51 protein-coding genes and 1 tRNA gene (2 of these 52 cut by a window edge) are annotated in these 56,966 nt (G+C 72.0%); 11 read left to right on the top strand and 41 right to left on the bottom strand.

Annotated features, from left to right (window positions below):
* Positions 1-471, bottom strand: the 5' portion of a protein-coding gene (locus ACIBH3_RS00215) for an alpha/beta fold hydrolase (RefSeq protein WP_396309557.1). Its footprint begins 324 nt before the window's first position; the window shows 471 of its 795 coding nt (coding positions 1-471); it begins with the start codon at positions 469-471; its stop codon lies beyond the left edge, outside the window.
* A gap of 91 nt (positions 472-562) precedes the next feature.
* On the opposite strand from ACIBH3_RS00215, the gene ACIBH3_RS00220 reads away from it, so the two are divergent.
* Both ACIBH3_RS00220 and ACIBH3_RS00225 read left to right on the top strand, forming a co-directional pair.
* A complete protein-coding gene (locus ACIBH3_RS00220) occupies positions 563-1,555 on the top strand; it encodes an ABC transporter ATP-binding protein (protein WP_396309558.1) in 993 nt (330 codons plus the stop codon).
* A 1-nt stretch (position 1,556) separates the two neighbouring features.
* Positions 1,557-2,324: an ABC transporter permease subunit gene (locus tag ACIBH3_RS00225; RefSeq protein WP_396309559.1), complete on the top strand. Its 768-nt coding sequence runs from the start codon at positions 1,557-1,559 to the stop codon at positions 2,322-2,324.
* A 60-nt stretch (positions 2,325-2,384) separates the two neighbouring features.
* Here ACIBH3_RS00225 and ACIBH3_RS00230 read toward each other — a convergent pair whose 3' ends face one another.
* Positions 2,385-2,711: an ATP/GTP-binding protein gene (locus tag ACIBH3_RS00230; protein ID WP_396309560.1), complete on the bottom strand. Its 327-nt coding sequence runs from the start codon at positions 2,709-2,711 to the stop codon at positions 2,385-2,387.
* Positions 2,712-3,019: 308 nt separating this feature from the next.
* Here ACIBH3_RS00230 and ACIBH3_RS00235 point away from each other — a divergent pair, with 308 nt between their 5' ends.
* Entirely contained in the window at positions 3,020-4,177 is a 1,158-nt protein-coding gene (locus ACIBH3_RS00235) for an LLM class flavin-dependent oxidoreductase (protein ID WP_396309932.1), read from the top strand.
* Positions 4,178-4,325: 148 nt separating this feature from the next.
* Here ACIBH3_RS00235 and ACIBH3_RS00240 read toward each other — a convergent pair whose 3' ends face one another.
* Entirely contained in the window at positions 4,326-4,718 is a 393-nt protein-coding gene (locus ACIBH3_RS00240) for an SCO5389 family protein (protein ID WP_396309561.1), read from the bottom strand.
* Positions 4,719-5,205: 487 nt separating this feature from the next.
* Between ACIBH3_RS00240 and nucS the strand changes: the two genes are divergently transcribed.
* The gene (nucS, locus tag ACIBH3_RS00245; RefSeq protein ID WP_396309562.1) at positions 5,206-5,865 is read left to right on the top strand and encodes an endonuclease NucS; all 660 of its coding nucleotides are present in this window, start codon (positions 5,206-5,208) and stop codon (positions 5,863-5,865) included.
* A 3-nt stretch (positions 5,866-5,868) separates the two neighbouring features.
* Here nucS and ACIBH3_RS00250 read toward each other — a convergent pair whose 3' ends face one another.
* From ACIBH3_RS00250 to ACIBH3_RS00260, 3 genes are all read right to left on the bottom strand, one after another.
* Complete coding sequence (locus ACIBH3_RS00250) at positions 5,869-8,136, bottom strand: ATP-binding protein (RefSeq protein WP_396309563.1); 2,268 nt, start codon at positions 8,134-8,136, stop codon at positions 5,869-5,871.
* Positions 8,137-8,446: 310 nt separating this feature from the next.
* Positions 8,447-8,818, bottom strand: a complete 372-nt coding sequence (locus ACIBH3_RS00255) for an STAS domain-containing protein (protein WP_396309564.1) — start codon at positions 8,816-8,818, stop codon at positions 8,447-8,449.
* Positions 8,819-9,230: 412 nt separating this feature from the next.
* Positions 9,231-10,103, bottom strand: a complete 873-nt coding sequence (locus ACIBH3_RS00260) for a 3-hydroxyacyl-CoA dehydrogenase family protein (protein WP_396309565.1) — start codon at positions 10,101-10,103, stop codon at positions 9,231-9,233.
* A gap of 213 nt (positions 10,104-10,316) precedes the next feature.
* Here ACIBH3_RS00260 and ACIBH3_RS00265 point away from each other — a divergent pair, with 213 nt between their 5' ends.
* Positions 10,317-10,622, top strand: coding sequence for a hypothetical protein (locus ACIBH3_RS00265; RefSeq protein ID WP_396309566.1), 306 nt, complete (start codon positions 10,317-10,319; stop codon positions 10,620-10,622).
* Positions 10,623-10,722: 100 nt separating this feature from the next.
* Here ACIBH3_RS00265 and ACIBH3_RS00270 read toward each other — a convergent pair whose 3' ends face one another.
* The 27 genes from ACIBH3_RS00270 to ACIBH3_RS00400 form a co-directional block, all read right to left on the bottom strand.
* Complete coding sequence (locus ACIBH3_RS00270; RefSeq protein WP_396309567.1) at positions 10,723-11,295, bottom strand: cob(I)yrinic acid a,c-diamide adenosyltransferase; 573 nt, start codon at positions 11,293-11,295, stop codon at positions 10,723-10,725.
* A gap of 14 nt (positions 11,296-11,309) precedes the next feature.
* A complete protein-coding gene (locus tag ACIBH3_RS00275) occupies positions 11,310-11,459 on the bottom strand; it encodes a hypothetical protein (RefSeq protein WP_396309568.1) in 150 nt (49 codons plus the stop codon).
* Positions 11,460-11,553: 94 nt separating this feature from the next.
* Positions 11,554-12,054, bottom strand: coding sequence for a DUF2550 domain-containing protein (locus ACIBH3_RS00280; RefSeq protein ID WP_396309569.1), 501 nt, complete (start codon positions 12,052-12,054; stop codon positions 11,554-11,556).
* 133 nt (positions 12,055-12,187) lie between these two features.
* Positions 12,188-12,568, bottom strand: coding sequence for a F0F1 ATP synthase subunit epsilon (locus ACIBH3_RS00285; RefSeq protein WP_396309570.1), 381 nt, complete (start codon positions 12,566-12,568; stop codon positions 12,188-12,190).
* Positions 12,569-12,752: 184 nt separating this feature from the next.
* The gene (atpD, locus tag ACIBH3_RS00290; RefSeq protein WP_396309571.1) at positions 12,753-14,198 is read right to left on the bottom strand and encodes a F0F1 ATP synthase subunit beta; all 1,446 of its coding nucleotides are present in this window, start codon (positions 14,196-14,198) and stop codon (positions 12,753-12,755) included.
* A 2-nt stretch (positions 14,199-14,200) separates the two neighbouring features.
* Positions 14,201-15,115, bottom strand: a complete 915-nt coding sequence (locus ACIBH3_RS00295) for a F0F1 ATP synthase subunit gamma (RefSeq protein WP_396309572.1) — start codon at positions 15,113-15,115, stop codon at positions 14,201-14,203.
* Positions 15,116-15,147: 32 nt separating this feature from the next.
* Positions 15,148-16,722 carry a F0F1 ATP synthase subunit alpha gene (gene atpA, locus ACIBH3_RS00300; protein WP_396309573.1) on the bottom strand — a complete coding sequence of 525 codons (1,575 nt, stop codon included), beginning with the start codon at positions 16,720-16,722 and terminating at the stop codon, positions 15,148-15,150.
* 149 nt (positions 16,723-16,871) lie between these two features.
* Positions 16,872-17,687, bottom strand: a complete 816-nt coding sequence (locus ACIBH3_RS00305) for a F0F1 ATP synthase subunit delta (protein WP_396309574.1) — start codon at positions 17,685-17,687, stop codon at positions 16,872-16,874.
* Positions 17,684-18,241, bottom strand: coding sequence for a F0F1 ATP synthase subunit B (locus ACIBH3_RS00310; RefSeq protein ID WP_396309575.1), 558 nt, complete (start codon positions 18,239-18,241; stop codon positions 17,684-17,686). The genes ACIBH3_RS00305 and ACIBH3_RS00310 overlap by 4 nt, the downstream gene beginning before the upstream one ends.
* Before the next feature lie 41 nt (positions 18,242-18,282).
* Positions 18,283-18,510: an ATP synthase F0 subunit C gene (gene atpE, locus ACIBH3_RS00315; RefSeq protein ID WP_014138091.1), complete on the bottom strand. Its 228-nt coding sequence runs from the start codon at positions 18,508-18,510 to the stop codon at positions 18,283-18,285.
* Between the two features lie 80 nt (positions 18,511-18,590).
* Complete coding sequence (gene atpB, locus ACIBH3_RS00320; RefSeq protein WP_396309576.1) at positions 18,591-19,412, bottom strand: F0F1 ATP synthase subunit A; 822 nt, start codon at positions 19,410-19,412, stop codon at positions 18,591-18,593.
* 285 nt (positions 19,413-19,697) lie between these two features.
* Positions 19,698-20,141, bottom strand: a complete 444-nt coding sequence (locus ACIBH3_RS00325; RefSeq protein WP_396309577.1) for a hypothetical protein — start codon at positions 20,139-20,141, stop codon at positions 19,698-19,700.
* 299 nt (positions 20,142-20,440) lie between these two features.
* Positions 20,441-21,850 (bottom strand): MraY family glycosyltransferase, encoded by a 1,410-nt coding sequence (locus tag ACIBH3_RS00330; protein WP_396309578.1) that lies wholly within the window; start codon positions 21,848-21,850, stop codon positions 20,441-20,443.
* A 160-nt stretch (positions 21,851-22,010) separates the two neighbouring features.
* Positions 22,011-23,291 carry a serine hydroxymethyltransferase gene (gene glyA, locus ACIBH3_RS00335; RefSeq protein WP_396309579.1) on the bottom strand — a complete coding sequence of 427 codons (1,281 nt, stop codon included), beginning with the start codon at positions 23,289-23,291 and terminating at the stop codon, positions 22,011-22,013.
* Between the two features lie 253 nt (positions 23,292-23,544).
* The gene (locus tag ACIBH3_RS00340; RefSeq protein ID WP_396309933.1) at positions 23,545-24,186 is read right to left on the bottom strand and encodes a protein-tyrosine-phosphatase; all 642 of its coding nucleotides are present in this window, start codon (positions 24,184-24,186) and stop codon (positions 23,545-23,547) included.
* A 29-nt stretch (positions 24,187-24,215) separates the two neighbouring features.
* The gene (locus ACIBH3_RS00345) at positions 24,216-24,863 is read right to left on the bottom strand and encodes an L-threonylcarbamoyladenylate synthase (RefSeq protein WP_396309580.1); all 648 of its coding nucleotides are present in this window, start codon (positions 24,861-24,863) and stop codon (positions 24,216-24,218) included.
* A gap of 88 nt (positions 24,864-24,951) precedes the next feature.
* Positions 24,952-25,818: a peptide chain release factor N(5)-glutamine methyltransferase gene (gene prmC / locus ACIBH3_RS00350; RefSeq protein ID WP_396309581.1), complete on the bottom strand. Its 867-nt coding sequence runs from the start codon at positions 25,816-25,818 to the stop codon at positions 24,952-24,954.
* Between the two features lie 45 nt (positions 25,819-25,863).
* Positions 25,864-26,940, bottom strand: coding sequence for a peptide chain release factor 1 (gene prfA / locus ACIBH3_RS00355; protein ID WP_396309582.1), 1,077 nt, complete (start codon positions 26,938-26,940; stop codon positions 25,864-25,866).
* 123 nt (positions 26,941-27,063) lie between these two features.
* Positions 27,064-27,288, bottom strand: a complete 225-nt coding sequence (gene rpmE, locus ACIBH3_RS00360; protein ID WP_396309583.1) for a 50S ribosomal protein L31 — start codon at positions 27,286-27,288, stop codon at positions 27,064-27,066.
* A 192-nt stretch (positions 27,289-27,480) separates the two neighbouring features.
* Complete coding sequence (locus ACIBH3_RS00365; RefSeq protein ID WP_396309584.1) at positions 27,481-28,647, bottom strand: LCP family protein; 1,167 nt, start codon at positions 28,645-28,647, stop codon at positions 27,481-27,483.
* A gap of 286 nt (positions 28,648-28,933) precedes the next feature.
* The gene (gene rho, locus ACIBH3_RS00370) at positions 28,934-31,054 is read right to left on the bottom strand and encodes a transcription termination factor Rho (RefSeq protein ID WP_396309585.1); all 2,121 of its coding nucleotides are present in this window, start codon (positions 31,052-31,054) and stop codon (positions 28,934-28,936) included.
* Positions 31,055-31,653: 599 nt separating this feature from the next.
* Positions 31,654-32,571 (bottom strand): homoserine kinase, encoded by a 918-nt coding sequence (thrB, locus tag ACIBH3_RS00375; protein ID WP_396309586.1) that lies wholly within the window; start codon positions 32,569-32,571, stop codon positions 31,654-31,656.
* 397 nt (positions 32,572-32,968) lie between these two features.
* On the bottom strand, positions 32,969-34,057 hold the full coding sequence (gene thrC / locus ACIBH3_RS00380) for a threonine synthase (protein ID WP_396309587.1): 1,089 nt from the start codon (positions 34,055-34,057) through the stop codon (positions 32,969-32,971).
* Between the two features lie 8 nt (positions 34,058-34,065).
* Positions 34,066-35,358, bottom strand: coding sequence for a homoserine dehydrogenase (locus ACIBH3_RS00385; RefSeq protein WP_396309588.1), 1,293 nt, complete (start codon positions 35,356-35,358; stop codon positions 34,066-34,068).
* Between the two features lie 132 nt (positions 35,359-35,490).
* Positions 35,491-36,882: a diaminopimelate decarboxylase gene (gene lysA, locus ACIBH3_RS00390; RefSeq protein ID WP_396309589.1), complete on the bottom strand. Its 1,392-nt coding sequence runs from the start codon at positions 36,880-36,882 to the stop codon at positions 35,491-35,493.
* Between the two features lie 124 nt (positions 36,883-37,006).
* A complete protein-coding gene (argS, locus tag ACIBH3_RS00395) occupies positions 37,007-38,668 on the bottom strand; it encodes an arginine--tRNA ligase (RefSeq protein WP_396309590.1) in 1,662 nt (553 codons plus the stop codon).
* Positions 38,669-38,810: 142 nt separating this feature from the next.
* Positions 38,811-39,260 carry a response regulator gene (locus tag ACIBH3_RS00400; RefSeq protein WP_396309934.1) on the bottom strand — a complete coding sequence of 150 codons (450 nt, stop codon included), beginning with the start codon at positions 39,258-39,260 and terminating at the stop codon, positions 38,811-38,813.
* 214 nt (positions 39,261-39,474) lie between these two features.
* Between ACIBH3_RS00400 and ACIBH3_RS00405 the strand changes: the two genes are divergently transcribed.
* A tRNA-Arg gene (locus tag ACIBH3_RS00405) sits at positions 39,475-39,546 on the top strand.
* Positions 39,547-39,897: 351 nt separating this feature from the next.
* Here the strand turns inward: ACIBH3_RS00405 and ACIBH3_RS00410 are convergent.
* The 3 genes from ACIBH3_RS00410 to ACIBH3_RS00420 form a co-directional block, all read right to left on the bottom strand.
* Positions 39,898-40,848, bottom strand: a complete 951-nt coding sequence (locus tag ACIBH3_RS00410; RefSeq protein WP_396309591.1) for a trypsin-like serine peptidase — start codon at positions 40,846-40,848, stop codon at positions 39,898-39,900.
* A 157-nt stretch (positions 40,849-41,005) separates the two neighbouring features.
* Positions 41,006-42,445: an MFS transporter gene (locus tag ACIBH3_RS00415; RefSeq protein WP_396309592.1), complete on the bottom strand. Its 1,440-nt coding sequence runs from the start codon at positions 42,443-42,445 to the stop codon at positions 41,006-41,008.
* Positions 42,446-42,774: 329 nt separating this feature from the next.
* The gene (locus tag ACIBH3_RS00420) at positions 42,775-44,478 is read right to left on the bottom strand and encodes a DUF885 domain-containing protein (RefSeq protein ID WP_396309593.1); all 1,704 of its coding nucleotides are present in this window, start codon (positions 44,476-44,478) and stop codon (positions 42,775-42,777) included.
* A 273-nt stretch (positions 44,479-44,751) separates the two neighbouring features.
* On the opposite strand from ACIBH3_RS00420, the gene ACIBH3_RS00425 reads away from it, so the two are divergent.
* Positions 44,752-45,525, top strand: coding sequence for a TetR/AcrR family transcriptional regulator (locus ACIBH3_RS00425; protein WP_396309594.1), 774 nt, complete (start codon positions 44,752-44,754; stop codon positions 45,523-45,525).
* A gap of 135 nt (positions 45,526-45,660) precedes the next feature.
* On the opposite strand, the gene ACIBH3_RS00430 is transcribed toward ACIBH3_RS00425, so the two are convergent.
* The 3 genes from ACIBH3_RS00430 to ACIBH3_RS00440 all read right to left on the bottom strand — a co-directional run bounded on the left by ACIBH3_RS00430 (position 45,661) and on the right by ACIBH3_RS00440 (position 49,066).
* Entirely contained in the window at positions 45,661-46,512 is an 852-nt protein-coding gene (locus tag ACIBH3_RS00430; protein ID WP_396309595.1) for a fumarylacetoacetate hydrolase family protein, read from the bottom strand.
* A gap of 218 nt (positions 46,513-46,730) precedes the next feature.
* A complete protein-coding gene (locus tag ACIBH3_RS00435) occupies positions 46,731-47,984 on the bottom strand; it encodes a protein kinase (RefSeq protein ID WP_396309596.1) in 1,254 nt (417 codons plus the stop codon).
* Positions 47,985-48,067: 83 nt separating this feature from the next.
* Positions 48,068-49,066, bottom strand: a complete 999-nt coding sequence (locus ACIBH3_RS00440; RefSeq protein ID WP_396309597.1) for a hypothetical protein — start codon at positions 49,064-49,066, stop codon at positions 48,068-48,070.
* 139 nt (positions 49,067-49,205) lie between these two features.
* Between ACIBH3_RS00440 and ACIBH3_RS00445 the strand changes: the two genes are divergently transcribed.
* Both ACIBH3_RS00445 and ACIBH3_RS00450 read left to right on the top strand, forming a co-directional pair.
* Positions 49,206-51,500, top strand: a complete 2,295-nt coding sequence (locus ACIBH3_RS00445) for an FdhF/YdeP family oxidoreductase (protein ID WP_396309598.1) — start codon at positions 49,206-49,208, stop codon at positions 51,498-51,500.
* Positions 51,501-51,772: 272 nt separating this feature from the next.
* Positions 51,773-52,201, top strand: coding sequence for a chloride channel protein (locus ACIBH3_RS00450; RefSeq protein WP_396309935.1), 429 nt, complete (start codon positions 51,773-51,775; stop codon positions 52,199-52,201).
* Between the two features lie 34 nt (positions 52,202-52,235).
* Here the strand turns inward: ACIBH3_RS00450 and ACIBH3_RS00455 are convergent, their stop codons facing one another.
* Positions 52,236-53,801, bottom strand: a complete 1,566-nt coding sequence (locus ACIBH3_RS00455) for an NlpC/P60 family protein (RefSeq protein ID WP_396309599.1) — start codon at positions 53,799-53,801, stop codon at positions 52,236-52,238.
* Between the two features lie 423 nt (positions 53,802-54,224).
* Between ACIBH3_RS00455 and ACIBH3_RS00460 the strand changes: the two genes are divergently transcribed.
* Positions 54,225-55,403 carry an anion permease gene (locus ACIBH3_RS00460; RefSeq protein WP_396309600.1) on the top strand — a complete coding sequence of 393 codons (1,179 nt, stop codon included), beginning with the start codon at positions 54,225-54,227 and terminating at the stop codon, positions 55,401-55,403.
* A gap of 11 nt (positions 55,404-55,414) precedes the next feature.
* Complete coding sequence (locus ACIBH3_RS00465; RefSeq protein WP_396309601.1) at positions 55,415-55,657, top strand: hypothetical protein; 243 nt, start codon at positions 55,415-55,417, stop codon at positions 55,655-55,657.
* Between the two features lie 94 nt (positions 55,658-55,751).
* Here the strand turns inward: ACIBH3_RS00465 and ACIBH3_RS00470 are convergent, their stop codons facing one another.
* Positions 55,752-56,966: the 3' portion of an MDR family MFS transporter gene (locus ACIBH3_RS00470; protein ID WP_396309602.1), read on the bottom strand. Its footprint extends 342 nt past the window's final position; 1,215 of the gene's 1,557 nt are visible here — the last part of the coding sequence; its start codon lies off the right edge, out of view; the stop codon is at positions 55,752-55,754.

The following is a 56,966-nucleotide window of genomic DNA, read 5'->3' on the forward strand; positions in this document are numbered from 1 at the left end:
CAACGCGTCCTCCATCCGCTCCTCGGCGAGCAGCCGCACGCTGTCGCGGGCGAGCACCGCGGCGGCGATCCGCTCGCGGTTGGCGCGGGCCGCGTCGGTGTCGGCGGTGGCCTTGGTGTCGGCCAGCAGCAGGCCGGCCAGCCGGCCGGGGTGGCGGCGGGCGAAGGCCAGGGCGACGTAGCCGCCCATCGAGAGCCCGCCGATCACGGCACGCTCGATCCCGGCGGCGTCCAGCAGCAGGGCGAGGTCGTCCGCGACGAGGTCCAGCGAGGGGTCGTCGGTGCCCAGTTCGGTACCGCCGAAGCCCCGCTGGTCGGGGGCGAGCACCCGGGCCTCGTCACCGGTCAGGCCGGGCAGGGCGTCCAGCTGGGCGCTCCACATCGAGGCGGCGAGCGGGAAGGCGTGCAGCAGCACGAGCGGGGTGCCGGTGCCGCTCTCGCGGACGGACAGCTCCGTGGGAAGGTCGGTCATGCGCCCACCGTAGGCGGCACGCCGGACGGCCGCACCCATCGTTCCGTAATGTCCGGCTTGTCATAGCCTGACATGGAACAAGGGAGCGCTGATGATCGAGCTGCACGAGCTGACGAAACGTTACGGCGACACCCTCGCCGTCGATGGGCTGAGCTTCCAGGTGCCCAGGGGCGTGGTCACCGGCTTCCTCGGCCCGAACGGCGCGGGCAAGTCCACCACCATGCGGATGATCCTCGATCTCGACCGGCCCACCAGCGGCCGGGTCACCCTCGACGGCAAACGCTACGGCCAGCTCAGCGAGCCGCTGAAGTACATCGGCGCCCTGCTGGAGGCCAAGGCCGTCCACCCCGGCCGCACCGCCTACGACCACCTGCTCTGGCTCGCCCAGAGCAACCGGATCCCGGCCACCCGGGTCAACGAGGTCCTCGCCCTGGTCGGCCTGACCTCGGTGGCCCGCAAGCGCTCCCGGGGCTTCTCGCTCGGCATGGGCCAGCGCCTGGGCATCGCCAGCGCCCTGCTCGGCGACCCCGAGATCGTGATGTTCGACGAGCCGGTCAACGGACTCGACCCGGAGGGCATCCTCTGGATCCGCAACCTGATGAAGCGTCTCGCCGGCGAGGGCCGGACCGTCTTCGTCTCTTCCCACCTGATGAGCGAGATGGCACTCACCGCCGACCACCTGGTGGTGATCGGGCGCGGCCGGCTGCTGGCCGACCTCTCGATGCCCGAGTTCATCCGGCGCAACTCCCGCACCGCCGTACGGGTGCGCACCCCGCAGCCCCAGCAGTTGCTGGACGTCCTGGACAACGCGGGCCTGCGCCCCGAACGCGGGCCCGACGGCTCGTACGAGGTGGTGGACGGCGACCTCGCCAAGATCGGCGAGCTGGCCGCGGCCGGCGGCGTCACCCTGCACGAGCTCAGCCCACAGCAGGCCTCACTGGAGGAGGCGTTCATGCAGATGACGGCGGACTCGGTGGAGTACCACGCCGGGGGCGGCGGCGCGGGGCTGGACGCGGCCGGGGCGGCGGGGACGTGGGGCGCCGGTTGGCAGGGAAAACAGCCGGGCAAGAAGAAGGAGAACTGAGATGGCGTCCTTCCCCGCGATCGCGCGCTCGGAGTGGACGAAGATCCGCAGCGTCCGGTCCACGATCTGGACGCTCGCGCTGACCTTCGTGGTCACCGCTGGCCTCGGCGCGCTGCTCTCGCTGCTCACCAACAACAACTTCCAGGAGTTCGCCGACAACGACGGCGCCCCCTTCGACGCCACCGGCACCGCGTTCGCCGGCATCATGCTCGGCGAGCTGGCGATCATCGTCTTCGGGGTGCTGGCCGTCGGCAACGAGTACAGCACCGGGATGATCCGGGTGACCCTGGCCGCCGTGCCGCAGCGCGGCACCCTGCTCACCGGCAAGGCCGTGGTGCTCGGCGCGCTGGCCCTGGCGGTCTCGCTGGTCACCGCCTTCGTCACGTTCTTCCTCGGCCAGTCGCTGCTGGGCGTGCACTCCACCGGCCTGAGCGAGCCGCACGTGCTGCGCGCGGTCTTCGGCGCCGCGCTCTACCTGACGATGCTCTGCCTCTTCTCGGCTGGCGTGACGGCGATGCTGCACAACCAGACGCTGGCACTCGGCGTGCTGGTGCCGTTCTTCTTCCTGCTCTCGCCGATCCTCTCGGCGGTCCCCAAGGTGAAGACGCTGGCCCACTACTTCCCCGACTACGCGGGCTCGCGGATGCTGCGGGTGTACGAGCAGAGCGGCCAGCCGTACGGGCCGTGGACCGGGTTCTTCATCTGCCTGGCATGGACGCTGGCCGCGCTGGTCGGCGGCGCGCTGGTGCTCAAGAACCGGGACGCCTGACCGGGCCGGCCCGACCGGGCGCCGAGGCGCCCGAAGCACCGCACCGGCGCGGCGCCCCGCTCAGTAGCGCGGGGCGCCGCGTCCGCGCTGGATGTTGGAGCTGCGGCGCTCGCGCGCACCCCAGCAGGCGCGGTGCCAGTGCCGCCGGTCGTCCACGCCCGCGCCGTGCATCGGCCAGGCGACCAGGTGCCCGACGCCGGGCGGGATCTCCTGGTCGCAGCCCGGGCAGCGGTAGAAGCGCCCGGCCGTGCCGGCCACCGTCTGGACCACCCACTCCTCGTCCCGGTAGCTCTCGGTCCGTCGCAGCGAGCCGCCGAACGGCGCCGGTGCAGGTGCGGGTGCCTCGCGGTCGTCGGAACTCTTGATCCGGTTGCGGCGGGGGGACACGTCGGGCTACCTCTCCACGGGGGCTCGGAACCCCTCCAGATTACGGGTCACGCCCACCCCCGCGGTGCCCTACCACGGCATGCTCCGGTGCTCCACCGTTTCGCCCGAGATCCACCCGATCCTCCGCGAAATTCGTGATTCCGCGTGCCATTGGCACATGACATGGGTTAGTCACGAGGTGACAGGCGGGGCCCGCAGACCCTGCGTGCACCCGAGGAGGCCCATCCATGACCGAGACCACCACCCGCCCCGAGGCCGAGCTCCCCTCGCCCGAGCGGGCCGGCGGGCAACCGGCGGACACCGACGCCCTGCGGGTCGGCGCCTTCCTGCTCTCCGCGCAGTTCCCGGGCCAGGCCCACGCCGAGGTCCTCGAACGCACCGTCAGCGCCACCGTCGCGGCGGAGCGGGCCGGCCTGGACAGCGTATGGCTGGCCGAGCACCACTTCGTCCCGTACGGAGTCTGCCCCGACGCGGCGACGCTCGCCGCGCTGCTGCTCGGGCGGACCAGGCGGATCGGCCTCGGCACGGCGGTGAGCGTGCTCTCCACCCGCCACCCGGTGGCGCTCGGCGAGCAGGCCGCCCTGCTGCACCTGACCTCCGGCGGACGGTTCACGCTGGGCGTCGGGCGCGGCGGGCCGTGGATCGACCTGGACGTCTTCGGCACCGGTGTAGAGGCCTACGAGCGGGGCTTCCCCGAGCGGCTGGAGCTGCTGCTGCGCTGGCTGCGCGGCAGCCGGGTCGGCGCGGACGGGCCGCAGTTCAGCTTCCCCGAGGTGGCGGTGGTGCCGCGCGCCGGCGAGCCGCCGCGCCAGGCCGAGCCGCCCCGGCTGCCCGGCCTGTCCAGCTGGCTGGGCCTGGAGCAGGAGTCGGCCGGGCCGGTGCGCTTCCCCCGCCAGCGCAAGGACCGGCCCGCCGATGCGGCCGTGCACCGCCCGCCGGCCGGCCCGCCGGTGGTGGTCGCCTGCACCTCGCCGAACGGCGTCCGGCTGGCGGCCGAGCAGGGGCTGCCGATGCTGCTCGGCATGCACTCGGGGGACGAGGACAAGCAGCAGATGCTGGCGCTGTACCGCACCGCCTGGCTGGCCGCCGGGCGCGGCGAGGAGCAGCTGGCCAGGATCCGGCGCGAGCACGTGGCGGCGGGGGTGGCCCAGGTCGAGGACCGCACGTCGGCGGCCCGGGAGACCCTGCTGCGCTCGATGCCCGGCTGGTTCGAGTACGGGCTCGGTGCGCACCGCACGGTGGACGGCCGGGAGCGCAAGATGCGTGACCCGCGCGAGTACACCGAACTCCTCTGCGACCTGCACGCGGTGGGCACCGCGCGGCAGTGCGCGGACCGGCTGCTGGCGACCGCCGAGCGCACCGGCATCCGGCGCTTCGCACTGCTCGCCGAGGGCAGCGGGTGCCGCGAGGCGACCCTGCACAACATCGCCCGGCTGGGGGCGGAGGTACTCCCCCAGCTGGCCTGAGGCCCGGCGCCGGTCTGAGGGCGGCCGGCCCGGGCGGGTGACGGCCGGTACGGCCCGGGCCGCCCTGCCCCGGGCCCACGCAGCGGCTGACACGCCCGGGGCGAGGGGTGGGGCGGCCCGGTGGGCGCCCGGCCGTTGCGACGGCCGATCAGCAGTCCCGCAGCTCCTCCGACTGGTTGAGCAGCTGCTCCCGTACGGACGTGAAGCGCTGGTAGCGCCGCACATTGGCGTCCGAGGGGGCGAAGACCGCGACCCGGTGGCAGTTCTGGAAGGCCAGCTGCACGCCGAAGTGCCGCTGCAGGGCCCCCCGGATCGCGTCGCTGGCGAGCGCACGCAGCAGCTGGCCACGGGCCTGCTCGCTGGGTGGCGGTACCTGGTTGTCGGCGAAGTCGGTGCCGTCGACCTTCAGCTGGGCGACCAGCGAGCTGATCAGCTCCCAGGCGTACGGCAGGGAGACGCGGACGCAGTCGACGAATTCCCGCTCGTCGACCTCGCCCCGCTCGGCCTTCTCCAGAAGGGCCGGTGAGACGTCGAGCGACATGGGTTCTCCTCTCGCGGTCCACCCGCGCGCGGCGCCCGGGTGGTGGTGCGTTGGTGCGGATGGTGCCGTGCCGTGCTCAGGCTGTTCTCGATGATCGGGCCGGGGGTGGTGACCGGCCGTCAGGTGCTTCGAAGCCGGTGGCACGCCGAAGTGGCTCCGCCGGCTGAGGGCGGACTCCACTCAGAACAGCGTGGCAGCCATCGGCCGAGCGGGTTGGAGAATCCTCCGGATTTCGTGGGAAACGCCCGCCTGTGCACCAGATTGGCCGGATCCCATCGGATCGTTCATCCAAAGACTCCATCCCCGTTTGCCGACAGCTGCGCAAGCGTGCCGTCACACAACGTAGCTGCCCGTGGATACGGGCGCCAGAGTGTGTGAGGGACTACCGCCGGACCGCCGGACATCCATGTTCGCTGCCTTCGCGGTTTCTTCACCCAGCCATCGCGGAATCGCATCAACTGGCCCCGGTGGGCTAGCGTGGTCGACCGTGCGTCTCGTAATTGCCCGTTGCTCAGTCGACTATGCCGGTCGACTCTCCGCCCATCTGCCGTCCGCCACCAGGCTCATCCTGGTCAAGGCCGACGGCAGCGTCAGCATTCACGCCGACGACCGTGCCTACAAGCCGCTCAACTGGATGTCGCCACCCTGCACGCTCAAGGCGGGCGACGGCGTCTGGACGGTCGTGAACAAGGCCGGCGAGAAGCTGATCATCACCATGGAGGAGGTGCTGCACGACTCCTCCCACGAGCTCGGGGTCGACCCCGGACTCATCAAGGACGGCGTCGAGGCCCACCTCCAGGAACTGCTCGCGGACCGGATGGAGGTGCTCGGCAGCGGCTGGTCGCTGATCCGCCGCGAGTACCCGACCGCCATCGGCCCGGTCGACATCCTCTGCCGCGACTCCGACGGCGCGACCGTCGCCGTCGAGATCAAACGGCGCGGCGAGATCGACGGTGTCGAGCAGCTCACCCGCTACCTGGAGCTGCTCAACCGCGACCCGCTGCTCGCGCCGGTGAAGGGCGTCTTCGCCGCGCAGGAGATCAAGCCCCAGGCCCGCGTACTGGCCACCGACCGGGGCATCGGCTGCGTCGTCCTCGACTACGACGAGCTGCGCGGCATCGAGGACGACAAGCTCAAGCTGTTCTGACCCTCACGGCGACGACGTCGCACTGGTGCTGGTCGTCGGCGCCGGCGACGAGGGCGAGGGGGTCGTGGTCGGAGGGTTACTCGTCGGCGCCGGCGTCCAGGGCGCGCTGCTGCTCGTCGAGGGCCTCGGGACGGGCGGCTGGGGGCTGTTGGGCGCGGGGGGCTGAACCGGGGGCACCACCGGCGGCGCGGGCACCGAGGAGCTCTCCGAGGGCGTCGAGGCGCTCGGACTGGCCGACTTCGAGGGCTTCTTGCTCGGCGAGCGCGAGGCGCTCGGGCTCGCACTGCTCGCGGACGGGTCCGGCGTCGCCGACTCGCTGCCGGTCGGCGAGGCCTCCGGGCTGTCCGTGGCCGAGCCGCTCATGGTCGGCAGTGGGAGATTGCCGCCCATCCCGCTGAGGTCCTCCGGGCTGCCGGGCCGCACCGTACCGCCGCCGCGCGAGTCCGGCCCCGCGACGCTCAGCCCGATCGCCGCGCCGAGCACCCCGAGGGCGAGCACCGCCGCCGAGGCCGCGAGCACCGTACGGCTGGTCCGGCCGGTACCCGGGGTGGACCTGAAGCGCCACGGCACCTGGGCGGCGATGGCCCGGATGACCGGCCTGCGGGTCGCCGACGGGGCGTTCGCGGTGTCGGGCAGGTCGCGGTCGGCCCGCAGCAGATCGAGCATCCGGCCGGCCGCCGCACTGCCACGCGGCTCGTTCGCGGCCTGCCGCAGGGTGATCGCCGACTCCAGCTCGGCCGCCGCCCTGGCCTGCGAGCGCACGCAGAGCGCGTACACCCCCAACTCGTGCCGGAACCAGGCCTCGTCGACGGCGGAGCCGGTCTCCCGGGCGGCCTCCAGGCCGAGCTCCAGGGCCTGCTCCCAGGCTCCCCAGCGCAGGGCCAGGGCCAGGGCCGGGGCAGCCGCCTTGGCGAGCCGCAGGACGGCCTGTGGTCGCCCGGCCTCCCGGTCGGCGGTCATCGCGCCGATCACCACCTCGGCCTCGGCCGCGATCTGCTCGGTGCTGACCGAGCTGTGGCCCACCCACCAGGAGAAGTGCTGGGCCGCGCCGTCGGTGCTGTCGGCGGCCGGCCAGTGCGGCGCGAGCAGCTCCAACGCGCCCGCGGTGAGCCGGTGGTGGCCGCCGATGGAGACGGCGAGGCCGCAGTCGGCCAGCTCGTGCAGGGCGCTCTCACCGTGGCTGACGTCGATCAGCGCGGGCAGGTGCGGGGCGGTCGGGCACTCGCCGCCGAGCGCCACCGCGAGCCGCAGCACCACCTGGGCGGACTCGCTCAGCCCCTGGGCGAGCCGGACGGCCGGCGCCGCGCTCTCCGCCACGGACGGCAGCGAGACGCTCTGGCGCAGCCTGGCCTCGCGGACGGCGGGGTCCGGGTTCTCGACCTGCTTCTCCAGCGTGCCGAAGACGCTGTGCCGGTCCTCCTCCGCCGCGACCAGCGCGTCGACCGCCACGTCCCGCTGACGCAGCAGCGCGGCGGCCTGGACGAAGCGCAGCGGCAGGCCCTCGGACTCGAACCAGAGGTCGACGGCCCAGGCCCGCTCGGCCTCGTCCAGCGCCCGGCCGGCGAGCCGGGCGGTCAGCGCCAGACACGCGGACCGGGACAGGCCCGCCACCAGGTGATCCTCCAGCCGGGAGTCCAGCGGCAGCGAGGGGCTGTCGGGGGCGACCGAGACAAGGAAGGCGCAGTCGGGCGCGGCCGCCAGCATGGTCTCCAGCTCGGCCCCGGCCGGCCCGAGCTCGTCGATCACCACGATCGCGCCGACCGTGGCGAGGTACTGGGACAGCTGCGCGGGATCGGGCCGGAAGCCGGGCGCGTGGTGGGTGGCGGCGAAGAGCTCCTGGAGCAGGTCGGCGGCGCTGCGGCGGTGTCCGCAGAGCTGGACGACCCCGTCGGGCGCGAGGTCGGCGGCGGCCTCGGCGACGGCCTTCAGCAGCGCGCTGCGGCCCGATCCGGCCTGGCCGACCAGCCGGATCGAGCGGCCCTCGGCGAGTCGGCCGAGCAGCTGGGCGACGTCCGCCTCCCGGTCCAGCAGCGGCAGGTCCGCGGGCCCGGAGCCCAGCGCCAGCGGACCGACCGCCGGGCTCGGGCCGAGCTGGCCGCGGCTCTGGTCCCGGCGCGCGGTGCGGCGCGGCCTGGGCCGCCACTCCTCGGGGCACGGCCGGGCCTCGGACCCGTCCGGGCCGCCCACGCTCACCAGCAGACCGCCCGAGACCAGCTCGCCGGTCCGGGGGCGTACGCCCTCCTGCCGGAAGTCACCGGATGGCTGTCCCACGTTGTGCTCCGCCCATGCTCGGCCGCCCGGCTAGGCGCCGGCGCGCTGACGACTGCGACCGGCCGCGCGCGGGCAGGCTCGATCCCGGCGGCCGTCTTCTTGACCGCAGACTCTCGCACACTAGTCCCCACCCGCGCAGCAGCCCTCCCCCAGGACGGCCTCCGGCAGCGGCTCGGAGCGCTCCCGCCGGGGCGGATCGGACTCCCGCGGGTGGTCCCGGCCGCCCGTCGAGACGGACCGTCAGAGCCGCGGGCAGCCGCCCGCAGGGGCGGACGGCGCCGAACACCGAACGCTCACGACAGCGGACGGCTCAGAGCAGCGGCGCGACGACCGGCTGGCCCGTGACCGGGCCGAGGGCGGGCAGGGTCGCGCCGAGCGGCTCGGGGACGGTGCCCTCGACCGCGAGGATGCGGTGCAGGCGGGTGGCCACCAGCAGGCGCTGGAGCTGCGCGGGCACGGCCCGCAGCACCAGCCTGCGGCCGAGCCGGCCGGCCCGGCGGTGGGTGCCCATGATGACGCCGAGCCCGGTGGCGTCCCAGGAGTCCAGGCGGCCGAGGTCGAGTACGAGGTCACCCTGCCCGCCGTCGACGGCCTGGTGCAGGCGGACCCTGGCGTCGGCGGCGCTGCGGACGTCGAGGCGGCCTTCGAGGGCCAGGGCCGTGTGGTCGCCGATGATTCGCATGCTCTCCTCCTCCGCTTGCCAGGCCTGCCCGCGGGCATCGGCCTGCCGCCGGGCGCCGGCTCCGTTCCGGGTTCAAGGTGCCGGGGGTGAGAGGTCCGGCTCAAGGCGCCGGATGCGGACCGAGTCCGGCACGCCCGGGCCCCCGGCGGCCGCGCCGGGGCTCCCCCTCATCTGACGGCGAACCAGCTCCGCAGGTTGCTGGTCAGGGCCAGATCTGAAGCAACTTCACTCGTCCGAGGGAATATACGCAGTAAGTCCCCACACCTACGCTCGATTACCGCCCAAATCACCCGTCTGCGGCAGCGGCGTGAGGAAACTCACCAGTTCGTGGCACGGCAGGCCGTACGATGCACCGGTCGTACGACCCGCCGGGCCAGGAGGTCCCCCGGGTCCGATCCGATCGGACCCCGGGTCACTTGCCTTCGTACGGGTAGAAGCCCCGGCCGCTCTTGCGGCCCAGGTCGCCCGCCGTGACCATCCGCGCCATGATCTCCGGCGCGGCGAACTTCTCGTCCTTGGTCTCCTCGTAGATGTTGCGCGCGGCGTGCAGCAGGATGTCCACGCCGGTCAGGTCGGCGGTCTGCAGCGGGCCCATCGGGTGGCCGAAGCCGAGCCGGCAGGCGGTGTCGATGTCCTCGGCGGTGGCGACACCGGACTCGTACAGCTTCGCGGCCTCCACGACCAGCGCGGTGATCAGGCGGGTGGTGACGAAGCCGGCCACGTCACGGTTGACCACGACCACCTCCTTGCCCACGCCCTCGGCGAACTCACGGGCCGCCGCCAGCGTGGCGTCGCTGGTCTTGTAACCACGCACCAGCTCGACCAGGCGCATCAGCGGCACCGGCGAGAAGAAGTGCACGCCGACCACGGACTCCGGCCGCGAGGTGACGGCGGCGATCCGGGTGATCGGGATGGCGGAGGTGTTGGAGGCCAGCACGGCGCCGTCCTTGGCGAGCTTGTCGAGCTCCCGGAAGACGCCTTCCTTCACGTCCAGGCGCTCGAAGACCGCCTCGATCACGATGTCGGCCTCGGCCACCGCGCCCAGGTCGGTGGTGGTGGTGATCCGGCCCAGCGCAGCCTCGGCCTCCTCGGCCGTCAGCTTGCCCTTGGAGACGAACTTGTCGTAGGAGGCGCGGATGCCGTCCAGACCGCGCTGGAGGGCGGCGTCGGTGACGTCCCGCAGCACCACCGGGTGCCCGGCCTGGGCGGAGACCTGGGCGATGCCGGCGCCCATCAGTCCGGCGCCGATCACGGCGATCTGCTTGCTGCTGGGTACGTTGCTCATCGCTGCTTCTCCCGGGTGCGTTGTTCGCCCATCCGCCACCGCCGGCTCCTGACCCGGCGTCGGCGCTCCCACTGGCTCAGGACCGTGCCTGAAGGCGGCTCAGGGCAGGGGTCACCCCCCGGAGCCGCGCCACTCTCGGCCGGACTCTAATGCCCCTGGGGGCTCCGTGGTGAGATTGGGCGATGTGATCTGTGCCCGACCGAGAGGTGGAACATGCGGGCCCTGGCGTATCTGCTGCTGAGCTTCGCCGTGGTGGGGGTCCTCGTCCTGCTGCTGCGCTGGACGTACGGCAGTGGGAAGTCGCTGGTGGCACGCCGGCCCCGGACCGGCCGCGCGGACGAGTACGGCCTGCTGGTGGCCGTCGCCGCGCCCGCGGACGCCGCCGAGGCACGGCGGCTGGCCGCCGCCCTGAGCACCGCCGGACTGCGGCACACCGTGGTGGCCACCTCCGACGGGCTGCGGCTGATGGTCTGGCCGGCCGACGAGGGCGCCGCCCGGGACGCCCTGCGCCGTCACTGACGCCCACGCGCCGCCATCGGGAAGCCCCCGGCAAGCCCGCGGAGGCGGCCGGAGGACCGCGAAGCCTCGTAGAAGCGCCGAGCCCGGTCAGCGGTCGCGGTCAGCGGTTCTCGCCGGGCACCCAGAGCACGTCGCCCTGCTCCTTGTTGGCCGCCCGGGCGAGGATGAACAGCAGGTCGGACAGCCGGTTGAGGTACTTGGCGGTCAGCGGGTTGACGCTGTCCCCGTGCATCTCGATCGCCGCCCAGGTGGCCCGCTCGGCCCGCCGCACCACCGTGCAGGCCAGATGCAGGTACGCCGCGCCGGCCGTGCCCCCGGGGAGAATGAAGCTGCGCAGCTTCTCCAGCGTCTCCAGGTACTGGTCGCAGTCCGCCTCCAGCCGGTCGATGTACGTCTGGAGCACCCGCAGCGGCGGGTACTTCGGATCCTCCACCACCGGCGTGGCCAGGTCGGCCCCGACGTCGAACAGGTCGTTCTGGACCCGGGTGAGCACCGCCGCCACATCCGCCGGCAGCCCGCCGGCCGCGATGGCCACCCCGATCGCCGCGTTGGCCTCGTTGGTGTCCGCATAGGCGATCAGCCGGGGGTCCGTCTTGGTCGTCCGGCTCATGTCGCCGAGCGCCGTGGTGCCGTCATCGCCGGTACGGGTGTAGATACGCGTCAGGTTGACCATGCCCAGCAGACTACTCAGCTCTTTCGGGCCTCACCCGTGATTGCGACCCCGATCACAAACCCCTTCGCGGGCCCCTCGGGAATGACGACCTCGGTGCCGTAGGGCATCCGCACCTCGGCCTCGTGGGTGGCCTTCTGTGGATCTGGTGAGCTGAGCAGCGTCACATGGCCGTCACCATCGAATGCGTCGATGGCGACACGGCGCCCACCGCGCGGGCGGGGAGGAGGCGGAGCAATCCGCCCGAAGGCGTGGCAGGAGCTACGCGACGTTGACCCTCTGGCCGGGCGGGGCGGCCTCCAGCCAGGCGAGGAAGCCGGTCAGGGCGTCCTCGCTCATGGCGAGCTCCAGGGGGGCGCCGTTGTGCAGGCAGCGCAGCACGACCGAGCCGGAGAGCAGAGCGAGCTCCTCCTGGCCCTCGGGGTAGCGGCGGCCGAGCACCTCGATCTCCCGGCGCGGGAGGACCCGGCGGGGGCGCGGGGCGTAGGAGAAGACCCGGAACCACTCGATGGAGTCGCCGCTGTACCGCCCGATACCAAAAACCCACCCCTTGCCATCGGTCTGCGGAACCGGGGCTGAGGTGGGTTTGCCGTTCTCGTCGAGGTCGGGCTGCGTGGAGGCGTCGGCCGGCATTTTGAGCCGGTAGCTGCAGTCGAACGTGCCGCCGACGCGCTGGATCACACGCCGGCGTACCGCGAAGGCCACCAGCCCGGCCACTCCGAGCGCCACGACCGCCGCACACACCACAAGGGCGAGGACCATGCTCACCGACCTCCTCGCTACCTGCGTTCCCCGAATCGGTCGTATCTACCTAGCGACCGCACTGTCCTACCAACTGATACGACAGTCCCGGGGTCACGCTCGCGCGTCCCCGGGACCGTCGGTCGTACTCTGCTCAGGCCGCCTTGAGGCCTCGTGCGGCGACGAGACGAACCTCGGCGCGGCGCTCGGCGTGGGCGTCGAGCTCGCTCTGGGCGTTCTCCAGGGCGCGCTCGGCACGGGCGACATCGATCTCGTCCGCCAGCTCGGCGATCTCTGCGAGCAGAGACAGCTTGTTGTCGGCGAAGGAGATGAAGCCACCGTGCACCGCGGCGATGACGGTGCCGCCATCGGTGGTCCGGATGGTGACCGGGCCGGACTCCAGCACGCTCAGCACCGGGGTGTGGCCCGGCATGATGCCGGTGTCACCGGAGGCCGTACGGGCGACAACGATGGTGGCCGCACCGGACCACACCTTGCGGTCGGCTGCGACCAGCTCGACGTGCAGCTCAGCCAACGTGGGCTCCTAGGCTCATGCAACGCCCGATTACTCGGGAGTTTCGGTAAGAATAACGGGCCCGCGCCCCGGAGATGAAACCGGCGGCACGGAAATGACCGGAATCACAGTGATGTGCCGCGAGGGGTGGTCCCCAGGGCTGGGGGCCACCCCTCACGATCACACTGCTGCTACCGGCCGCGAATTACTTCTTCGCGAGCTCGGCGGCGTTCTTCTCGAGGTCCTCGATGCCACCGCACATGAAGAAGGCCTGCTCGGGAACCGAGTCGTACTTGCCGTCCGCGATCGCGTTGAAGGCCTCGATGGTCTCCGACAGCGGCACGGTCGAACCCTCGACGCCGGTGAACTGCTTGGCGACGTAGGTGTTCTGCGACAGGAAGCGCTCGATACGACGGGCACGGTGAACCGTGATCTTGTCGTCCTCGGACAGCTCGTCGATACCGAGGATCGCGATGATGTCCTGGAGGTCCTTGTACTTCTGCAGGATCCCCTTGATACGGATGGCCGTCTCGTAGTGGTCCTGCGCGATGTAGCGCGGGTCCAGGATGCGGGACGTGGAGTCCAGCGGGTCGACGGCCGGGTAGATGCCCTTCTCGGAGATCGGACGGGAGAGAACCGTCGTCGCGTCGAGGTGGGCGAAGGTGGTCGCCGGGGCCGGGTCGGTCAGGTCGTCCGCGGGGACGTAGATCGCCTGCATCGAGGTGATCGAGTGACCGCGGGTCGAGGTGATGCGCTCCTGGAGGAGGCCCATCTCGTCGGCCAGGTTCGGCTGGTAACCCACCGCGGAGGGCATACGGCCGAGCAGGGTCGACACCTCGGAACCGGCCTGGGTGAACCGGAAGATGTTGTCGATGAAGAGCAGAACGTCCTGCTGCTCCACGTCACGGAAGTACTCCGCCATGGTCAGCGCGGAGAGCGCGACCCGCAGACGGGTGCCCGGCGGCTCGTCCATCTGGCCGAAGACCAGCGCGGTCTTGTCCAGAACACCCGAGTCGACCATCTCGTGGATGAGGTCGTTGCCCTCACGGGTGCGCTCGCCGACACCGGCGAACACCGACACACCACCGAAGTTCTCGGCGACGCGGTAGATCATCTCCTGGATCAGAACGGTCTTGCCGACACCGGCACCACCGAACAGACCGATCTTGCCACCCTGGACGTACGGGGTGAGCAGGTCGATGACCTTGATACCGGTCTCGAACATCTCGGTCTTGGACTCGAGGTCCTTGAACGCGGGAGCCTTGCGGTGGATCGGCCAGCGGACCTCGACCTGGGACTCGAACTCGTCCTTGTCGACGTTCAGCACCTCACCGAGGGCGTTGAAGACCTTGCCCTTGGTGATCTGGCCGACCGGGACGGAGATCGCCGCACCGGTGTCGGAGACCTGCGCGCCACGGACCAGGCCGTCGGTCGGCTGCATCGAGATGCCGCGGACCACGCCGTCGCCGAGGTGCTGCGCGACCTCGAGGGTCAGGGTCTTGGTGCCCGAGCCGTCGGGGTTGTTCACCTCGACGTGCAGGGCGTTGAACATGTCCGGAATCGCGTCGACGGGGAACTCCACGTCGACGACCGGGCCGATGACCCGCGCGACGCGGCCCGTCGCCGTGGTCGGCTCAACTGTGGTGGTCATTCTCATTCGCTCCCGCGGCTAGCGTCGGCGAGCGCGTTGGCACCGCCGACGATCTCGCTGATTTCCTGGGTGATCTCGGCCTGACGGGCCGAGTTGGCAAGCCGCGTGAGCGACTTGATGAGCTCTCCCGCATTGTCGGTCGCGCTCTTCATCGCGCGCCGGCGAGCGGCGTGCTCCGAGGCGGCCGACTGCAGCAGCGCGTTGTAGATCCGGCTCTCGACGTACCGCGGCAGCAGCGCGTCCAGGACGCCCTCCGCCGACGGCTCGAAGTCGTACAGCGGGAAGATCTCGTGCTTGGCCTTCGACTCGTCGCTGAGCTGGACCTCGTCCAGCTTCAGCGGCAGCAGCCGGGAGTCCACCGCGGTCTGAGTCAGCATGGACTCGAACTTGGTGGACACCAGGTGAAGCTCGTCCACGCCACCGGTCTCGGCCGTGAAGGCCTCGATCAGGTCACTCGCAACGGCCTTGGCGTCGCCGTACGTCGGCTTGTCCGAGAAGCCCGTCCACGCCTTCGCGACCGGCAGGTCACGGAAGCTGTAGTACGAGACACCCTTGCGACCGACGATGTACGTCACCACGTCCTTGCCCTCGGCACGCAGCTGCGCGGAGAGCGCGGTCGCCTGCTTGATGGCGTTGGCCGAGTAGCCGCCGGCCAGGCCGCGGTCCGCCGTGATCAGCAGGACCGCGGCGCTGGCGGCGCCGGGCTTCTCGGTGGTGAGCGGGTGCTTGGCGTTGGACCGGGTGGCCACCGCCGTCACCGCCCGGGTGAGCTCATCGGCGTACGGAGTGGAGGCGGCCACCGCGCGCTGCGCCTTGACGATGCGCGACGCGGAGATCATCTCCATCGCCTTGGTGATCTTCTTCGTCGCGGTGACAGAGCGGATCCGGCGCTTGTAGACCCGAAGCTGTGCTCCCATGGGTCGTTACGTCCTTTCCCTCGTTACCGGACTCAGGCCTGCTCGGAGAGCAGCTTGCCGTCGGCCGTGGTGAAGCCCAGCTTGAAGGCCTTGATCGCCTCGGTCAGCGCGTCGATGGTGCCGTCCTCCAGCTTGGAGGTCTCGACGATGCCGGCCAGCAGGTCCTTCTTCGAGGTCCGCAGGTGGTCCAGGAACTCGCGCTCGAAGCGGCGGATGTCCGCGACCGGTACGTCGTCCAGCTTGCCGGTGGTGCCGGCCCAGATGGAAACGACCTGCTCCTCGACCGGGAACGGCTGGTACTGGCCCTGCTTCAGCAGCTCGACCATGCGCGCACCGCGCTCCAGCTGGGCCTTGGAGGCCGCGTCCAGGTCGGAACCGAAGGCGGCGAACGCCTCCAGCTCACGGTACTGGGCCAGGTCCAGGCGCAGGCGGCCGGCGACCGACTTCATGGCCTTGATCTGGGCGGAGCCACCGACGCGGGAGACCGAGATACCGACGTTCACGGCCGGGCGGATGCCGGCGTTGAACAGGTCGGACTCCAGGAAGCACTGGCCGTCGGTGATGGAGATGACGTTGGTCGGGATGTACGCCGACACGTCGTTGGCCTTGGTCTCGATGATCGGCAGACCGGTCATCGAGCCCGCGCCCAGCTCGTCGGAGAGCTTCGCGCAGCGCTCCAGCAGGCGGGAGTGCAGGTAGAAGACGTCACCCGGGTAGGCCTCGCGGCCCGGCGGACGACGGAGCAGCAGCGACACGGAGCGGTACGCCTCGGCCTGCTTCGACAGGTCGTCGAAGATGATGAGGACGTGCTTGCCGTCGTACATCCACTCCTGGCCGATGGCCGAGCCGGTGTACGGGGCGAGGTACTTGAAGCCGGCCGGGTCGGAGGCGGGAGCAGCCACGATGGTGGTGTACTCCAGCGCGCCGGCCTCCTCCAGGGCGCCACGCACGGACGCGATGGTGGAGCCCTTCTGGCCCACGGCGACGTAGATGCAGCGGACCTGCTTCTTCGGGTCGCCCGAGCGCCAGTTGTCACGCTGGTTGATGATCGTGTCGATCGCCACCGCGGTCTTGCCGGTCTGGCGGTCGCCGATGATCAGCTGACGCTGGCCACGGCCGATCGGGGTCATCGCGTCGATGGCCTTGATGCCGGTCTGCATCGGCTCGTGGACCGACTTGCGGACCATGACGCCGGGAGCCTGCAGCTCCAGGGCGCGGCGGCCGGAGGAGGCGATGTCGCCCAGACCGTCGATCGGGTTGCCCAGCGGGTCCACGACGCGGCCGAGGTAGCCCTCGCCGACCGGGACGGAGAGGACCTCGCCGGTGCGGTGCACCGTCTGACCCTCTTCGATGCCGCTGAACTCACCGAGGACGACGACACCGATCTCGCGGGTGTCGAGGTTCAGCGCGAGGCCGAGGGTTCCGTCCTCGAACTTCAGCAGCTCGTTGGCCATGACCGAGGGCAGACCCTCGACCTTGGCGATACCGTCCATGGCCTCAGTGACCGTGCCGACCTCTTCACGCGAGGCGGCGTCCGGCTGGTACGACTGGACAAAGTCGGCCAGCGCGTCCCGGATTTCCTCCGGACGGATCGTAAGCTCCGCCATCAGGCTTCCCTGCTCTCCTAGTTTGCGATCCTCGGCCCGCCATTGAGGGCCGCAAGTATTCGACTCTCGGCCGGGTCGTATTGAACCGGCCGTACGATTTGCCGACTCCGAGGAGCCGGTGCCCGACCGAGGGTCGGATGTTGCTTGTGTCAGCCTTCGAGGGCCTGGCGAGCGCCTTCGAGGCGGCTCGACACGGTGCCGTCGATGATCTCGTCACCGATCTGCACCCGGACACCGCCGACGACCTCGGGGTCGACGTCGATGTTCAGGTGGACCGCACGGCCGTAGAGCCGGCCCAGGGCACCCGACAGGCGCTCCCGCTGGCTGTCCGACAGCGGCACCGAGCTGGTGACCAGGGCCACCACACGACCGCGCCGGGCGGCGGCGAGCTTGGAGTAGGACTCCAGGCCCTGCTCCAGGCTACGGCCACGCGGGTTGGTGACCAGCGAGATCACCAGACGCACGGTGGCCGGGTTGGCCCGGCCGCCGAGCAGCTTGGTGATCAGCTCGGCCTTGGCGGCCTTGCCGGCCTTGGGCTCGGTGAGCGCGGCGCGCAGCTCGTGCGAGCCGCTGACGATCCGGCCGAACCGGAAGAGCTCGTCCTCGACGTCGTCCAGCGCACCGGCCTTCTCGGCGGCGATGATCTCGGCGTACGCGGCGAGTTCCTCGCACGCGTCCACCAGGTCACGACCGCCCGACCAGCGGGAGCGGACCAGGCCGGAGACCAGGTCGACCGTCTCGCCGGAGACCTGGCCGGTCAGCAGCGAAGCGACCAGCTGGGCCTTGTCCTGACCGGACCGCGAGGGGTCGGTCAGGACCCGGCGCAGCGACACCTCGCGGTCCAGCAGGACCGTGACGGCGGCGAGCTCCTCGGCGGTCCTGGCCGCGTCCACCGAGGTGGAGTCGGTCAGGGCCTCGAGGTTCTGCCGGCCGGCTGCGAGGGCCTCACGGCTCGCGCCGATCACTTGGCAGCGCCCTGGGCAGCGGCGGCCTTGGCCTCCAGCTCGTCCAGGAAGCGGTCGATCACGCCGCTCTGCCGGGCGGAGTCCTCAAGGGACTCACCCACGATGCGGGAGGCAAGCTGCGAAGCGAGCGAACCCACGTCCTGGCGCAGGGCGGCAGTCGCCTGCTTCTTGTCGGCCTCGATCTGGGCGTGACCGGCGGCGATGACGGCCTCGCGCTGACGCTGGCCCTCCTCGCGCATCTCGGCGATCTGGGCCGCGCCCTGCTCACGCGCCTGCTCGGTGATCCGAGCAGCCTCGTGACGTGCCTCGGCCAGCTCGGCACGGTACTGCTCGAGCAGGGCCTGGGCCTCGCGCTGAGCGACCTCGGCGCGCTCCATACCACCCTCGATGGCGTCCCGGCGGTCCGCCAGCACCTTCTCGATGCTGGGCAGGAGCTTCTTGCCGAGGAGGCCGAAGACGATGAAGAAGCAGAGCAGGCCGATGATGACCTCGGGCCATGCGGGGAGAAGAGGGTTCATCTTCTCCTCTGCCGCAAGGGCGACCACGGGGCTCATATCTGAACCTTTCGTCGAAAAGGGCTACCGGTGTGCCGGACTTACTGGCCGTAGACAAACGGCATGACGATACCGATGAGCGCGAGCGCCTCGGTGAGCGCGAAGCCGATGAACATGTTGGAGCGGATCAGGCCGGCAGCCTCGGGCTGACGGGCCATGGCCTGCACACCGTTGCCGAAGATCAGACCGACACCGATGCCGGGGCCGATCGCGGCGAGGCCGTAGCCGATGGAAGCGACGGAACCGGAAACCTCAGCGAGAGCGGACATCTCTGCTAATCCTTTGCGGGGTGGAGAACCGGTGGTGGTTGGCCACCGGGAGTTCAGGGTGCAGCCGGGGCTGCAGGGGCTCAGTGCGCCTCTTCGAGGGCACCGGCGATGTAGCTGCTGGCCAGCATCACGAAGATGTAGGCCTGCAGGAACTGGACCAGCAGCTCGAAGGCGGTCAGGCCGACGGCGACCACGAAGGACACCGAGCCGTAGAGCGCGCCGATGGTCGGGCTGAGCAGGTACCAGGAGGCGACCGAGAAGACCACGATCAGCAGGTGGCCGGCGAACATGTTCGCGAAGGCTCGGACCGCGAGCGTGAACGGGCGCACGAAGATGTTCGAGAAGAACTCGATCGGGACCAGGATGAACATGACCCAGCCCGGGATGCCCGACGGCCAGCAGAGGTTCTTCATGCCACCCACGAAGCCGTGCTTCTTGAAGGTGAGCGTCATGTACGTGATCCACACGACGATCGCGAGTCCGACCGGGAACGCGATGCGCGACATCACCGGGAACTGGGCGAACGGGATGATGGACATGATGTTCATGATCCATACGAAGAAGAACATCGAGACCAGCATCGGGACGTACTTCTCGCCCTTTTTGCCGATGGTCTCCAGCACGATGCTGCGCTTGACGAAGTCGTAGCCGATCTCGCCGACCAGCTGCATCTTGCCCGGCAGGAGCTTCGGCTTGGCGAACGCGGCCCAGAAGAACACGACGACCAGCAAGGCGCAGATGATCGACAGCAGCATCGGCTTGGTGAAGTCGATGCCACCGACCGTGAAGATCGGCTTGAAGTCGAATTCGTTCAGGCCGGGCGCCGGGAAGCCGCAGCCATTGTCCCCGCCGAAGTGGCAGTTGCCCTCAGAGGCGAGGAACGTGAGCTCAGCAGCACTCACCAGGGACTCCTTCGTCGTGACGCATGGTTACGGCAACCTCGGTGTGTCGGCGTGGCCTGCGGCCACGGTGCGGCACTGGAACTTGATGGGTTTCTCGCGGACCCGGCACGGCGGTGCGAAGCACCGGCGCGGGATCATCGAAGACTGCGCGGGTCCGGGGGGCGATCCGACCGTTGACCGGTGAGACCTGGCCGCTTCCCGTACTCCGTTGTTGCGACGGACGATAGCAGTCCGTCAGTACCGCATAAACACCGGCCCCCTCGTTGGGGGGACAGTTGGGCCTCGTCACTGTTGACGCCCCGAGTCGGAGGGCTTGTCACCCTTGGTTTCGGAGGCGTCGGGCTGGACGTAGTGGATCTTGGCCTTCATCGCGCCGCGCACCTGGAACCCCGTCCAGATCAGAACGCAACCGAGCAGCGTGAAGCCGAAGACCTTGGTGTCGAACAATGTCGTGTTCTTGAACACTCCGAGAACAACCGCGACCAGCAGGATCTGCGTGGTGTAGACCAGCAGCGCAGCCGCCATCATGATCTGCGGATTGTTCCTGGTCAGCCGGTCGAGAGCGACCTGGCCGGAACTGAAGAAGGCCAGCACCAGCAGCGTTGCGAAGAGAGCACCGAGCAACCCCTTGGTACCCACGACTGCGGCGGAGATCGCCATGGCGATGACTCCGGCGGCCGCAGTGGGGATCGCGGCGCCTCGGATGATCCGGGCGTCGTTGGACGGCATGTCGGCAACTCCGGCGGCATGTCGATGTGACGGGGGACGGGCGCGTAACGCGGGGGTGGCACCGAACCGAGGGGTTCGCCGCAGGCCGGCCGCTTGACGGCGAGCCTGTCACGGGAGACCCGACCAGGGACGGAAGTCCTCCACCTGTCAGGTCTTTCGGCGCGTTCTCGGTACTCGTGAACGGTATCACAAACTATTTGATGAGAGCTTTACCATGTATGTGTGGTACCTGTCACACCGATGGCCCAGTAGTGCAGCCGTACGGGTGAAGCAGATTGACGGCCAATCAGACGCGCCGCTCAACTCTCGCGCGAGCCCCGCCCCCGGCCGTGACCGGCGGTGTGACCGTGCCCGGAGGTGGCACCGGAGCCGTGCCCGGCGGGCCCGCGTCCCTGGCCCGACCCCTGGCCGGCGCCGTGACCGCCCACCGCGGACGCCCCGGTGCCGAGCCGGCCCAGCAGCTCCTTGTCCTGCGCCGACAGCTCGGCCATCGGCGCGCTGTCCGCGACGGCCCGCTCGGCCTCGGCCCCGGTCCGCTTCTCACCGCGCGCCACCCGGCGGTAGCGCGGCGGCACGAACGCCTGCACGGCCTGCGGGGCGTGCGGCCGGAACCGCGGAGTCAGCAGCACCACGATGCCGACCAGGCTGAGCCCGGCGATGGTGAGCACCACGGTGCGGCCGGTGTTGGTGATCGAGAACGCCACCGTGCCGAAGGCGATCAGCGCGGCCCAGAAGTACATGATCAGCACGGCCCGGCTGTGCGAGTGCCCGACCTCCAGCAGCCGGTGGTGCAGGTGCTGCTTGTCGGCGGCGAAGGGCGACTTGCCGGCCCAGGTTCGGCGCACCACGGCCAGTAGCAGGTCGGCCAGTGGCAGCGCGATGACGGTCAGCGGCAGCAGCAGCGGGATGTAGATCGGCACCAGGGTGTGCACGGCCTTGGTCTGCGAGTCGCTCAGCAGGTCGGGGTCGACCCGGCCGGTGATGGAGATCGCCGAGACGGCCAGCATCAGCCCGAGCATCATCGAGCCCGAGTCGCCCATGAAGATCCGGGCCGGGTGCAGGTTGTGCGGCAGGAAGCCCAGGCACATCCCGATCAGCAGCGCGCTGAACAGCACCGCGGGCGCGGCGTCGGTGATCGTGTAGCGGTACCAGAGGCGGTACGAGTACAGGAAGAAGGCCATCGCGGCGATGCAGACCATGCCGGCCGCCAGGCCGTCCAGGCCGTCGATGAAGTTCACCGCGTTCACCATGACCACCACCAGGGTGACCGAGATGACCATGCCCTGGGTCGGGCTGACCGCGACGGTGCCGACGCCGGGCACCGGCAGCGAGATCACCGTGACGCCCTGCCACACCATCACGCCCGCGGCGATCATCTGACCGCCCAGCTTCACCAGCGCGTCCACGCCCCACTTGTCGTCCAGCACACCGAGCACGAACATGATCCCCGCACCGGAGAGCAACGCGCGGATGTCCGAGCCGGGGGTGAACGCCTTGCTGAGGTTCGCCAGCTGCGAGGCGACCAGGATGCCGGCGCAGAGGCCGCCGAACATCGCGATCCCGCCGAGCCGCGGCGTGGGCTCGCGGTGGACGTCACGGGCGCGGACGGCCGGCATCGCGCCGGCCACGATCGCGAACTTCCGGACGGGGCCGGTCAGCAGGTAGGTGACGGCCGCGGTGCAGAACAGCACCAGCAGATACTCACGCACCACTGGCCTCCAGCGTCACGATCTGACAGGTGAGTACCGAAGGTACTCCCGTGATTGTCCGGGATTCGAGGTGCGTGGCCACGGCATACACCTTATTGAGTTGGACGCCCTCCTTGTGCATCGCGGTTCGTCCTGCCGGGTATCGATCCCGGTTCGGGACTCAACCGCGGCCGGCGAAGGCCTGTGCCAGCTCCCGCACCCGGGCCCCGATTCGCGCATCCGCGCCACCGCTGAGCAGCTGTCCGACCAGCACCGCGATCTCGGTGAGCTCCGGCACGCCCATCCCCTGCGCGGTGACCGTCCCGGTGCCGAGGCGGATGCCGGAGGTCTCGGCGGCCGGCGCGGGGTCGTAGGGCAGCGCGCACTTGCCGAGCAGGACGCCCGCCGCAGCGCACCTGCGTTCGGCCTCGGCCCCGGTGACGCCCAGCGGGCTGACGTCGGCGGTGACCAGGTGGGTGTCCGTGCCACCGGTCACCGGGGGCATTGCGGCGTCCGCCAGGCCCTGGGCGAGGGCCCGGGCCCCGGCGACCGCCCGCAGCACGTACTCGCGGTAGGCCGGCGCGGCCGCCTCGGCCAGCGCCACCGCCTTGCCCGCCACCTCGTTCATCGCCGCGCCGCCCTGGGTGAACGGGAAGACCGCCCGGTCGATCCGCTCGGCCAGCTCGCCGGTGCACAGCAGCAGACCGCCGCGCGGGCCGCGCAGCAGCTTGTGGGTGGCGGCGACGGTGACGTCCGCGTACGGCACGGGCGAGGGGGCGACGCCCGCGGCCACCAGGCCGGTGGTCTGCGCGACGGAGGCGATCAGGTAGGCGTCGACCTCGTCGGCGATCTCCCGGAAGGCCGCCCAGTCGAGGTGACGGGGGTAGGAGATGCCGCCGGCGATGATCGCCTTCGGGCGGTGGTGCCGGGCCAGCTCGCGGACCTGGTCGAGGTCGATCAGCTGGTCCGCCTCGCGGACGCCGTACCCGACGAACTCGAACCAGCGGCCGGAGAAGTTGGCCCGCGAGCCGCAGCTGAGGTGGCCGCCGTGCTCCAGCGACATCGCCAGCACCACGTCACCGGGCTTGAGCAGCGCCGCGTACGTCGCCAGCATCGCCGAAGTGCCCGACCGGGGCTGGACGTTGGCGTGCGGGGCGGCGAACAGCGAGCGGGCCCGGTCGACCGCCAGCAGCTCCGCGGCGTCCGCCAGGGCGCAGCCGCTGTGGTGGCGGCGGCCCGGGTAGCCCTCGGCGTACTTGTCGATCAGCGGGCCGCCCAGCGCGGCCAGGACGGCGGGGCTGGTGAGGTTCTCCCCCGCGAGCAGCTGGAGGCTCTCGGCCCGGCGCTCGCCCTCCGCCGCCAGCAGGTCGGCCACCTGCGGGTCGGCCCGCCGCAGGGCCTGGGAGGCCTGCCAGTGCCCCCCGGTGGTGGTGGCGCCGTACGCGGCATCGGTGATGGTCATGGCGGGACTCCCGGGCAGCGTCGGGTGAGGTCCCTCCAGCGTAGGACCGGCCGCCGGGGCCGTCCTGCCGACGCGAGCCGGGTGCACCCGTCAGGGCACGGCGCGCGCCCTGACGGCTCGGGGAACACAGCCGAAGGGGCGCGCCGGTGCCGAAGGGATGGAGCGAGGAAGCGACCGAGGAGCGAGGAAGCGCGGGAGCGACGACCGTCGGCACCGGGGCGAGCGGCCCGGAGGCTCGACGACGGACACCGCGTCAGTGTGGCGCGGGGACGCCCGTCAGGGCGGTGACGACCGGGTCCAGCGCGTGGAATATCTCCTCGCCGCAGTTGCGGAACATCCCGATCGGCGCGCCGTACGGGTCGTCCAGCTCGTCCGACTCGGGGGTGGCCGCGAGCAGCCAGCCGCGCAGTGCGGCGGCCGAGCGGACCAGGGCACGGGCGCGCTCGGTCACGTCGGCGCCCCGGCGCGGGTCGGGCAGGGTGCCCGGGTCGATCGTCCGCACCAGGCGGGTGAACTCCTTCAGGGTGAAGGTGCGCAGCCCCGCCGAGTGGCCCATCGAGATCACCTGGGCGCGGTGGTCGAGGGTCGCGGTGAGCACCAGGTCGGCCTCGACCACGTGCTCGTCCAGCAGCTCGCGTCCGGTGAAGCCGCCGCTGTCGGCGCCGTACTCGTTCAGAACGGTCGCGGCGTGCTCCTCCATCGGCGCGCCCTCGTGGCCCCAGGTGCCGGCGCTCTCCACCAGGATCCGGCCGGCCACCCGGGGGTTGAGCCGGGTGTCCAGCTCACGCCGGGTGAGCCGCTCGGCGATCGGCGAGCGGCAGATGTTCCCGGTGCAGACGAAGAGGATCCGGAAGTGGTCCAGCGGCCGGGGTGCCACGCTCAGGTACGGCGATATGCCGGGCCCCGCGTGCAGGAAGGTGGCCGTCAACTGCCGGCCTCCAGGTCGGGGACGACCTCCCTCAGCTGCTCGGCGCTGATCGCGCCGGCCCGCAGCAGGACCGGGACCTTGCCCGTGACGTCGACGATGGAGGAGGCGGTCGCGTGGTCGGCCTGCCCGCCGTCCAGGTACACCGAGATCGAGTCGCCGAGCTGCTGCTGGGCCTCGTCGCAGGTGGCCGGGGACGGCCCGCCGGTGCGGTTGGCGCTGGAGACGGCGAGCGGGCCGGTGGTGTTCAGCAGCTCGATCGCGACGGGGTGCAGCGGCATCCGGACGGCGACGGTGCCGCGGGTCTCGCCGAGGTCCCAGCGCAGCGAGGGCTGGTGCTTGGCGACCAGCGTCAGCCCGCCTGGCCAGAAGGCGTCGACCAGCTCCCAGGCCTGCTCGGAGAAGTCGGTGACCAGGCCGTGCAGGGTGGTCGGCGAGCCGACCAGGACGGGTGAGGGCATGTTGCGCCCGCGTCCCTTGGCGGCCAGCAGGGAAGCCACGGCCTCCGGGGAGAAGGCGTCGGCGCCGACCCCGTACAGCGTGTCGGTGGGGAGCACCACGAGCTCGGCGCGGCGGATCGCCGAGGCGGCCTCGCGCAGTCCGGTGGCGCGGTCCCCTGCGTCGGCACAGTCGTAGCGGCGGCTCATCGGTGCGGTCCCCTTCCGAGATGGCTGATGGAGTTGGTGCCCGGCCCGCCGGCCGTGACGCCTCGCGCGGCGCGGCGCGGGGAGGCGGTCACAACGACGCCTTGCGGGCCGTGGTGAAGCGCGGGCGGTTGTTCAGGTCGCGGTGGTCGGCCGCGTCCGTCCAGCCGCCCTCCTCGTTGAAGATCCACGGCACCTGGCCGCCCTGGGTGTCGGCGTGCTCGATCACGACCGCGCCGCCTGGTCGCAGCAGCCGGGCGGCGACCCGCTCGATGCCGCGGATGGTGTCCAGGCCGTCCTCGCCGGAGAACAGCGACATCTGCGGGTCGTGGTCACGGGCCTCGGGCGCGACGTACTCCCACTCGGTGAGCGGGATGTACGGCGGGTTGCTGATCACCAGGTCGAAGCGGCCGTCCCAGGAGCGGTCGTCCTCGAACGCGCGGGTGGCGTCCCCGGCGTGCAGGGTGACCCGGGCGCGGTCCGAGCTGGCGGCGATGTTGCGCCGGGTGTAGCGCATCGCGCCCTCGTCCAGCTCGAAGGCGTGCACCATCGAGCGCGGCAGCTCCTGGGCCAGGGCCAGCGCGATCGCGCCGGAGCCGGTGCAGAGGTCGACCACCAGCGGCTCCGCCACGTCCATGTCGCGGACGGCGTCTATGGCCCACTCGACGACCGTCTCGGTCTCCGGGCGGGGCACGAACACACCGGGGCCGACCTCCAGCTCCAGGTACCGGAAGAAGGCCCGGCCGGTGATGTGCTGGAGCGGTTCACGCGCCTCGCGGCGCGAGATGGCCTCCCAGTAGCGGGCGTCGAAGTCGGCGTCCGGGACGGTGTGCAACTGGCTGCGCTTGACGTTGTGGATGTGTGCGGCGAGTTCCTCCGCGTCGAAGCGCGGCGACGGCACGCCGGCCGCGGCCAACCGCTGGGTGGCCTGGGCCACCTCGGCAAGCAGCAGGTTCATCCGTACGACCCTCTTGTTTCTGCGCTCTGGCCCTGGTGCTCGGGCTCAGTTCTGTTGTGCCGCGGCGAGCTTGGCCGCCGCGTCGGCGTCCACACAGGACTGGATCACCGGGCTCAGGTCGCCGTCCAGGACCTGGTCCAGGTTGTACGCCTTGAAGCCGGTTCGGTGGTCCGAGATGCGGTTCTCGGGGTAGTTGTACGTCCGGATCCGCTCGGAGCGGTCGACCGTACGGACCTGGCTGCGCCGGGCGTCGGAGGCCTCCTGCTCGGCGGCCTCCTGGGCTGCGGCCAGCAGCCGCGAGCGCAGGATGCGCATCGCGGACTCCTTGTTCTGCAGCTGGCTCTTCTCGTTCTGGCAGGAGGCCACGATACCGGTCGGCAGGTGGGTGATCCGGACCGCCGAGTCGGTGGTGTTGACGGACTGGCCGCCGGGGCCGGACGAGCGGTACACGTCGACCCGCAGGTCGTTGGCGTGGATCTCGACCTCGACCTCCTCGGCCTCCGGGGTGACCAGCACGCCCGCCGCCGAGGTGTGGATGCGGCCCTGCGACTCGGTGGCCGGCACGCGCTGCACGCGGTGCACGCCGCCCTCGTACTTCAGGCGGGCCCAGACGCCCTGGCCGGGCTCGATGGTGCCCCTGGTCTTCACGGCCACCGAGACGTCCTTGTACCCGCCGAGGTCGGACTCGTTGGAGTCGATGATCTCGGTCTTCCAGCCGGTCCGCTCCGCGAAGCGCAGGTACATCCGCAGCAGGTCACCGGCGAACAGGGCGGACTCCTCGCCGCCCTCACCCGCCTTGATCTCCAGGATGACGTCCTTCTCGTCGCTCGGGTCGCGCGGGACGAGCAGGAGGCGCAGTTCCTCGGTCAGCTCGGCCTGGCGGGCCTCGGAGGCCTTCACCTCGGCGATGAAGTCCGAGTCCTCGGCGGCGAGTTCGCGGGCCGTCTCGATGTCCTCGCCGGTCTGGCGCCAGGCGCGGTAGGTGGCGGTGATCGGCGTCAGCTCCGCGTAGCGCTTGGCCAGCTTGCGGGCGTTGGCCTGGTCGGCGTGCACGGACGGGTCGGCCAGCCTCGCTTCGAGGGCGGCGTGCTCTACGAGGAGCTCTTCGACTGCCTCGAACATGGGATGGGCCTACTTCCGGTGAGATCTGCTGGCTGGTACGTGCGGAGCGGTGGGACGCGAACGGCGCCGGCCCCCACGCCCCCGCGATGTGCGGGGACGCCGGAGACCGGCGCCGAAAGAGCGCTAGGCCTGCTTCGCGCTGTGGCCCTTGCCGAAGCGAGCCTCGAAGCGGGCAACGCGGCCGCCGGTGTCGAGGATCTTCTGCTTGCCGGTGTAGAACGGGTGGCACTGCGAGCAGACCTCGGCGCGAATGACGCCGCTGGTCTCGGTCGAGCGGGTGGTGAACTCGTTGCCGCAGGTGCAGGTCACCGAGGTGACCACGTACTCGGGGTGAACGTTGGGCTTCAAGGGTTCTCCTAGGTTCGGGAGGGCACCGGGTCGGCGACTGGACAGACGCACGTGAACCGGGACCGACGTACCAGTCTGCCAGGACTGGTCGCCTCTTCCCAAACCGGGTGCCGGTCGCGGATATTCCTGGTACGTCCCGATGCCCGGCGGCGGCCGGCGCCCTACGTCCCCGGCCGCCGGGGCCGTCCGTCCCTAGCGGCCGGCGCGCGCCGCACCCGAGGCCGCGGAGGGCGCGCCGGAGGGCTCGGTGGCGGGTCCGCCGGAGGGACCCGTGGCGGCCGTGGACGGCGTCGTGGCGGTCGCGGAGGCGGTGTTGGCCGGATTGCCCGGCTGGGCGGTGACGACGTCCCGCGGGACGGCCTGGTCGGCCTTGAGCGCCGCCCACAGCCGGTTGGCCTGCGGCTGCTGCTCGACCACCCGGTTCGGGTCACTGGTGGCCGCCACCACCGGCAGGGTGACCATGGTCAGCTGCTCCGGCCCGATCTGCTTGAGCGACTCGGCGAGACCGACCAGCGCGTTCACCGAGGCGAGGTCGGAGTCGGTGGTGATGCTCCTGGTCAGGGTGTCCCCCACGGACCAGAGCTTCACCGGGTTGGAGAGCAGCCCGATCGAGCCGACCTGCTGCATGACCGACCTGACCATCTGCTTCTGCAGTTCGATCCGTCCCAGGTCGCTGCCGTCGCCGACCCCGTGCCGGGTGCGGACGAAGGCGAGGGCCTGCGCGCCGCCCAGATGGTGCTCACCGGCGGCCAGGTCCAGGCCGCTGTCCTTGTCCGTGATGGCCACCGTGGTGGTCACGGTGGCCCCGCCTATGGAGTCGATGAAGCGGGCGAAGCCGGAGAAGTCGATCTCCACATAGTGGTTCATCCGCAGCCCGGTGAGCTGCTCCGCGGTCTTCACCGCACACGCCGCGCCACCGACCTCGTACGCGCTGTTGAACATCGCCCGCCGCTCGGCGGGTACCGCCCGCCCCGAGGGGTCCGTGCACTCGGGCCGGTCGACCAGGGTGTCGCGCGGGATCGAGACCACCTCACCGCGGGTGTGGTCCTGGTTGACGTGCAGCACCATCGCGGTGTCCGAGCGGGCCGTCCCGCCGGTGTCGCCGCCGGCCAGGCTTCCGTTGCTGCCGCTGCGCGAATCGGAGCCGAGGACAAGGACGTTGAACGACCCGCCGGTCGCGGAGGGGGGCCGGGAGGCGCCCAGCCTGGCGTTGATGTCGACGCTCTTGATGTTCGCGTTGAGCCGCCAGTACGCGTAGCCCGCCGCGCCCGCACCCAGCACCACGAGGGCGATCAGCGTGCAGCCGGCGATCCGCAGCATCCTGCTGCGGCGACTGCGGGGCCTGTGGTGATCGGCCATCTCGTGTCGTCCTCGCCCTGAGCGCCCGGTGCGCGTCCGTCAGCTGTTGCTGCATCTGGCCGGATATGACCGCTCTTTCGAGGATAAGCGAACCTCATGATGATGAGAGCGGTATGTGAATCAACCTGGAAGCAGCCTGCGTTCGGACGGCCACGGAGAGCCGCGGAGGACCGCCGAGTGATGCCGTACCGGCTTCGCGCGGGCCGGCGGCGGCATGACCGCGGACAGCGGCGAGCCCCGGACCGCGGGTGCAGTCCGGGGCTCGCCGTGCGCTGCCGATCCGGCGTCAGTCGCCGGAACCGGGGGTGGTCTTGGCGATCTGCATCAGGAACTCGGCGTTGCTCTTGGTCTGCTTCATCTTGTCCAGCAGCAGCTCGATGGCCTGCTGCGAGTCCAGCGCGTGCAGCACCCGGCGGAGCTTCCAGGTGACCGCCAGCTCCTCCTTGCCGAGCAGGATCTCCTCCTTGCGGGTGGAGGACGCGTCGACGTCCACCGCCGGGAAGATCCGCTTGTCGGAGAGCTTGCGGTCGAGCTTGAGCTCCATGTTGCCGGTGCCCTTGAACTCCTCGAAGACGACCTCGTCGGCCCGGGAGCCGGTCTCCACCAGCGCGGTGGCGAGGATGGTCAGCGAGCCGCCGTTCTCGATGTTGCGCGCGGCACCGAAGAACTTCTTCGGCGGGTAGAGCGCGGTCGAGTCGACACCACCGGACAGGATGCGGCCGGAGGCCGGCGCCGCCAGGTTGTAGGCGCGGCCGAGGCGGGTGATCGAGTCCAGCAGGATCACCACGTCGTGGCCCAGCTCCACCAGGCGCTTGGCGCGCTCGATGGCCAGCTCGGCGACGACCGTGTGGTCCTCGGCGGGCCGGTCGAAGGTCGAGGAGATGACCTCGCCCTTCACCGAACGCTGCATGTCGGTGACCTCTTCCGGACGCTCGTCGACCAGGACGACCATCAGGTGGCACTCGGGGTTGTTGTGGGTGATCGCGTTGGCGATCGCCTGCATGATCATCGTCTTGCCGGTCTTCGGCGGGGCGACGATCAGACCGCGCTGGCCCTTACCGATCGGCGACACCAGGTCGATGATGCGGGTGGTCAGCACGCCCGGGTCGGTCTCCAGGCGCAGGCGCTCCTGCGGGTACAGCGGGGTCAGCTTGCCGAACTCGGGACGGCCGCGGCCGCTCTCCGGGTCCATGCCGTTGACGGAGTCCAGCCGCACCATGGCGTTGAACTTCTCGCGGCGCTCGCCGTCCTTGGGCTGGCGCACGGCGCCGGTGATGGCGTCGCCCTTGCGCAGGCCGTTCTTGCGGACCTGGGCGAGCGAGACATAGACGTCGTTGCTGCCCGGCAGGTAGCCGGAGGTCCGCACGAAGGCGTAGTTGTCGAGGATGTCGAGGATGCCCGCGACGGGGATCAGCACATCGTCGTCGCCGACCTGCGGCTCGGCCACGCCGGCGTCGAAGCCGTCCCGGCGGGTGCCACGGCCACGGCGGTCGCGGTAGCGGCCACGGCGGCCGCGGCGGCCGTCGCCGAACTCGTCGTCGTCGTAGCCGCCCTGCTGGGCCTGCGGCTGGCCGCCGCCCTGCTGCTGCTGGCCCTGGCGGGCCGGCTGGCCCTCGCCCTGGGCCGCCTGGGTGCCCGCGGGCTGGCCCTGGCGCTCGGCGCGGTCCCGGCGGTTACGGCGGTCCCGGCGCGACTCGCGGGTGTCGCCGTCCTGCGCGGCCTGGCCGTCGCCGGCCTCCTGGCGCTCACCGCGCTCGCCGCCCTCGCGGCGGTCGCGGCGGTCCCGGCGGTCCCGGCGGGTCTCGGTACGGCCCTCCTCCTGACGGCCGTCGAAGGCGCGGGCGCCCTCCTGCTTGGTGTCGGCCTGCTTGGCCTCGGTGACCACCGCGGTGGCGCTGTCGCCGGCCTCGGCGGTCGGCGCGCCGGCGGCGGAGGTGGCGCGGCGGCGGGTGCGCTCGGCGCGGGCCGGGGCGGCGCCGGTCTCGGCGGCGGCCTGGACCGGGATCTCGATCTGGGCCTGCGCCTCGGCGGCGGCGGCTTCGACCGGGGCGGTACGGGTGCGGCGGGCCGGCTTCTCGGCCGGCGCCTCGGCCGCGGGCGCCTCGGCGGCGGCCGGGGCGGCCTTGGTGGCGGCGCGCTTGGCGGCCGGAGCGGCCGGCGCGGCGCCGGCGAGCAGCGGGTCGCCGCCGCTCTTCTCCTTGATGGCCTCGATCAGCTGGCTCTTGCGCAGGCGTCCGGTACCGCTGATACCGAGCGTCGAGGCGAGCTTCTGCAGCTCGGCCAGGACGAGGCCGTCCAGGCCCGCGGCGGCGGTGCGACGGCGCCGGGCCGGGGCCGCGGGGGCGGCGGCTGCGTCCGACGCCTCGGCGTCGGGGCGCGCGCCCATCAGATCGGTGGTGTCGCTCACTAAGGGTCCTTCCCTGGAGCGGACGTCGGCCTGTCTGGCTCGGCGACCGGTTGTGCTGTCCTGACCAACGCTCGTCTGCGCGGGTCCGAGGCGGTGATCCCTCGAATGGCGGTACCAACCGAGGGAGAGCTGCGAGGTGCGGTGCTTGAAGCACGGTGGTGCTGGGTGGCGCGTGGGCCGGTCTCGTGCCGACCCGCCCTCCTGGCCCGTCGTCGGGCAGGAGGGGCGCACTGCCTGCGAATCCCGGGCCCCCGTCGCGAGACGGTCGCCCGTGCTCCGCCCGGCCGGGCCTCAGGTTGGAGGCCGCGGGTGGGAGTCAGGTGCCGTCACGGCTTCGGGATGCGGCCGCAATCGCGCAGGCAGGCTGCGTACGCGCTGTGGTGGGCTCCCGGAGAATCGTGGTCCCGTGCATCGCCCTGACTCCGCGGAAGCGGAGCGCTGGGATCGGGACGCGGCGCACCGAGCCCCGGAGGGCACCTGGTGCAGCAATGAGGTTAACACTACCTACCCCCTCAGACATTCCCCAGCCTTGCGCTTGCCAATCGTGTCCCTGCATTCCCGCCCGGTCTCCCCCCTGCGACCTCGGACGATGCCCGTGGTCAGCCGTCGAGCGGGAGCACCGAGGCCCCGGCACGGTCGAGTTCCAGCCGGTGCGCGGCGAAGCCCGGGCCGGCGAAGTGCAGCAGCTTGTCCGCCCCGGCCTCGTCGGCGAGTGCGAGCACGGTCGGGCCCGCCCCCGAGATGACGGCCGGGACGCCCTCCGCGCGCAGCGCGCCCACCAGCGCGGCGCTGTCCGGCATGGCGGACGCCCGGTAGTCCTGGTGCAGCCGGTCCTCGGTGGCGGCGAGCAGCAGCTCGGGGCGCCGGGTGAGGGCCTCGACCAGCAGCGCGGCACGGCCGGCGTTGGCGGCCGCGTCGGCCAGCGGCACCGTACGGGGCAGCAGCCCCCGGGCGGTCTCGGTGAGCACCTCGGTGGACGGGATGAAGACCACCGGCACCACGTGCTCGGACGGGTCCAGCGTGACGGCCCTCGCGCGGTCCTCCTCCGTCCACGCGACGGTGAAGTTGCCGCGCAGGCAGGCTGCGACGTTGTCCGGGTGGCCCTCCAGCTCGGAGGCGAGGGCCAGCAGCGCGTCGTCGTCCAGCGCGGACGGGCCGCCGATGGTGACGGCGCGGGCCGCGACGATGCCGGCGCAGATCGCGGCGGACGAGGAGCCCAGGCCACGGCCGTGCGGTATGCGGTTGGCGCAGACCACCTCAAGGCCGCGCGGCTGGCCGCCGAGCCGGTCGAAGGCCGCACGCATCGAGCGGACCACCAGGTGGCGCTCGTCCCGCGCGAGGGTCTCGGCGCCCTCACCCGCGATGTCGACGGAGAGGCCGGAGTCGGCGACCCGGACCACGACGTCGTCGTAGAGGCCAAGGGCGAGTCCGAAGGCGTCGAAGCCGGGGCCCAGGTTGGCGCTGGTCGCGGGAACCCGGACCCGGACGGCGGCGGCTCGGAACGCGGGACCGGCCATGCGGTGGACTCTCCTGAGGAATGAGGTGCGCGATCGCGCGGGGCGCGTCATCGCAGAGGGTGGGATGTCGCGCGGGGCGCGGCGTGTCACGGGTGGTGGGGTACGGCGGGCGCCGGGTGGGGCGACCACGTCGAACGCGGGCCGGCGATGGCGCGGCCCCGGGACGGACAGGGCCCGGGGCATGTGCCACACGGCCGGACCCAGAGTATCGAAGAGAGGTTCAACAGTGGTACACCCCGTGCCATCCCGATCTGGTGTGTTGCCGCTTCTGGCCGGAATTCACGGGGGAATGGCGACGAAATCGGGCCGGGAATTGACACCAAAGTGTCAATTCGGAACGGCGGTGGGCCAACCCCCGAAAGGGTTGGCCCACCATCGGATCACCGGCCGGAAGGCGTCAGTCCAGCAGGCCGAGCCGGTGCGCCGCGGCCTCGGCGTCGATCGGTACGACGTGCGGCTGCGGGGCGCCCGCCACCGCCCAGTCCGGGTCCTTGAGGCCGTTGCCGGTCACCGTGCAGACGATCCGCTGGCCCGGGTCGACCAGACCGGCCTCCGCCTTGGCCAGCAGGCCGGCCACGCCGGCGGCCGAGGCGGGCTCCACGAAGACGCCCTCCCCGGAGGCCAACAGCCGGTACGCCGAGAGAATCTGACGGTCCGTCACCTTGTCGATGAGGCCGCCGGACTCGTCCCGCGCGGCGATCGCGAAGTCCCAGGAGGCCGGGTTGCCGATCCGGATCGCGGTCGCGATGGTCTGCGGCTTGAGCACCGGGTGGCCGTCCACGATCGGCGCCGAGCCGGAGGCCTGGAAGCCCCACATCCGCGGTGTGCGCGAGGAGAGCCCGTCGGCGGCGTACTCGCGGTACCCCTTCCAGTACGCGGTGATGTTGCCCGCGTTGCCGACCGGCAGGACGTGGATGTCGGGGGCGTCGCCCAGCATGTCCACGATCTCGAAGGCGGCGGTCTTCTGGCCCTCGATCCGCACCGGGTTCACCGAGTTGACCAGCGCCACCGGGTACTTCTCGGACAGTTCACGCGCAAGAGTGAGGCAGTCGTCGAAGTTCCCGTCCACCTGCAGGATCTTCGCGCCGTGCACCAGCGCCTGGCCCATCTTGCCGAGCGCGATCTTGCCCTGCGGCACCAGCACGGCCGAGACCATGCCGGCGCGCACCGCGTACGCGGCGGCCGAGGCCGAGGTGTTGCCGGTGGAGGCGCAGATGACGGCCTGGGCGCCGTCCTCCTTGGCCTTGGAGATCGCCATCGTCATGCCGCGGTCCTTGAAGGACCCGGTCGGGTTGGCGCCCTCGACCTTCAGGTACACCTCACAGCCGGTGCGCTCGGAGAGCAGCTGCGCCGGGACGAGCGGCGTGCCGCCCTCCAGCAGGGTGACCACGGGGGTCGTGTCGCTGACCGGCAGCCGGTCGCGGTACTCCTCGATGAGGCCGCGCCACTGGTGGGTGTGCCCGGCTCTGGAGATCACGGCGTTCATGGTGCTTCCTACTCCCCTTCAACCCGCATGATGCTGGCCACGTCCCGCACGCTGTCGAGCGCACGGAGCTTGTCGACCGTCGCCGACAGCGCGGCGTCGGTGGCGCGGTGGGTGACCACGACGAGCGAGGCGTCGCCGTCACGGCCCTGCTGGCGCACGGTGTCGATGGACACTCCGTGCTCGGCGAAGGTGGACGCCACCTGGGCGAGCACCCCCGCGCGGTCGTCCACGTCCAGGCTGACGTGGTAGCGGGTGACCACCTCGTCCATCGGCTTGGCCGGGAGCTGGGTGTACACCGAGTCGCCGGGGCCGGTGGCGCCCGCGAGCTTGTTGCGGCAGACCGCGACCAGGTCGCCGAGCACCGCGGAGGCGGTCGGCGCGCCGCCGGCGCCCGGGCCGTAGAACATCAGCCGGCCGGCCGCCTCGGCCTCGACGAACACCGCGTTGTACGCCTCGCGGACGGAGGCCAGCGGGTGCGTCAGCGGGATCATCGCCGGGTGCACCCGGGCGGTGACGGACTCGCCGTCCGCCGCCCGCTCGCAGATCGCCAGCAGCTTGACCACGCAGCCCATCTGCTTGGCGGAGGCGATGTCGGCGGCGGTCACCTCGGTCAGGCCCTCGCGGTAGACGTCCGCGGCGGTGACCTCGGTGTGGAAGGCGATGCCCGCCAGGATCGCGGCCTTGGCGGCGGCGTCGAAGCCCTCGACGTCGGCCGTCGGGTCGGCCTCGGCGTAGCCGAGCGCGGTGGCCTCCTCAAGCGCCTCGGAGTACCCGGCGCCGGTGGAGTCCATCTTGTCGAGGATGAAGTTGGTGGTGCCGTTGACGATGCCGAGCACCCGGTTGACCTTGTCACCCGCGAGGGACTCGCGCAGCGGGCGGATCAGCGGGATCGCGCCGGCCACCGCGGCCTCGTAGTACAGGTCCACACCGGCGGCCGCGGCCGCCCGGTGCAGTTCGGTGCCGTCCTGGGCGAGCAGCGCCTTGTTGGCGCTGACCACCGAGGCCCCCTGCCGGAAGGCCGACAGGATCAGGTGCTTGGACGGCTCGATGCCGCCCACCACCTCGATGACGACGTCGATGTCACCCCGGTTGACCAGGGCCTCGGCGTCGGTGGTCAGCAGGTGCTCGGGCACCCCCGCCCGGGCCCGGCCGGCCCGGCGGACGGCGATGCCGACGAGCTCGACCGGCGCGCCGATGCGCGCGGCGAGGTCGGCGGCGTCTGTCGTCATGATGCGCGCCACCTCGGAGCCCACCACACCACAGCCCAGCAACGCCACCTTCAGCGGCCGCGTACGCATCATCCGACTCCGCTCTGCATTCTTCGTGATTTCCGGCCGGCCCTTCCTGGGAGGCCGAAAGCTTCGGTCTGTACCAGTCTCCGGGACTTTCCGTACGGATCTACGGTCGTTCCATGATCTGAGACAAGGATTTCGTCATCCGATATCGAGACGCAGGAGATCCTCTTCCGTCTCGCGCCGGACGATCACCCGGGCCGCGCCGTCGCGGACGGCGACCACCGGGGGCTTGAGGGCGTGGTTGTAGTTGCTGGCCATCGAGCGGCAGTACGCCCCGGTGGCCGGCACCGCGATCAGGTCGCCCGGTGCCAGGTCGGCGGGCAGGAAGGCGTCCCGCACCACGATGTCACCGGACTCGCAGTGCTTGCCGACCACACGTACCAGCATCGGCTCCGCCTCACTGGTACGCGAGACCAGCGCGACCGAGTACTCGGCGTCGTACAGTGCGGTGCGGATGTTGTCCGACATCCCGCCGTCGACGCTGACGTACGTACGCAGGCCCTCCAGCGCCTTGATGGTGCCGACCTCGTAGAGCGTGAACGCCGTCGGGCCGACGATCGCCCGGCCCGGCTCGACCGAGATCCGCGGCGCGCGCAGGTCGGCCGCGGCGCACTCACGGCGCACGATCTCGGCCAGCGCGGCCGCGATCTCGGCCGGTTCGCACGGGTCGTCCTCGCTGGTGTAGGCGATGCCCAGGCCGCCGCCGAGGTCGATCTCGGGTAGCTCGACGCCGTGCTCGTCGCGGACCTGGGACAGCAGGGAGACCACCCGGCGGGCCGCGACCTCGAAGCCCGCCATGTCGAAGATCTGCGAGCCGATGTGCGAGTGGATGCCGCGCAGCTCCAGGCCCGGCTGGGCGAGCACCCGGCGGACGGCCTCGGCGGCCGAACCGCCGCTCAGCGAGAGACCGAACTTCTGGTCCTCGTGCGCCGTCGCGATGAACTCGTGGGTGTGCGCCTCGACCCCGACCGTGACCCGGATCAGCACCGGCTGGCGTACGCCCTGGCCGGCCGCGATGGCCCCGAGCCGGGCGATCTCCCCGTAGGAGTCGACCACGATGTGCCCGACGCCGGCCTTCACGGCCTGCTCCAGCTCGTCCGCGGACTTGTTGTTGCCGTGCAGCGCGATCCGCCCGGCCGGCATCCCGGCGGCGAGCGCCACGGCCAGCTCACCCGGGCTGCACACGTCCAGGTTCAGGCCCTCCTCGTGCAGCCAGCGCACAACGGCTTTGGAGAGGAACGCCTTGCCCGCGTAGTACACGTCCGCGTCGGTGCCGAAGGCGTCCCGCCAGGCGCGGGCGCGGGCCCGGAAGTCCTCCTCGTCCAGCAGGTACGCCGGGGTGCCGAACTCCCGCGCCAGGTGCCTGACGTCGAGCCCGCCGACCGTCGCCACGCCGTCGGCGTCCCGGGCCACCGTGCGGGACCAGACCTTCGGGTCGAGGGCGTTCAGGTCGCTCGGCGGGGCCTGGTAGTGGCCCTCTGGCAGCACGTCGCCGTGGCGGGGGCCTGCGGGGTGTGCGGAGCGGCTCATTTCCTCTTCCTCTTCCGGACTCTCGGGCTGTCGGGCTCTTCCGGATTCTCGGACCGGACTCTATGGAAAGGGGCGGTGACGGTCGGCTGCCGACCGTCACCGCCCCGCAGGCACGTCGGGGCGGCTACATCCGCTCGGGCGCTGTCACACCGAGCAGCGTGAGGCCGTTGGCGATGACCGTCTGCGCGGCCTCCACCAGCCAGAGACGGGCACGGTGCGTGTCCGTCATCTCCTCGTCGCCCTTGGGCAGGAACATGCAGTTGTCGTAGAGCCGGTGGTACACGCCGGCCAGGTCCTCCAGGTAGCGCGCCACGTGGTGCGGCTCGCGCAGCTGGCCGGCCTTGGCCAGGATGCGCGGGAACTCACCGAGCGCGCCGAGCATGTCGCTCTCCCACTGGGTGGCGAGCAGCTCAGGCTTGAAGTCCTCGGCCGAGCCCTTGTCGACGCCCAGCTCCTTCGCCTTACGGGCCACACCGCACATCCGGGTGTGCGCGTACTGGACGTAGAAGACCGGGTTCTCGTTGGTCTGGCTGGTCAGCACGTTGATGTCGAGCGTGATCGTGGAGTCCGTGGAGGACCGCGCCAGCGTGTAGCGGGCGGCGTCCACGCCGATCCAGTCGACGACGTCGTCGATCGTGATGATGTTGCCGGCCCGCTTGGACATGCGGACCTCTTCGCCGTCGCGAAGCATCTTCACGAACTGGCCGATCTTCACCTCGATGTTGCGGTCCATGTCGTCGCCGGCGCAGGCCGAGATGGCCTTCAGCCGGTTGACGTAGCCGTGGTGGTCCGCGCCGAGCATGTAGACCGAGACCTCGCTGCCGCGGTCCCGCTTGCTGAGGTAGTACGCGGCGTCGGCGGCGAAGTACGTCTTCTCGCCGTCGGCCTTGACCAGGACGCGGTCCTTGTCGTCACCGAAGTCGGTGGTGCGCAGCCAGATCGCGCCGTCCTGCTCGAAGACGTGGCCCTGCTCGCGCAGCCGCTCGATCGCCTTTCCGATCGCGCCGGAGTCGTGCAGCGTCTTCTCGGAGAACCAGGTGTCGAAGTGCGTTCCGAACTCGGACATCGAGCGCTGGATCTCGGCGACCATCAGCTTGAGGCCTTCCGTGCGGAAGGCCTGGAGCTGCTCGTCGACGGGCAGGTCGAGCACGCCCGGCACGCCGTTCACGATCGCCTTGGCGATGTCGACGATGTACTCGCCGACGTAGCCGTCCTCGGGGGCCGGCCGGCCGTTCGCGGCGGCCTGCAGGGAGGCGGCGAACTTGGTGATCTGCACGCCGGCGTCGTTGAGGTAGTACTCGGTGGTGACATCGGCGCCGGTGGCCTTGAGCACCCGGGCGAGGGAGTCGCCGACGGCCGCCCAGCGGACGCCGCCGATGTGGATCGGGCCGGTCGGATTGGCCGACACGAACTCCAGGTTGATCTTCAGGCCCTTGAGTGCGTCGTTGCGGCCGTACGCGGCGCCCGCCTCGACGATGGCCCGGGCCAGCGCGCCCTGGGTGGCGGCGTCCAGCGTGATGTTCATGAAGCCCGGGCCGGCGATGTCCACCTTGGCGACGCCGGGCAGCTCTCGCAGGCGCGCGGCCACCAGCTCGGCCACGGCTCGCGGCGGCTTGCCGGCCGGCTTCGCGAGCTGGAGGGCCACGTTGGTGGCGTAGTCGCCGTGGTCCCTGTTCTTGGGCCGCTCGATCGTCACGTGCTCGGGCACGGCGACGGTCAGCTCGCCCGCCTCTACGACGGCGCTCACTGCGGCCTGGACTGCCTGGGAAAGCTCTGCGGGTGTCACGACGCCAAGCGTAGGCGAGAGGGGGGACCCGGCCGCCACCCGGTTTACCCGTTGAGACGCCGCGCCCACGCCGCACGCACGGCTGCACCTCTGCACCCCACCGGCACACCGTTGACATTCGCACCACCGCCGCCGGTGGGCGTCAACCCCACTCTGTTCGCTGAGAGCGGAACTCTCCGCCGCTCTCGCCGAAGCCGTACGCGAAGCCGCCGGCCCGGCCGGCGACGCTCAGCGCCATCAGCCGGTGCACCAGGGCGACCAGATCCGACGGATCGAAGGGCTTGCCCAGGTAGCCGTCCACGCCCACCGACTCGCCGCGGTGGAGGTCCGCGGGCGTGCAGGCGCTGACTATCGCGATGGGCAGCCGGCTCGTCAGGGGCGCGGCGCGCAGCCGGGCCGCCGTCCGCAGGCCGTCCAGGCGCGGCATCACCACATCGAGGGTCACCACGTCCGGATCCACCCGGCGGACCACCTCAAGGCATTCGGCGCCGTCGGCGGCAGTCACCACCTCGAAGCCCTCGAGCTCCAGGTTGACTCTGATCAGCTGGCGGATCACCTCGCTGTCGTCCACCACGAGGACCCGCCCGGACACTCCAGACACCTCACCGAGGGTAGCCGCGCGCCCACCGCCCCGTCCGGCCTTTCGGCACTTCCACCCGGACGGCCCGCCACCGCCCCACCCGCCACGCCACCACCCGCGCGACCGGTCACGCCGCCCGCCGCGCCCTTCGCCAAAACCCGTGCACGGACCGGGCCCACGGCCTGGTAATGTTCTCCACGTCGCAGCAAGACCGCGACGACAGCAGGCCCCCGTAGCTCAGGGGATAGAGCACCGCCCTCCGGAGGCGGGTGCGCAGGTTCGAATCCTGCCGGGGGCACTTCGCAGGAAGTGCCGATGAGGCCCAGCTCAGCGGATCACCACCGCCAAGCTGGGCCTTCGTCATGTCCCGGGCCCACCACGGCAGTCGCCGGCCCCGGCGGATGAGCCGGACGCAGCGGGCGCGCCCCGCCGACGGCGGACCTGAGCCCCCCTCACGTGAACGGCCCGCCGGGCCCACTCCTCGGAGCAGGACGGCGACGCGCCGGCGCCACGTCGTGGGGCGAGGGCAGCACCCCGCGCATCGCCCACCGTTGACGGTCGCGACGGATCCGCAGGCAGGTGGCGTGGAGTGGAAAGTCGGCTCGGCCGACTTACCACGCCGGCTGGGGCGGTGGCCGGGGGTGCCCGGTCAGGACGCGGCGGCGACGGCGGCGGCGTAGAGGGCCGTGATGGTGTGGTCGAAGTAGGCGGTGTAGGAGGTGTCGGGGGTGTCGCCGCCCTGCTCGTAGCCACCGATCAGGCCGACGACGTCGCCGGTGTCGGTGCTGATCCAGGGGCCGCCGCTGGTGCCGCCCGGGTAGGAGGGGCAGTCGATCCGGCGCTGGTAGGTGCTCTGACGGGTGGTGGCGTTGGTGCAGAGCAGCGGGCTCTCGCTCGCGTTGGGGTAGCCGTAGAGCTGTACCCGGGCCGTGAAGCCCTGCTCGGTGCCGAGGTCGTTGGCACCGACCACGTCCTCTATCCGGCGGCCGTCGTTGTCGGCGACCTCCAGGATGGCGAAGTCCTCGTCCTCGTCCTGATCGCTCCGCCAGCCGGCCGCGGTGTGGATCGCGGTGACCTTCCAGGCGCCGTACGGGGCACTGCCGTCGCGGTAGCCGGGGACGAAGCTGACGCCGGTGGTGGTGCTCAGGCAGTGGGCGCCGGTGAGCAGCAGATTGCGGGTGGGACTGTGCACCACGCTGGCCGTGCAGAAGTGGTTCCCGGCCGCGACTGCACCGTCGAACAGGGCGCCGACCTTGGCGGATTGCGCGTCGGCGGGGGCGGCGGCGGTGGTGCCGAGCACGGCGTCCGAGGAGGACCGCGCGGGGGAGGCCGGGGAGGCGGGCGAAGCCGGCGACGCCGGGGAGGCGGGCGAAGCCTGGGAGGTCGGGGCAGCCGGGGAGGGGGACGGGACCGGCGGGGACGGCGCGGGGTCTGCCGGCGGCGCGGCGGCCGGCCGGGCACTGCTGGCCGCGGCACTCTGCGAGGTGATGGTGTGCGCGCCCGCCAAAACCAGCGCGACCGCGACGGCCGTGCAGGAGGTGAGCAGGGTCGGCCCGATGATGCGGCGTCGCGGGGTGCGGTGGCGGGAGTGTTGACCCATACGCTGCTCGGCTCCTGCCCGGGGGTCGGTACGTCGGTGCGGACCCGTCCGACTATCGGCCGGGGATCTTGGAGAGCCGTGATAGCGGGCTGGGAGGCGGATGAGAATCCGCCTCCCAGCCCTGGGACGTACGTGTTCGCGGTCGCCGAGCTCCCGGTCAGGACGCGCGCTGGCGTGCGGCCGCCGCCTCGGCGCCCGCCGCGGTCGCCGGGGCGCCTTCACCGGTGGCCTCGCCCGGGGCCGGCCGGTGGTTGATCATCAGGAAGGCGATCAGGGCCGCGCAGAGCAGGATGCCCATCGCCACCCAGGTGGCCACCACGTAGCCGTGGACGGCGCCCTGGGCCTGGACGCTCGGATCGGAGGCGATCCGGGTCGCCAGGAAGCTGGCCGTGGCGCTGGCCGCGATGGTGTTCAGCAGCGCCGTGCCGAACGATCCGCCGACCTGCTGGGCGGAGTTGATGGTGGCCGAGGCCGCGCCCGCCTCGTTCGGTGGCACGTTCAGGGTGGCCAGGCTCATCGAGGGCATGAAGACCATGCCCATACCGAAGCCGAGCAGCAGTTCGGCCGGGAGCACCATGGTCACGTACGGGCTGTCGACCTGCATCTGGGTCAGCCAGGCCATGCCGCCGGCCGCCAGCAGCAGGCCGGGGGTGATCAGGTTCCGGGACGGCACCCTGGTCATCAGCCGGGCCGCGATGCCGGTCGAGGCCAGCACGATGGCGCCCGTCATCGGCAGGAAGGAGACGCCGGTCAGCACCGGCGAGTAGCCCTTGATCACCTGCAGGTAGTAGGTGAGGAACAGGAACAGGCCGAACAGTCCGATCATGGCCAGGCCCACCGACAGGGCGCCGCCGCCACGGTTGCGCTCGCCGACGATGTGCAGCGGCAGCAGCGCGTGCTCGGTCCGCTTCTCCACCAGGACGAAGAGGGCCAGCATGGCGACGCCGAGCAACAGCGAGCCCAGCACCAGCCAGTCGCCCCAGCCCCGGTTCACGGCCTCGGAGGTGCCGTACACGATGGCGAGCAGACCGCCGCAGCCGAGGAACGCGCCCGGCAGGTCGAGCTTGACCCGGCGGCCTTTGGCGATGTGGTCGGCGGTCAGCACGTAGGAAGCGGCGATGGCTGTCACGATGGCGATCGGCGTGTTGACGAACAGGCACCAGCGCCAGTTCAGGTACTCGGTCAGCAGGCCGCCGGAGATGAGGCCGATCGCGGCGCCGCCGCCGGCGATCGCGCCGAAGATGCCGAACGCGGTACTGCGTTCCCGCGGATCGGAGAACGTGGTGGACAGCAGACCCAGCGCCGACGGGGCCAGCAGCGCACCGAAGGCGCCCTGCAGGGCACGGGCCGCGAACAGCATCGTGGGGCCCTGGGCCCCGCCGCCGAGCGCGGAGGCCGCGGCGAAGCCGAGCAGGCCGATGATGAACACGCGTTTGCGGCCGAAGAGGTCACCCAGCCGGCCACCGAGCAGCAGCAGGCCGCCGAAGGCCAGGGTGTACGCGGTGATCACCCATTGCCGGTCCGCATCCGAGATGCCCAGGTCCTGCTGGGCCGACGGGAGCGCGATGTTCACGATGGTGATGTCGAGGACGATCATGAGCTGGGCGATGGCTATGACTGCCAGCGCCCACCAGCGGCGGGTGTCCGCCGACTGATCGCTTCGAGAAGCTTGAGGAGACACTGGGAGGGCCTTCCGGGGAGTTCGGAGAGGACACGCAGTTGCCTTCCAGCGAAACTCTCGGGCGCCCGAATGGCAAGGAAAATTGTCACTGAATAGGGTGAATTAGGACGAAAGTCCGATGCCTTCTGGGACCCGGGACGACCGGTGCGGGGGCCCGTCGTGGACCCCCGCACCGGAACTCTCGCGGGTACCCCCTACTGGTACCTCGGTCATCGGCGCCGCCCGGTCGGGTGCAGCCGGCCCGCCTACAGCGCGCCGAGTTCCTCGACCAGGTCGTCCAGTCCGAGCGAGCCCTGCGAGAGCGCCGCCATGTGCCAGGCCTTGAGGTCGAACTCCTCGCCGCGCGCCTCGTGCGCCGCCTTCGCCGCCGCACGCCCGCGCAGCCAGGCGCGCTCGCCCAGCTTGTAGCCGATCGCCTGGCCGGGCATGCCCAGGTAGCGGACCAGCTCGCTGTCCAGCACCTCCGTGGGCAGCCCGCAGTAGGTACCGAAGAACTCCCGGGCGGCGTCCGGCAGCACCGGCTCGCCCGGCCGGTACGGCGAGTCCGCGGGGAAGTCCAGGCCGACGTGCATGCCGATGTCCACGATCACCCGCAGCGCGCGCATCATCTGGGCATTGAGGTAGCCGAGGCGGTGACCGGAGTCGGTGAGGTAGCCCAGCTCGTCCATCAGGCGCTCGGCGTACAGCGCCCAGCCCTCCAGGTTGGCGCTCACACCGCCCAGGCTCACCTGGTAGGTCGACAGCCGGTCCGCGACGTAGTTCCACTGCGCCAGCTGGAGGTGGTGGCCCGGCACGCCCTCGTGGTACCAGGTGGAGACCAGGTCCCAGACCGGGAAGCTCTCCCGGCCGAGCACCGGGAGCCAGGTCCGGCCGGGGCGGGCGAAGTCCAGCGACGGCGCGGTGTAGTACGGCGCGGCGGCGCTGCCGGCCGGGGCGAGCTTGGACTCCACCCGGGTGACGGGCTCGGCGAGGTCGAAGTGGGTGCCCTGGAGATCGCTGATCGCCTGGTCCATCAGGCCCTGGAGGTACTCACGGGTGGCCTCGGCGCCCTTGATGGCCGGTCCCTGCGTCTCCAGCCACTTCATGGCCTCCATCGGGGTGGCGCCCGGCAGCACCTTGTCGGCCTCGGCCCGCATCTGGGCGTCCAGGTCGCGGAACTCCTGCCAGGCCCAGGTGTACGCCTCGTCCAGGTCCAGGTCCGCGCCGGTCCAGTAACGCACCCAGCGGGCGTAGCGTTCGCGGCCCGCGGTGTCCGGGGCCTCGGCGGCGGCCACGGCGTACACGTCGCGCAGCCAGTCGCGCAGCTCGGCGAGCGCCGCGGCGGCCGCGAGGGCGCCCTCGCCGAGCCCGGCGCGCAGCGACTCGGGGGCGTCCTGGACGAAGTCGCCGAACCAGCCGCCCGGGGTGCCCGTCTCCAGCCACTCGCCGAGCTGGCCGAGCACCGTGACGACCTGGCGGGGCCCGGAGAGCAGGTCGCGCCCGATGCCCTCCTCCAGCGTCGCGCGGTACTGGCCGAGCGCCTGCGGCACCCGCGCCAGCCGGCGGCCGATCTGCTCCCACTGCTGCTCGGTGTCGGCCGGGGACAGCGTGAGGATGTCCCGCACGTTGTGCAGTGGCGAGCCCAGGTTGCTCACGGCGCGGTAGTGCTCGCCCGCGTCGTGGACGGCGAGTTCGGCGGTGAGGCGCTCGCGCAGCAGCCGGGCGCAGCGGCGCTCCGCCTCGTCCTCGGACGGGGCGAGGGCGTCGAGCCGGGCCAGGGTGTCGCGGGCGAGGCCGGCGACCGCCCGGGCGCCGGCTGGCGAGAGGTCGGGCAGACGATCGTCGTCGGGATTGAGTCCGAGGTACACCGCGGTCAGCGGGTCGAGCTCGGCGAGGGCCCGGACGTAGCCGTCCGCGATGCGGCGGGGGGTGGTGCCGTCTTCGTGAGAGTTGATCAGTTCTTCAACCATTTGGACATCCTTTCGCAGCCGGGGCCGATTGCAAGACCCTTTGGCCAGGCTCACCCGGTGCACGTGGGCCGCCCGGGGCCCCGGCCTCGCGCGCGGCGTCCGGGCTTGCCGGCGGGCCGTGGTGAGTCCGCGTCAGCTGCCGCGCCGGTGCGCCGAGGCCCACGCCGGTGCCCGCGCCGGCGGGCCGCCCGAGCGCGTCCGACGGGCGCCGGAGCACAACGGGGCGCCGCAGACCAGGGCCGAATCGGCGGGACGGCCATTACGCTGACCAGCATGGAAGCCCGATCAGCGTCCGAGAACTCCCCCGGTGTGCCGAGCGCCCCCCAGGGCCGCCCCCGCCGCGGCGGGTACCGCCGGCTGCCGGTGCAGCAACGCCGCGAGCAACTGATCGAGGTGGCCCTGGAGCTGTTCGCCGCCCGGCCGCCCGAGGAGGTCAGCCTCGATGACGTGGCGGAGGCCGCCGGCGCCTCCCGCCCGCTGGTCTACCGCTACTTCGCCGGTGGCAAGCAGCAGTTGTACGAGGCCGCGCTGCGCAGCGCGGCGGACGAGCTGACGAGCAGGTTCAGCGTGCCGCGGAAGGGCAGCCCGACCGAGCAGCTGGCCGCCGTCCTGGACCGCTACTTCGACTTCGTGGCCGAGCACGACGCCGGGTACGGGGCGCTGCTGCGCGGTGGTTCGGTGGTCGAGACGGCGCGGACCTCGGCGATCGTGGACGAGGTGCGGCGGGCGGCGCTGCGGCGCACGCTGCGGCATCTGGGGGTGCGGCAGGCCGGGCCCCGGCTGACGATGCTGGTCCGGTCGTGGATCTCGGTGGTCGAGGGCGCGTCGCTGAGCTGGCTGGACGAGGGCCGGCAGATCCCGCCGGCCGAGCTGCGGGACTGGCTGGTGGACCAGTTCGTCGCGATGAGCGCGGCGACGGCGGTGCATGATCCGCAGACGGCGCAGGTGCTGGCCGGGCTGCTCGCGCTGGAGGAGCCGGACGGGCCCGCGCCGGCGCTGGTGGAGCGGCTGCGGGCGCTGCTGGCCGCGCAGCCCGTCGTGCGCTGAGGCCGCTGCGCGTCGGGGCCGCCGCGCGCTGATTCGTGTCGCGTGCCGGTCCGGACGGGCGCCGGTCCGGTAGGCGCGGTCCCGACCCCCGTGCCCGGGGTCGGGGTCTCGTGCGTGCGAGGGTCAGGGACGCGGTCAGGCCTTGCCGATCACCTGGCGCTGGCGGCCGAGACCGTCGATCTCCACCTCGACGATGTCGCCGGGCTGGAGGAACGGCGTGCCCGGGTGGCCGAGGGTGACGCCCGCCGGGGTGCCGGTGATGATCACGTCGCCGGGCTCCAGCACCATGAAGTGGGTCAGGTAGCGGACGATCTCCAGCACCGGGAAGACCATGTCGGCGGTGGAGCCGTTCTGCCGCAGGGCGCCGTTCACCCACAGCCGCAGCGGCAGCCGCTGCGGGTCCGCGACCTCGTCCGCGGTGACCAGCCAGGGCCCGAGCGGGGTGAAGGTCTCGGCGGACTTGCCCTTGTCCCACTGGCCGCCGCGTTCGAACTGGAAGGCCCGCTCGGTGACGTCGTTGGCCACCGTGTAGCCGGCGATGACGGCCGCCGCGTCCCGGTGGGTCTCCAGGTAGCGGCCGGTCCGGCCGATCACGATGGCAAGCTCGGCCTCGTAGTCGGTCTTCTCGCTGCCGCGGGGCACCAGGACCTCGTCGTAGGCGCCCACCACGGTGTTGCCGGGTTTGAGGAAGACCACCGGCTCGTCGGGGAGCTGGGCGCCGGCCTCGGCGGCGTGGTCCCGGTAGTTGAGGCCGATGCCGACCACCTTGCCCGGGCGCGTCACCGGCGCGCCGAGCCGCTGCCCGGCGACGTCGGTCACCGGCAGGTCGCCGGCGGCCACCGCCCGGGCCAGCTCGGCCGGGTCGAGCCCGGCGAGGAACGCGCCGTCGATGTCGCGGGTCCGGCCCGAGAGGTCGTACGCGGTGCCGTCCTGGCCCAGTACGACCGGGCGCTCAGCGCCGGGTCGGCCGACACGGAGGAGCTTCATATGACCGTCACCACCTGGTTCGTCGCATCTCACCGGGGAGGCCGCACACCTCCCCCGGTCTATGCATCCGAGGTATATCAACGCTTTCCACCTGCGAACCAGGGAGGCGGGATGGGCGAATTCCTATCAATTCATACAGGGCCGCCAGGGCCCGAATCAGCTGCCCGTACGGTTGACAACCCCGCCGCAGACCTCGGACGTACGCGCTCGCGCGGGCGTCAGGCCTGGGCGGGGGCACCCCGCAGCACGGTGGCCAGGGGCAGCGGCGCGCTGCCGCCGGGGCCCAGCCGGGCGAGCTCGCGTTCGTGCCGGGCGAGGTCGCGTTCGGCGTCGGCGCGGGCCTCGGGGTCGGCGGCCAGGGCCGGGCCGAGCTCGCGCAGCAGGGCGACGGCGGCGGCCAGGTCACCGGCGCGGGCCAGCCAGAGCGCGAGGTCGTGGCAGGTCCGCAGGGTACGCGGGTCGGCCGGCCCGCACGCGCGCGCCAGGTCGGGGATCAGCTCGCGCAGCAGGCGTACCGCCTCGGCGGGCCGGCCGTCCGCGCCCTGCGCCCAGGCCCGGTCGGCGCGCTCCCGCAGTTCATCGGGGCTCGGACCGGGCGCCTGCGGACCGGCGGCCCCAGGACGGGCAGCCCCCGGACCGGGCGCCTGCGGGCCCTGCAGGCGGATCGCCGCGAGCCTGCGCCGGACCTCGGCGGCGTCCACCGGACGGTCGGCCGGGTCCTTGGCGAGCAGTTGCAGGATGAGGGCCGCCAACGCCGGGTCGGCGGTGTGCGGCCGCTCGGGCCGCTCGTGCAGATGGTGGTACATCAGTGCGGCGGCCGACTGCGCCATGAAGGGACGGCGGCCGGTGCTCAGCTGGTAGAGGACGCAGCCCAGCGCGTACAGGTCGGCCCGGCCGTCCACCGCGCCGCCCGTCCACCGCTCGGGCGAGAGGTAGTGCGGGCTGCCGATCACGCTGCCGGTGCTGGTCAGCCCGGCCGACTGGGTCTCCAGCCGGGCGATGCCGAAGTCCAGCACCTTCGCCTCGCCGTCGTCGGTGATCATGATGTTCTCGGGCTTGATGTCCCGGTGCACCACCCGGGCGCCGTGGGCGGCCTCCAGCGCCGAGCAGACCTGCTCGGCCCACTCCAGCGCGGCCTCGGGCTCGGGCACGCCGTCCCTCAGCACGGCGGACAGCGGCCGGCCCCGGACCAGCTCCATCACCAGGTAGTGCGTGGAGAATCCGCCGTGCCGCACCTCGCCCAGGTCGTGCAGGGTGACGATGTGCCGGTTGTTGAGGCCGCCGACCGTACGGGCCTCGCTGACGAAGCGCCGGACCTCGCGCTCGTCGGCGGCCTTCTCCTCGGAGATCACCTTCACCGCGACCGGGCGGCCCACCTTGGTGTCGAACGCCTGCCAGACCACCCCGAAGCCGCCCCGGCCGAGCTCCCGGTCCAGCCGGTAACGCCCGTCCAGCATGTCTCCCGCGTTCATGACCGCCCCCAAGTCCGCCGATTCCGAACGGTGTTCACCCTAGCGGCGGACGGCGGGACCGGTACCTGGCGCCGGCCCTGCCCTCAGTAGCCCGGCGGCGGTGCGCCCAGCGCCGCCAGCGCCACCTGCTCGGCCGTCAGATGGTCGGGCGCCAGCATCACCCGGTCCAGCAGACCGGGCACACCGGTGCGGCGTTCCAGCTCCCGCAGACAGGCGTCGGCCTCCTGGTCGGTGTCGAAGTCCCACACCAGCAGCCGGTGGACGAACGCCACCGCCTCCACCCAGGTGAGCCCGGCGCCGCGGCCCTCCTTGGTCAGCCCCCACAGCTCCGCGTAGCGGCCGAGGTCCAGCCGCACCTCGGACAGCAGCGGATGCGCCTCCCCCAGGGTCTGCTGCACCAGCGGCACCAGCTGCCGCAGCTGGTGCAGGGCGCCCGCCCGGTCGCCGGTGTTGGCGATGTGCAGGGCCAGGTCGTGCTGCGCCTTGAGCACCCGGGCGTCGTACGGGCCCAGGGTGGCCGCCAACTGCGGGATCAGCCCGTACAGCTGCTGGACCGCGGCCTGTGAGCCGCCCGCGTTGCCGGTGGCGCAGGCCAGGTCGAAGCGGGCGTGCAGGGTGTCCGGGTCGGCCGCGCCCAGGGCCTGCGCCATGTCCAGGACCAGCTGCTGGAGGAGGTGGACGGCACCCACGTGGTCCCCGGCGGCGTCGCGGTACCAGGCCAGCTCGCGCCAGGTAACCAGGGTGTCCCGGTCGTAGCGGCCGAGCTCGGCGGTCGCCTCCCGGGCGAGGGTCTCCAGCAGCACCGCCGCGTCACCCGGGCTCGGCGCGGCGGCGGCGGCCCGCCGCTGCCCGAGCAGCCGCTCCCGCGCCCCGGCCACGGGCCCGGCGGGACCGGCGGGCGGAGCGGCCGACGGAGCGGCGGGCGCGACGGCGGGCGCGGGAGGAGCGACGGACGGCGGAGCGGGGGGCACGGGAGGCGTGGCTGCGGCCGGGGCCGTCGGCGGCCCGGACGGCGGCTCCGGCGGGGGCGGCGGACCGAACTCCCCGGGTGGCGGCACCGGGACGGCTGCGTCGAGCGACATCTGGCGACTCCTCCGCGTGGGCTGCTGCGCTCATTCTGCCGGTGCGGCCCGGCCCCGCAGCGGGGAGGCCCCCCGGCAGTGCGAGGATGGATGCCAGGGCAGGCGACGGAGCGGCCCGCACGAGCCGGAGGTGGCGGTCATGGCCAAGCAGGCCCCGCAGAGCGACCCGGTGCAGGACGCCCCCAGGGTGTCCGCGCCCCAGCACGCGGCGGCCGGGCTGCCGGCCGTCGGCCACAGCCTGCGGATGGCCACCGAGCAGATGGGCGCCCGCCGCACCCTGGCCACCCTGCGCAAGGTCAACCAGCCCGACGGCTTCGACTGCCCCGGCTGCGCCTGGCCCGAGCCCGGCAAGACGCACGCCGCGGAGTTCTGTGAGAACGGCGCCAAGGCCGTCGCCGAGGAGGCCACCGAGCGGCGGATCACCGCCGCGTTCTTCGCCGAGCACTCCGTCGAGCAGCTGGCCGACCGCTCCGGCTACTGGCTCGGCCAGCAGGGCCGCCTCACCGAGCCGATGTTGCTGGACGAGGGCGCCACCCACTACGTACCGGTCTCCTGGGACCGCGCGTTCGACATCGTCGCCGAGGAGCTCGGGGCACTGGAGAGCCCGGACGGCGCCGCGTTCTACACCTCCGGCCGCACCAGCAACGAGGCCGCCTTCGCGTACCAGCTGTTCGCCCGCCGGCTGGGCACCAACAACCTGCCGGACTGCTCCAACATGTGCCACGAGTCCTCCGGCTCGGCACTGGTGGAGACGCTCGGCGTGGGCAAGGGCAGCGTCAGTCTCAAGGACCTGTACCAGGCCGATCTGATCATCGTGGCGGGCCAGAACCCGGGCACGAACCACCCCCGGATGCTCTCCGCGCTGGAGCGGGCCAAGCGGGCCGGCGCGAAGATCGTCAGCGTCAACCCGCTGCCCGAGGCCGGCCTCGAACGCTTCAAGAACCCGCAGAACGCCCGCGGCCTGGTCGGCCACGGCACCAAGCTGACCGACCTCTTCCTGCAGATCCGGCTCGGCGGCGACCTCGCGCTCTTCCGCGCCCTCAACCAGCTGATCCTGCGCGCGGACGCCGTCGACCACGGCTTCATCGCCGAGCACTGCCTCGGCTTCGAGGAGTTCGCCGCCGAGGCCGAGGCCACCGACCGCGAGGCCGTACTCGCCGCGACCGGCCTGCCGTACGAGCAGATCGAGGAGCTGGCCCGGCTGGTGCTGGCCTCGCAGAAGATCATCGTCTGCTGGGCGATGGGCCTGACCCAGCACAAGCACGCGGTGCCGACCATCCGCGAGGTGGTCAACTTCCTGCTGCTGCGCGGCAACGTCGGCCGCCCCGGTGCCGGGGTCTGCCCGGTACGCGGGCACAGCAACGTCCAGGGCGACCGCACGATGGGCATCTTCGAGCGCCCGTCCACCGCCTTCCTGGACGCACTGGGCCGGGAGTTCGACTTCGAGCCGCCGCGCCACCACGGCCTGGACTCGGTGGACACCATCCGCGCGATGCGCGACGGCCGGGTCAAGGTGTTCTTCGCGATGGGCGGCAACTTCGTGGCCGCGACCCCCGACACCGAGGTGACCGAGGCCGCGATGCGCCGCTGTCGGCTCACCGTGCACGTGTCCACCAAGCTCAACCGCTCGCACGTGGTGACGGGTGCCCGGGCACTGATCCTGCCCACCCTCGGCCGCACCGACCGGGACGTGACGCCCGCCGGCGCCCAGTTCGTCAGCGTCGAGGACTCGATGGGCATGGTGCATTCGTCGCGGGGCGGGCTGCGCCCCCCGGCGCCCGGGCTGCTCTCCGAGGTCGCGATCGTCTCCCGGCTGGCCCGCACCGCCCTCGGGCCGCAGGACGGTGTCCCGTGGGAGGACTTCGCCCGGGACTACGACACCGTGCGTGACCGGATCGCCCGGGTCGTGCCGGGCTTCGACGACTTCAACGAGAAGGTCCGCCGGCCCGGCGGCTTCGCCCTGCCGCACGGCCCGCGCGACAGCCGGACGTTCCCCACCGCGACCGGGAAGGCCAACTTCACCGTCAACCCACTGACCGCGCCCGAGGTCCCCGCGGGCCGGCTGCTGCTCCAGACGCTGCGCTCGCACGACCAGTACAACACCACGATCTACGGCCTGGACGACCGCTACCGGGGCATCAGCGGCGGCCGCCGGGTGGTCATGGTGAACCCCCAGGACGCGGCGGAGCTGGGCCTGACCGAGGGGTCGTACGTCGACCTGGTGAGCGAATGGCGGGACGGCGTGAAGCGGCGGGCCCCGCACTTCCAGGTGGTGCACTACCCGGTGGCCAGAGGCGGCGCGGCCGCGTACTACCCGGAGACCAACGTGCTGGTGCCGCTGGACTCCACCGCCGACATCAGCAACACCCCGACCTCCAAGGCCGTGGTGATCCGCTTCGAGCCGGACAGCGGACTGGCGGCGAACGGGAGCTGACAAGGCGGCGGGCGGCGCGGGGGACGGCGGGCGACTTCGGGACGACGGGCAGCTTCGGGACGACGGGTGGCAACGGGCGGCCGACGGGACCCGGCGGGGCAGCGCGGGCCATTGTCCGATTTGCCACTGACCTAACGGAGTGTCCGCAGCTGCGCCCCACACTCCGGCCCGCACGCTCATCCCGCTGGTCGCCCCGGCGATCCTGGTCGGCATCCTCTCCAGCCTGATCCTGATCGGCATCAGCCGGCTGGCCGGGCAACTGGAGAAGCCCGCTGACCCTCTTCAAGGGCCTGGACCAGCTCAAGGAACTGGCCGGCGAGTACACCACCCGCAGCGGCTGGAACCTGCTCGGGCTCTGCCTGATCAAGCTGCTGGCGCTGCTGGTGGCGGCGGCCTGCGGATTCCGCGGCGGCCGGATCTTCCCCTCGGTGTTCGCCGGGGCCGCGCTGGGCTTCGCGGTGAACGCCGCGATCCCGTCCGTACCGCCCGCCCTCGCGGTGACCTGCTCGATCCTGGGCCTCCTGCTCGCCGTCACCCGTCAGGGCTGGCTCAGCCTGTTCGCCGCCGCGATCATCGTGCCGGACTACGCCCTGCTGCCGATGCTGATCGTGGCGGCGCTGCCCGCCTGGCTACTGGTCACCGGACGGCCGGAGATGCTGATCCGCCGGGCCGCCCCGACACCGACCCCGGCCGCCGCCTGAGCGGGGCCGGGGCGCCTGGCGGTCAGGGCCGGGCTCAGTCCCGGCTGGGCGTCGAGGAGCCCGCCGACGGCGAGGCCGGACGCGCCGCCGTGGAGGCGGTGGAGGACGACGGGGAGGACGGGGAGCCGGATCCGGTGCCGGTCGGCTCGCCGGTGGCCGGGGTGGTCGCCGTACCCGAGGGAGTCTGGGCCGGCGTGCCGGTGCCGGACGGCGTACCCGTGCCGGACGGCGTACCGGTGCCGGACGGGGTGCCCGTGCCGGACGGGGTGCCCGTCGGCGTCTGGGTACCCGTGGCCGGCCCGGAGGGCGTGGCCCCGGGCGTCGGCGTACCGCCCTCGGGCGTCCCGGACGGCGTACCCGACGGCGTACCGGTGGGCGAGCCGGTGGCCGGGTCCACCGGGGTGGCGGTCGGCGCCGTGACCGGCGCGCCGGCGGACGGCGGGACCACCGGCAGCTGGGCCGGCGGCGTGGGCGCGATCTTCGTCACCGAGTCCCAGCCCGCCGGGAGGTCCGGGACCTTCCAGGCCCCGCCCTTGTCGTCCGACGCGGTCTCCGGGTCGGGCCGGACGGCGCCGAGGATCGGCATCGCACCGATCGGCGACACCTTGATCTGCGCACCGGTACGCGGCGCCTGCACGACCAGCCCGCCACCGATGTACATGGCGACGTGCGTGGCGCCCTCGTAGTAGATGACCAGGTCGCCCGGGCGCATCTGGTTCAGCGGCACGTGCTGGAGCTGGGCCCACTGCTCCTGGCTGGTGCGCGGGATCGGCCGCCCGGCGTGCAGCCAGGCCTGCGAGGTCAGGCCCGAGCAGTCGAAGACGTCCGGCCCGGTGCCGCCCCAGAGGTAGTCCTTGCCGAGCTGAGCCAGCGCGTACGCCACCGCGGCCCGCCCGGCCGCCGAGGGCGTCCGCTCGCCCTGGCCGAGCGCGCCGGAGGCCAGGAAGGCCAGCTGGGCCTGGTCCGCCTGGACCTTCTCCAGCTTCTCCAGCTCGGTGCGCTGGGCCCCGGTGAGCGAGGCGACCAGCTGCTCGACACCGGCCAGCTCCTTGGCCACCCCGGCCTTGGCGGTGTCCTGCTGGGCCATCAGCGCCTGGGAGTCCTTGAGTGCGCTCTCGGTGCGGCCCTGGAGCTCGGTCAGCGCGAGGCGGTCCGCCTTGAGCCGGTCCAGGAAGGCCGACTGGGAGCGGCTGGCCTCGGCCAGCAGCTCGGCGATGGTGACCGCCTCGTACGGGTCCTTGGAGAGCAGCAGCTCGGCGTAGGCGGACGCGGCGCCGTTGCGGTACTGGGCCGCCGCAAGCTGGGCGGCGACGTCGGTGCCGGCGTCCACCGACTTCTGCTGGCGCTCCAGCCGGGCGCGCAGGTCCGCGAGCGCGCTCTGCTGCTCGGCGAGCTTGGCCGCGGTGCCGTTGTATTGCTCGGTGGCCGCCTCGACGCCGCGGTAGAGCTCGTGCAGCTTGTCCAGCAGCGGGCCCAGGGTGGCCTTGGCCTCAGCCAGGGGATCCGCACCCGGGGCCGCGGTCGGCGCGGCGGGCCGCGTACCCGGCTCCGGAGCCGCGAAGGCGGCCTGCGCGGACAGCGGCAGGGCCAGCGCGGCCACCGCCCCGCACCGCAGTGCCGCCCGTACCCACGGCCGCACACCAGTCGTGTCGGCCCGTCGTACAGCGCCGCCCATCGGCCCGCCTTCCCCACCCTAGACAGATCCCCGGCTCCCCCGGATCTCCGTCGATCCTGCCATGCCAAGCGGACACCAGACAGAGCGCGCCCGCACCGGCCGGTGAATTCTCAGCCGACGGCACCGGCTGACTGTGAGACAGGTCTCAGCAAACCACTGCGAACCCGGACGATCCGTGCGAAAGGCCAGCTCAGTAGGGTGATCTCCACGCTTTCACAATCTCTTCGCAACCCCTGGGACACCCCTGGAACCGCAACGCCTGGGCCCGTTCACCTTCCGTTCACCAACCATCCCTACCGTCGCCGATGACACAAGCATCAGTGCGACAACTACGACGATTGTTTGGGTATGGAACACATCTCGTTCCTGGTAGCCGTTGTGATCATCACAGCGCTCGCCTTCGACTTCACCAACGGGTTCCACGACACCGCCAACGCGATGGCCACCTCCATCGCGACGGGAGCCCTCAGGCCGAAGGTCGCGGTCACCATCGCGGCCGTGCTCAACTTCGCGGGCGCGTTCCTGTCCGTGAAGGTCGCCACCACCATCTCCGGTGGCATCGTCAACGAGAAGGCGGGCATCCACCCGTCGATCATCTTCGCCGCGCTGGTCGGGGCGATCCTGTGGAATCTGCTGACCTGGCTGCGCGGGCTGCCCTCCAGCTCCTCGCACGCGCTGTACGGCGGCCTGATCGGCGCCACCATCGTCGGTGTCGGCCTGAACGGCGTGAACTTCAACACCGTCGTCACCAAGATCCTCATCCCGGCGGTGGCCTCCCCGATCGTGGCCGGCCTGGCCGCCTGGGGCGCCACCAAGCTGGCGTACGCGATCACCAACCGTGGCAACGAGAAGACCACCACCAAGGCCTTCAAGACCGGTCAGATCGCCTCCTCGTCGCTGATCTCGCTGGCGCACGGCACCAACGACGCCCAGAAGACCATGGGCATCATCACCCTGACCCTGGTCTCGGTCGGCGCCCTGCCCAAGGGCGCGCTGCCCCCCACCTGGGTGATCGTCAGCGCCGGCGCCGCCATCGCGCTCGGTACCTACATGGGCGGCTGGCGGATCATCCGCTCGATGGGCAAGGGCCTGGCCGACATCAAGGCCCCGCAGGGCTTCTCCTCGGAGACGGCGGCCGCCGCGGTCATCCTGACCTCCTCGCACATGGGCTACGGCCTCTCCACCACCCAGGTCTGCTCCGGCGGCATCATGGGCGCCGGCCTCGGCGGCCCGCAGCGCAAGCTGAACTGGAGCATGGCCCGCCGGATGGTCTACACCTGGGGCCTGACCCTGCCCGCCGCCGCCACGGTGGCCGGTATCGCGGCCTTCGTCGCGGACCAGGGCACCTGGGGCGTCATCGTGGTCGGTGCCGCGCTGGTGGCCGGCTCCGGCGCGATGTTCGTCATCTCGCGCCGCCAGCCCGTGCACGCCGGCAACGTCAACGAGGTCACCCCGGCCGACGTCACCCCGGTCGACGTCACCCCCGCGGTCGTCCCCACCCCCGCCTCGACCACCGTCGCGGCCTGAGGAGCTACCCCATGAACATCAAGTGGAACGCCCTGGCCCAGACCGCCGGCTTCAGCTTCGGCATCACCGTCGCGGTGGTCTCGGTCTTCGCCCTCGGCATCCTGGCCCTGTCCCGCCGCGAGGCGGCGTTGGAGGCCCGTCGCTCCGGTGAGGCCGGCGCCGGCGGCGGCTCGCTGGCCCTGGCCGGCGCGACCGTCTGCTTCGCGGCCTGCGCCTCGGCCGTGGTCTACGGGCTGACGCTGATCGCCGGTTAGCCGGCCGGCGTACCCACGCACAAGGGCCCGGAGTGGATCACCACTCCGGGCCCTTCGCGTTGCCCGCCCGGCGCCCGCCCCCGGGCGGGGCGGCTCAGTCCGCCCGGCCGGTCTTCAGCGGCACCTCGCGGATCAGCAGCACCACCACGAAGGCCAGCAGCGCGCACGGCGCGGCCACCAGGAACACGACGCCGACCCCATGCCCGAAGGCGTCCGTCACCAGCGGGACGAGCGGCGCGGGCAGCCGGTGCAGATCGGGGATCTCGCCGCCGCCGAGCGCCGCCCCGCCGTGCCCGGCCTGGATGTGCGCGGCCGCCAGGTTCTCGGTGAGGTAGCGGCCGACCCGGTCGGTCATCAGGGCGCCGAGCGCCGAGACGCCCATCGCGCCGCCCATCGTCCGGAAGAAGGTGACCACCGAGCTGGCGGCGCCGAGCTCGTGCCGCGGGACGGTGTTCTGCACCGCGAGGACCAGGTTCTGCATGGTCAGGCCGAGGCCGATACCGGTCACCGCCATGTAGAGCGAGAGCGGGCCGTAGCCGGTGTCCGAGCGGATGGTGCCGAGCAGCGCGAAGCCCGCGGCCAGCAGGAAGGTGCCGGCCACCAGGAAGCCCTTCCACCTGCCGTACCGGGTGATCAGCTTGCCGGCCACGGTGGAGGAGACCGCCAGGCCCAGGATCATCGGCAGCGTGAGCAGCCCGGCCGTCGTGGGCGACTTCTCACGGGCGAGCTGGAAGTACTGGCCGAGGAAGGTCGTCGCGCCGTACATCCCGACGCCGACCAGCACACTGGCGAGCGCGGCCAGGGTGACCGTACGGTGCCGGAAGAGGTGCGGCGGGATGATCGGCTCGGCGGCCCTGCGCTCGACGACCACGGCCAGGGCGCCGAGCAGCAGCCCGCCGCCGACCATCACCGCGGTCTGCCAGGAGAGCCAGGCGTAGTTCTTGCCGGCCAGTGTGATCCAGATCATCAGCAGGCTGACGGCGCCGGTGATGACGGTCGCACCGAGGTAGTCGATCTTCGCCTTGCGCCTGACCACCGGCAGCTTCAGGGTGCGCTGCAGGACCAGGATGGCGAGCAGCGAGAACGGGATGCCCACGTAGAAGCACCAGCGCCAGCCGAGCCAGCCGGTGTCCACGATCACCCCGCCGATCAGCGGGCCACCGATGGTCGCGAGCGCGAAGACCGCGCCGAAGTAGCCGCTGTAGCGGCCGCGCTCGCGCGGCGGCACCATCGCCGCCAGGCAGATCTGGGCCAGCGCGGTGACCCCGCCGGCGCCGATGCCCTGGAGCACCCGGCAGCCGATCAGCTC

This window comes from Kitasatospora sp. NPDC050543 (assembly GCF_044457565.1).
Taxonomy (GTDB): domain Bacteria; phylum Actinomycetota; class Actinomycetes; order Streptomycetales; family Streptomycetaceae; genus Kitasatospora.

Coding starts and splice junctions, on each gene's coding strand:
- ACIBH3_RS00430 (WP_396309595.1), bottom strand. CDS start 46,512: ATGAAGCTCCTCCGTGTCGGCCGACCCGGCGCTGAGCGCCCGGTCGTA.
- prfA (WP_396309582.1), bottom strand. CDS start 26,940: ATGTTCGAGGCAGTCGAAGAGCTCCTCGTAGAGCACGCCGCCCTCGAA.
- ACIBH3_RS00420 (WP_396309593.1), bottom strand. CDS start 44,478: ATGGTTGAAGAACTGATCAACTCTCACGAAGACGGCACCACCCCCCGC.
- ACIBH3_RS00415 (WP_396309592.1), bottom strand. CDS start 42,445: ATGATCGTCCTCGACATCACCATCGTGAACATCGCGCTCCCGTCGGCC.
- prmC (WP_396309581.1), bottom strand. CDS start 25,818: ATGAACCTGCTGCTTGCCGAGGTGGCCCAGGCCACCCAGCGGTTGGCC.
- ACIBH3_RS00385 (WP_396309588.1), bottom strand. CDS start 35,358: ATGATGCGTACGCGGCCGCTGAAGGTGGCGTTGCTGGGCTGTGGTGTG.
- glyA (WP_396309579.1), bottom strand. CDS start 23,291: ATGACCATCACCGATGCCGCGTACGGCGCCACCACCACCGGGGGGCAC.
- ACIBH3_RS00365 (WP_396309584.1), bottom strand. CDS start 28,647: ATGGCCGATCACCACAGGCCCCGCAGTCGCCGCAGCAGGATGCTGCGG.
- ACIBH3_RS00255 (WP_396309564.1), bottom strand. CDS start 8,818: ATGCGAATCATCGGCGACCACACGGCCCTGGCCCTCGAAGGCCGCCTC.
- ACIBH3_RS00225 (WP_396309559.1), top strand. CDS start 1,557: ATGGCGTCCTTCCCCGCGATCGCGCGCTCGGAGTGGACGAAGATCCGC.
- ACIBH3_RS00310 (WP_396309575.1), bottom strand. CDS start 18,241: ATGAGCCCCGTGGTCGCCCTTGCGGCAGAGGAGAAGATGAACCCTCTT.
- ACIBH3_RS00345 (WP_396309580.1), bottom strand. CDS start 24,863: ATGAGCCGCCGCTACGACTGTGCCGACGCAGGGGACCGCGCCACCGGA.
- ACIBH3_RS00295 (WP_396309572.1), bottom strand. CDS start 15,115: ATGGGAGCACAGCTTCGGGTCTACAAGCGCCGGATCCGCTCTGTCACC.
- ACIBH3_RS00280 (WP_396309569.1), bottom strand. CDS start 12,054: ATGGTCCTCGCCCTTGTGGTGTGTGCGGCGGTCGTGGCGCTCGGAGTG.
- ACIBH3_RS00460 (WP_396309600.1), top strand. CDS start 54,225: ATGGAACACATCTCGTTCCTGGTAGCCGTTGTGATCATCACAGCGCTC.
- ACIBH3_RS00465 (WP_396309601.1), top strand. CDS start 55,415: ATGAACATCAAGTGGAACGCCCTGGCCCAGACCGCCGGCTTCAGCTTC.
- ACIBH3_RS00445 (WP_396309598.1), top strand. CDS start 49,206: ATGGCCAAGCAGGCCCCGCAGAGCGACCCGGTGCAGGACGCCCCCAGG.
- ACIBH3_RS00325 (WP_396309577.1), bottom strand. CDS start 20,141: ATGCCGTCCAACGACGCCCGGATCATCCGAGGCGCCGCGATCCCCACT.
- ACIBH3_RS00440 (WP_396309597.1), bottom strand. CDS start 49,066: ATGTCGCTCGACGCAGCCGTCCCGGTGCCGCCACCCGGGGAGTTCGGT.
- thrC (WP_396309587.1), bottom strand. CDS start 34,057: ATGAACGCCGTGATCTCCAGAGCCGGGCACACCCACCAGTGGCGCGGC.
- ACIBH3_RS00410 (WP_396309591.1), bottom strand. CDS start 40,848: ATGGGTCAACACTCCCGCCACCGCACCCCGCGACGCCGCATCATCGGG.
- ACIBH3_RS00260 (WP_396309565.1), bottom strand. CDS start 10,103: ATGAGCAACGTACCCAGCAGCAAGCAGATCGCCGTGATCGGCGCCGGA.
- ACIBH3_RS00425 (WP_396309594.1), top strand. CDS start 44,752: ATGGAAGCCCGATCAGCGTCCGAGAACTCCCCCGGTGTGCCGAGCGCC.
- ACIBH3_RS00240 (WP_396309561.1), bottom strand. CDS start 4,718: ATGTCGCTCGACGTCTCACCGGCCCTTCTGGAGAAGGCCGAGCGGGGC.
- ACIBH3_RS00270 (WP_396309567.1), bottom strand. CDS start 11,295: ATGGTCAACCTGACGCGTATCTACACCCGTACCGGCGATGACGGCACC.
- ACIBH3_RS00265 (WP_396309566.1), top strand. CDS start 10,317: ATGCGGGCCCTGGCGTATCTGCTGCTGAGCTTCGCCGTGGTGGGGGTC.
- atpD (WP_396309571.1), bottom strand. CDS start 14,198: ATGACCACCACAGTTGAGCCGACCACGGCGACGGGCCGCGTCGCGCGG.
- atpA (WP_396309573.1), bottom strand. CDS start 16,722: ATGGCGGAGCTTACGATCCGTCCGGAGGAAATCCGGGACGCGCTGGCC.
- ACIBH3_RS00220 (WP_396309558.1), top strand. CDS start 563: ATGATCGAGCTGCACGAGCTGACGAAACGTTACGGCGACACCCTCGCC.
- thrB (WP_396309586.1), bottom strand. CDS start 32,571: ATGGCCGGTCCCGCGTTCCGAGCCGCCGCCGTCCGGGTCCGGGTTCCC.
- atpE (WP_014138091.1), bottom strand. CDS start 18,510: ATGTCCGCTCTCGCTGAGGTTTCCGGTTCCGTCGCTTCCATCGGCTAC.
- lysA (WP_396309589.1), bottom strand. CDS start 36,882: ATGAGCCGCTCCGCACACCCCGCAGGCCCCCGCCACGGCGACGTGCTG.
- ACIBH3_RS00435 (WP_396309596.1), bottom strand. CDS start 47,984: ATGAACGCGGGAGACATGCTGGACGGGCGTTACCGGCTGGACCGGGAG.